Origin of the sequence: Pontibacter sp. FD36, from assembly GCF_015686655.1 — a bacterium.
Lineage (GTDB): Bacteria > Bacteroidota > Bacteroidia > Cytophagales > Hymenobacteraceae > Pontibacter.
In genome coordinates, this window is the sequence record NZ_JADPMP010000013.1 from 1 (window position 1) to 57,671 (window position 57,671).

Sequence of the window (57,671 nt, forward strand, 5' to 3'; positions counted from 1 at the left end):
CTTGATGAAAAAAGTAAGCAAAAAAATCAAGACGCTCCAAACTCGCTGAACGCTCAAACAGTGGAGCGCCGAAAAACGCACATGGCACTGCTGCTTGTTTCATAGCTTCCGTGCGAGTTAGTTTTGCTATACCTGCCAATGGTTAGCTACTGGCACTAAAACGTTCACAATTGACAAATGGCAACGGCAAAGGATCCCCTCTGGGGTAGGGCCGTTTCATTCTGCTTTTTTGTCATCCCGTAGGGGTCTTGGTGAAGAGGGACCCGCCAGTAGCAGCGGCTTATCACCCATACGACCGAGTTTCTTAACAGAATGACAGTGATCTTGGAGCAAGTTTTTGTAGAATAAAACGACTCTACTTCTAAGGGGCAGGGAGATGACAATCTTTACTTATTGTGCTCAGGAGTCAGTGGCCCCCTTTACAGAGAGTGGCAGGGGTGATTGGGTCCGGTAGATCTAGCAGAAACTACATTACTTATACCTGTGAAAAGGCAGTAGCAGATATTCCCCTCGGAGGCAAGGGCCTTCAACAGAAAGGGACAAGAGTCTGATTAATTTAGTGACCCCCGAAAGTTAGGTCCTGTGATGCTATACCTGAAAAGTGGATTAAACGATTACTAGCACCAACTCCTCTCCTACAACACCCGCATCTCAATGCGGCGGTTTTGGCTGCGGTTTTCGTCTGAGGTGTTGGGCTTGACTGGTTTGCTCTCGCCGTGACCTACGGAGGTGATGCGGTCTTTCGGTACTTTGTTGCTGCGCAGGTAGTCAGCCACAGAACGGGCACGACGCTCAGACAGAACTTTATTGTCAGCATCTGAGCCAATGTCGTCGGTATGGCCCGAGATCTCAATTCGAACGGAAGGGTTTTGCTGCATGAAGGTGATCAGCTTATCCAGCTCGGTCTTCGATTTGCGTTCCAACTTGTATTGCCCCGTATCAAAAAACAGGTTATTTAGCACAATCGCTGCTCCGGACTTGATCGGCTTCAGGTATACGTCAAGTGCCACCGGGCTCAGTGCTTTTTCAGAGGTATAGTCAAAACTCAGGCTGTTCATCAGGAAGCCGGGAGCTGAAACGTAAAGGCCATACTGCCCTCCTTCCGAAAGCACGATCGTATAATCACCCGATACCTTATCGGAGTTAACCTGTTGTACCAGCGAGTCGGCACTCACATCATAAAGCTGTACCACGGCAGCAATCGGCTTTTTGGTATCGGCATGGAAAACACGGCCTTGCGCATAGGTGCTATTCACTTTGCTGCGCCAGTTCTCTGGCACGTCCAGCTCGTAAAGTTGTATAGTAGCAGCACCGGCCTCTGTCATCTCCTGGCGGGAGTAATAGCCTTTCTTATTATCGGCGGTGATGAAGAGCGAACCTTCGTCAGCGTGCGTGTTCAGGGGATACCCCATGTTTTCGGGTTCACTCCACTTGCTCCTGTTGTCCTGCGTCGTCATAAACACGTCGAGACCGCCCATGCCCAGGTGTCCGTCGCTCACAAAGTAGAGTGTGCTCCCACTCACGTGTATGAATGGTGCCATGTCACGACCTCTTGAGTTCACAGGCTCACCCATGTTTTCAGGTTTCTGCCACGAGCCATCCTCGTTCAGACGTGTTACCCAAATATCTTCTTTGCCAATGCCGCCTGGACGTGTAGAGGTAAAGTATAGGGTACGTCCGTCGGCTGACAGGCTAGGTTGGGAATCCCATGCTTTGGAATTCACCACTGACCCCATGTTTTTGGGTTTGCTCCACTCATCCCCGCTTCTGAAAGAGATGTACAGATCACAATCGCCTTGGCTGTCGGAACGGTTGCAGGAGGTAAACACAAGCGTTTTGCCGTCACCGGAAATGGTCGCTGCTCCTTCGTTTGCAGTGGTATTGATGGCAGGAGAAATAGAGCTGGGTGGGCTCCACTTCTTGTCGCGGTACTGGCTCACAAATATGTTTTCGTCCTGGTCAGGGCGATGGCCTAGTCGTGCCGTAAAAATCAGGTGACGCTGGTCAGCGGTGGTGGAGGGAAAATACTGCAGCTCGAAGCGATTGACATCTTCAGGTAGCCTGACCGGGTTAAAGCTGACTGGCTTCTTCATGGCCTCCGCAGCAAAGTCAGCGGACTGGATCTGCTGACGGGCAAAGTCGGCCATACGTCCATTACGCGGCTTACCACGCAGGAAAAGCTCGAAATATTTGCGGGCGTTTTCGTAGTCACCCCGTTCGAAGTAGAGGTCAGCCAGGTCAAAGTAACTGTTCATCAACCCGGCGTTAAATGGCTTGAGCGCCAGGCCCTTCTGCAGGTTTTCGAAAACCTCTGGCTTATTGCCCATGGCCCGGTGCAGATGCGCAATTTTCAGGTAAGCATCTGCGTATTTTGGGTCACGCTCTATGGCCTCGTCGAGGTAGGAAAGCGCCTTGTTAAAATCACGTGCCTGTGCGGCTTCTTCTGCTTTGTAGTAAAGAGTTACTGCTTTCCTGGAATTGGAGGCCGGTCTGCCCTGTGCCAGACAGGAGGTCGCTATACTAATTGTAATCAGAGTCAGAAGAAGCAGCGGCTTAAGCATAGCTTTTTACGGAATATCCATGTACTTGTGTGTCTGCAAAGACACACGCCATTGGGGGTTGTTTTTAACGTATTCGACAATAAGTGGCATCAATTGCCCGGCTTTGCTCCACTCTGGCTGCAGGTATAACTTACAGTCAGCTCCTACCCTTGCCGCGTGCTCTTCGGCCCATGCAAAATCCGATTTGTTAAATATAATGACTTTTAGCTCATCTGCAAAAGGATATACAGAAGCATCAGGCGCCTTGAACTTCTTAGGAGACAAACACACCCAGTCCCAGTAACCGCTCAAAGGATAAGCCCCGGAGGTTTCGATCATAGTGCGTATACCTGCTTCCTGCAATCCGGCTGTTAGCGGGTTGAGGTTATAAAGCAGCGGTTCGCCGCCTGTTACTACGACGGTTTTACCCGGAAAGGTTTTAGCGGTCGTCACAATTTCCCCTACAGGAGTGAGTGGATGTTGTTCGGCGTCCCAGCTCTCTTTTACATCGCACCAGTGACAGCCCACATCACAGCCACCAAGCCTGATAAAGTAAGCTGCCGTGCCGGTGTTGCCACCTTCGCCCTGTATCGTATAAAATGCCTCCATCAGCGGAAGTTCACTGCCGTCTTTGGGCACTGAATGAATGGAGGCGGTTTTGTATGCTTTTGTCGTTTCCAAATCTGTATTCCAATGGCTATACCTGAAATATCAGGTACAAGCCTTCATTAAATAATGGTGCGGCTTTACCTGTGATAATTATAAGCCCGCACCGAACTTGCAAAGTTAGTCAAAAAAGCAACAAGGTAGAGCGCAACTTATGTTCCGTTATACCTGAGCAGATTATAAGTTCGGGTAATCAAATGATTTCAGGTATGCGTACTGGCCCGAGACAGTCCGAATCGTGCACAACGGTAATCCTGTCAGGATCTTTATATTGAACCCCTTCCCCAAGGATTTTCAGGATTAGCAATGTCGGAGGAAAACGTGCAGACCTCACAGTGTCTTTCAGACCTGTGAGTGTCTCGTGAACTACGAAGCATCATAAGTTACCATTGTTGTTAGATGTTATCCAGCACAAAAATTAGCGCTAGTACGATAAATTTAGAATTCGCAGGTATAGGTATAGCAAGGCAGCTGGCACAGACACTCACAGGTCTGAAAGACACTGTGAGGTCTTCGAAGGAACTCATTTAAAAAAAAAGCCCCTTCCTGTATTCAGGAAGGGGCCTTGGAAAATTTAGGGAGTGCAATAAGACTTAGGCGTATACCTCTTTTCTTGCAGCTCTCAAAGTATTTTTCAGCAACATGGCGATGGTCAGCGGCCCTACACCACCTGGCACGGGTGTGATATAGCTACACTTAGGAGCCACATTATCGAAATCAACATCTCCACGCAGCCTGTAGCCTGATTTACGGGAAGTGTCGGGTACGCGGGTAGTGCCCACGTCGATCACCACAGCACCTTCTTTCACCATGTCGGCGGTTACCAGACCTGGCAGCCCCACAGCCGCGATGATGATATCCGCCTGGCGGGTATAGTAAGGCAGGTCAACTGTGTTGCGGTGGCAAAGTGTTACGGTAGCGTTGCCCGGGTAAGCGGCTTTGGCCATCAGGATGCTCATAGGCGAACCTACAATGTTGCTGCGGCCAATCACCACACAGTGCTTTCCGTTCGTTTCGATGCCGTAGCGTTCGATGAGTTGCAGAATGCCGTAAGGAGTGGCTGGCAGGAAAGACGTCAGGCCAGCAACCATACGGCCTACGTTAGCCGGATGGAAACCATCCACATCTTTCTTAGGATCAACCGCCTCCAGCACTTTTTGCGTGTTAATATGCTTGGGTAGTGGCAGCTGTACAATAAAACCGTCCACTTCCTCGCTCTCGTTCAGCTCCTGTATCTTGTTGAGCAATTCTTCTTCGGTCACATCATCTTCGTAACGCACCAGCGTAGAACCAAAACCTACTTTTTCGCAGGCCAGCACTTTGTTGTTCACATACGTGACAGAGCCGCCGTCATTGCCTACCAGTATCGCCGCCAGATGCGGCACCTTGCCTCCATTGGCTTTAATTTCGGCAACTTCAGCTGCAATTTCTTGCTGAATGGCTTCGGATGTTTTTTTACCGTCGAGCAGAATCATGTTTTTAATTAAAAGTTATGAGTTAAGAGTTCTGTGTTGATGTATAGGGCCAGGGGCTTTGACACGAAGCCCTCGCCAGGCAACTATAAGCGACAAGCCCCGACGCGCAGGGGCACGTCGGGGCTTGGTATTGTTAGTCGAGTTTAAGCACGGCTAAGAAGGCTTCTTGCGGGATTTCCACGTTACCTACCTGGCGCATGCGTTTCTTACCTTTCTTCTGTTTCTCGAGGAGCTTGCGCTTACGCGAAATGTCACCGCCGTAGCACTTGGCCAGTACGTTCTTGCGCAGGGCCTTCACGGTTTCACGGGCGATGATTTTCTGCCCGATTGCCGCCTGAATGGCGATCTCGAACATCTGACGTGGCAGCAGCTCACGGAGCTTCTCGCAGAGGCGCTTGCCCCAGTCGTAGGCTTTCTCGCGGTGAACGATGGCTGACAAGGCATCCACAGGTTCACCATTTAGCATTACGTCCAGCTTCACCATATTCGACTGACGGAAACCAATCAGTTCGTAGTCCAACGAGGCGTAACCACGGGAAATAGTCTTAAGCTTATCAAAAAAGTCGAATACAATCTCTGCCAGCGGCATTTCAAAGGAAAGCTCTACCCGGTCACTGGTGAGGTAAGTCTGGTTCTTCAGGATACCGCGCTTCTCCATACACAGCGTGATGATGGGCCCCACGTACTCTGCCTTAGAGATAATCTGCGCCTTGATAAAAGGCTCCTCAATGTGGTCGATGTAGTTCGGTTCTGGCATCTCAGAAGGTGCACTTACTTTAAGCAGCTCACCTTTGGTAGTATGCACATGAAACTGTACCGACGGCACCGTGGTAATCACGGTCATGTCGAACTCTCGCTCCAGACGCTCCTGCACGATTTCCATGTGCAGCATACCGAGGAAGCCGCAACGGAAACCGAATCCAAGAGCCGCTGATGTTTCCGGCTCCCAAACAAGCGAAGCATCATTCAACTGCAGCTTCTCCATGGAGGCACGCAATTCTTCATACTCGCTGGTTTCTACCGGGTAGATACCGGCAAATACCATGGGCTTCACGTCTTCGAAACCCTGTATACCTACAGCAGGACGATCCACGTGTGTGATTGTATCCCCTACCTTTACTTCTTTAGCGTTCTTTATACCTGATATCAGGTAGCCCACGTTACCGGCAGCCATTTCCTTGCGAGGCTCCTGGTTAAGTTTGAGCACGCCAATCTCATCCGCTTCGTAGGTCTTGCCGGTGTTAATGAACTTAACCTTCTCCCCTTTTTTCAAGGTACCGTTGTAGATACGGAAGTACACCTCGATACCTCTGTATGAGTTGAATACGGAGTCAAAGATCAAGGCCTGGAGCGGAGCGGCAGGGTCGCCCTTTGGTGCAGGAACCCGGTCACAGATAGCGTTCAGTATTTCTTCTATACCTATACCTGCTTTACCGGAGGCATGGATAATGTCTTCTCTGTCGCAGCCGATCAGATCGATGATCTGGTCACTCACCTCTTCTGGCATGGCGTGCGGCAGGTCAATCTTGTTCAGTACCGGGATGATTTCCAGGTCAGAACCGATGGCCAGGTAGAGGTTCGAAATAGTCTGGGCCTCTATACCTTGCGAAGAATCCACGATCAGCAGCGCACCCTCACAGGCAGCAATAGAACGGGACACTTCATAAGAGAAGTCGACGTGGCCTGGCGTATCGATCAGGTTCAACACGTAGTCCTCTCCTTTATAATGGTAATTCATCTGGATGGCGTGACTCTTAATAGTAATGCCGCGCTCACGCTCCAGATCCATGTTATCGAGCAGCTGGTTTTGCATTTCACGCTCTGCAACCGTAGAAGTAAATTCCAGCAGGCGGTCAGCCAGCGTGCTTTTACCGTGGTCGATGTGAGCGATGATGCAGAAATTGCGAATGTTCTTCATAAATAGTTCTTACGAAAAACAAAGTTAAGAAGAATGTAGGTTTGTTGCTGTATTCCGGCCTAAATCATTTTATGATTGGCCTCTTTGCCGTCCCCTCCTTATTATTCTGCCAACACACATGGAATTTAGCATATAAGTTTTATAACTTTAGAATCTTTTTGCAAACCGAAATCAGATACTGTATGCCAGAACAGACTTCCAGCGCCGATAAGATTGCCGCTATGGAGCGTGAGATTCAACTTCTGAAGGAGAAATGTGAGTTCCTGGAGAAGGTCATCCACGAAGTGCCTGCCAATATCTACATCTCCAACCTGGACCTGGGGGTAGTCTGGTGCAATCGCGCCAATGAGGAAAGCCTTGGCTATACCTTGGCTGAGATACTGGAAATGGGTGGCATGAAGTACATAGAGACCATTGTGCACCCGGACGACCAGCAAATCCCTGAAGACAGCATCACCCATTACCAGCAGTTCAACGGGGCTGAATTCGGAGGCTTGTTCCGGGCAAAACACAAAGAGGAAGACCAGTACAAATGGTTTGTAGGCTGGGCCAAGGCTTTCAGCAAAAACCAGCAGGGAGAGGTTAAGGAGGTGGTCTGTGTGGATGTAGACCTGAGCCCTGCCATGAATACGGAAGCTCAGTTGGTACAGGCACTCAAGGAGAAGCTGAAGCAAAAAAGGAGCCGGGTAGTGAGGAGTTTGCGAAAGCGCGAAATCGAGATTCTCGAACTGATCTGCAAGGGGTGCAGCACCAAGGAGATCGCCGAGCAACTATTTATCAGCCCGAACACCGTGAGTACCCACCGCAAGAGCATCCAAAAGAAACTCCGCACTACCAATGTGGCTGACCTGGTGTCGCTTGGAAAAGAGGCGGGACTAGGCTAAACTACAGCGTTTCCTCATACTTTCACGAGTCCTTTGCCTGCTAAACCCCTTCCCTAGAGGCTCGCATAATCGCCCGCTCTTGCCAGCGTATACCTGCTCCTTGGTATTTTCTTGCTTCTAAGGCTATCCATACCGTATATCCCAGTACGGCTTTGGCGATGGTTGCGCTGTTTCCTGGCTTTTCTGAATCAGGCCCTGCCTGTCAATCCTGCGTAAAAATGACTATATTCGCATCAAATTTGAAAAAAATCCTTGTTAGTAAATTATGCAACTTACTAAAGTAGAACCATATAAGCCGGTGAACCACATCCGGATCGTGACGGCTGCCTCCTTGTTTGACGGGCACGACGCTTCGATCAACATCATGCGCCGCATCATCCAGGCATCTGGCGCCGAGGTGATTCACCTGGGCCACAACCGCTCTGTACAGGAGATCGTGGATTGCGCGGTGCAGGAAGACGCACAAGCCATCGCCATCACCTCCTACCAGGGCGGTCACCTGGAGTATTTCAAATACATGTACGACCTGCTCAACGAGCGTGGCTGCGGCCATATCCGCATCTTCGGCGGTGGCGGCGGGGTGATCCTGCCGACTGAGATCGAGGAACTGCATGAATACGGCATTGCCCGCATCTACTCCCCGGACGACGGTCGCGCCATGGGGCTGCAGGGTATGATCAACGACATGCTGGAGAAGTGCGACTTCCCGACAGGCAAAGACCTGAACGGAGAAGCGAAGCACCTGCGTGACAAAGACCCGAAAGCCATCGCCCGGCTGATCTCGGCTGCTGAGAACTTCCCGGAGGAAGCCCGCAGCATTCTGAACGAAGTAAGAGAGCAGGCCAAAGAAGTGAAAACACCAGTGCTCGGTATAACCGGTACGGGTGGTGCCGGTAAATCATCATTGGTGGACGAACTGGTGCGCCGTTTCCTGCTCGACTTCCCGGAGAAGAAGATCGCTATTATTTCGGTGGACCCATCGAAGCGCAAGACCGGTGGTGCCCTGTTGGGCGACCGTATCCGTATGAACTCGATCTCGAACGAGCGGGTATACATGCGCTCCCTGGCCACACGCCAGAGCAACCTGGCCCTGAGCAAGTATGTGCAGGACGCGGTAGACATCGTGAAAGCGGCCGATTTTGACATGATCATCCTGGAGACATCTGGTATAGGCCAGTCTGACACGGAGATCATCGAGCACTCCGATATGAGCCTGTATGTGATGACGCCGGAGTACGGTGCCGCCACGCAGCTCGAGAAGATCGATATGCTTGACTTTGCCGACGTGATCGCCCTGAACAAATTTGACAAGCGCGGTGCCCTCGACGCCCTGCGTGACGTGAAGAAACAGTATAAGCGCAACCACCAGTTGTGGGACGTAAGCGACGACGAGATACCGGTGTTCGGCACCATCGCTTCGCAGTTCAACGACCCGGGCATGAACCAGCTCTACCGTGCCGTTATGGCCAAGCTGTCGGAGAAAACAGGCGTTGAGTTCGACTCCAACCTGCAGACTTCAAAGGAAATGTCGGAGAAGGTGTTCATCATCCCTCCTGCCCGCACCCGCTACCTTTCTGAGATCTCTGAGACCATCCGCAACTACGACAAGTGGACGAAGGATCAGGCCGAAGTAGCGCAGAAGCTTTACGGCATCAAGAAATCAATTGAGGCGGTGCAGGGGATTGAGGTGGAAGACAAGGACCGTCTGATCAAGCAGCTCGAGCAGGCTTATGCCGAAGTAGAGCTGAGCCTGGACGGACAGAACAAGAAGATACTTGAGAACTGGAAAGACAAGGTTCAAGCCTACAAGAACGAGTTCTATGTGTTCAAGGTGCGTGACAAAGAACTAAAGATCAAGACGCATACTGAATCGCTCTCGCACCTGCAAATACCAAAGGTTTCTACTCCGCGCTACGAGGCCTGGGGTGATTTGCTCAAGTGGAACCTGCAGGAGAACGTGCCGGGTGAGTTCCCTTATACAGCGGGTGTTTTCCCGTTCAAGCGCGAAGGCGAAGACCCAACCCGTATGTTTGCGGGCGAAGGCGGTCCGGAGCGTACCAACCGTCGCTTCCACTACGTGAGCCTGGGCATGCCAGCAAAGCGCCTCTCCACGGCTTTCGACTCGGTGACGCTTTACGGTGAAGACCCGGACTTCAGACCAGACATCTACGGCAAGATCGGTAACTCCGGCGTGAGCATCTGCTGCCTGGATGATGCCAAGAAACTGTACTCCGGCTTCAACCTGGCCGACCCGATGACCTCGGTTTCGATGACCATCAATGGTCCTGCTGCGATTCTGACTGGCTTCTTTATGAATGCCGCCATCGACCAGCAGTGTGAACTGTACATCAAAGAGAACGGTCTCGAAGAAGAAATCAACCAGAAGATCGACGCCATCTACAAAGAGAAAGGCACGGAGCGTCCACGTTATCAGGGCGAACTGCCAAAGGGCAACGACGGCCTTGGCCTGATGCTATTGGGCGTAACCGGTGACCAGGTGCTACCGGCTGAGGTATACGAGCCGATAAAGGCACGCACTTTGGCTTCTGTACGTGGCACCGTGCAGGCGGATATCCTGAAAGAAGACCAGGCGCAAAATACCTGTATCTTCTCCACGGAATTCTCACTGCGATTGATGGGTGACGTGCAGGCCTACTTCATCGACAAGAACGTACGCAACTTCTACTCGGTGTCTATCTCCGGCTATCACATCGCGGAGGCAGGTGCCAACCCGATTTCGCAGCTGGCCTTCACGTTGGCCAATGGCTTTACGTTTGTGGAATACTATGTGAGCCGCGGTATGGACATCAACAAGTTTGCGCCAAACCTGAGCTTCTTCTTCTCAAACGGTATCGATCCGGAATATGCGGTGATTGGTCGTGTGGCCCGAAGAATCTGGGCGAAGGCGATGAAGCACAAGTATAATGCTGATGCTCGTTCGCAGATGCTGAAGTACCACATCCAGACCTCTGGCCGTTCACTGCACGCGCAGGAGATCGACTTTAACGACATCCGCACCACGCTGCAGGCACTGTATGCAATTTACGACAACTGTAACTCACTGCACACGAACGCTTACGACGAGGCGATCACGACCCCAACAGAAGCATCTGTTCGTCGTGCCATGGCCATCCAGCTGATCATCAACCGTGAGCTGGGTCTGGCCAAGAACGAGAACCCGCTGCAGGGCTCGTTCATTATCGAAGAATTGACTGACCTGGTAGAAGAGGCTGTACTGGCCGAATTTGACCGCATCACGGAACGTGGCGGTGTATTGGGTGCCATGGAGACAATGTACCAGCGCGGTAAGATTCAGGAGGAAAGCCTGTACTACGAGACACTGAAGCACACCGGAGAGTACCCGATCATCGGCGTGAACACCTTCCTTTCTTCCACAGGTTCGCCAACGGTGCTGCCTACAGAAGTAATTCGCGCAACGGAAGACGAAAAGCAATACCAGATCTCGATGCTGCAAAGCTTGCACCAGCGCAATGCCGATAAGTCAGAAGAAATGCTGAAACGCATCCAGCAGGTGGCGATCAACAACGGGAACATCTTTGAGGAGATGATGGAGACCGTGAAGTACTGCTCACTGGGTCAGATTACCAACGCCCTGTTTGAGGTCGGCGGACAGTACCGCAGAAATATGTAAGTTTTGATAAAATATGCCGCAAGCAGGCGGCGTTATTAAAAGCAAAGGCCGGGCATTTGCCCGGCCTTCTTTTTTGTATCTGCTGGCAGTCAGCACCTTGACAACATATTGCAGCTTTGAGAGGTATAAAGCAACATAAATAAATCGCACCATGAAAACCAAAAATAAAAATAAAGACATTGAGGATTTCCCGTTCGTGCTGGTTGGCTCGGCACTCGTGTTCCTGGGCCTGGCAGCTTACGTATACTTGAGCACCAGGATCGAGGAAGAAGAGATCGACTTTGACCTTTGGGAAGAAAACATCAGCGATTATGCCTGATAGAGTACAGGTATGAGCACCTTTTTTAAGAAAGCAAAAAGCCAGTTCGCTATACCTTAGCAGGTTGCGAACTGGCTTTTTTTGACTTAATCTTATACCTAAAGCGAGAAGTTACCGGAAGCTTCCGGTTGAAACGTCACCTTTTCAATTTTATAGTTGATCGTGCCTGATGGAACAGGCCACTCTACCTCGTCTCCTTCTTTACAGCCAATAATGGCTGTACCTACCGGAGCGAGAATGGAAATTTTACGGGTGTTCACGTCGGCATCCTTCGGGTACACCAGCGTAATCTCCATTTCCTTGCCGCTCTTCAAGTCCTTTAATAAAACACTTGAATTCATCGTCACGACTTCTGCTGGAATCTCCTCCGAAGCAACCCGCCTGGCCCGCTTCAGTTCTTCACCAAGCTTAGCAATGTTTGGCTGCATGCCTGCACCCTGTCTTTGCTGCTGCACCAGATCAACCAGGCGCTTGTAATCCTGCTCGGTCAGATAGATTAAGTTATCCATATCAATTAAGTACGTAGTTTTTGCTGATAGAACTGGGGGAAGGCTTCTTCGGAAAATAAATGTCCTTGAAACTCTTCGTCTGCCCCTGCTCCACACGCCTGAATATTTTATCCGGCGTGATATCCTGCAGGGATGCAAAGCCGCAGGCCTCCATCACTTCGATGGTTGACTTGATGGTATTGCCATGGAAGTTGGCCACACGCACCCGCTTATCTGCTACGTCCAGCCCCTTGTACAGGTTCTTATCCTGTGTGGCTATACCTACCGGGCAGCGGCCGGAGTCACACTGTAAGGCCTGTATACAGCCCAGCGCGAACATCATACCCCTTGCACTGTAGCATATGTCAGCACCCAGCGAAATAGCCTTGATGATGTCCACCCCGGTGATGATCTTACCCGCCGCTATCAGTTTAATCTCGTCACGCAGCCCGTAGAGTTCCAGCATGTGCTGCACGTAGGCCAGGGCGTCGTAAAGCGGCATACCCAGGCTATCGGTAAACTCAAGTGGTGCGGCACCTGTACCGCCCTCAGCCCCGTCTATCGTGATGAAGTCCGGGTAGATGCGGTTGTGCTTCATTTCCTGGCAGAGGCGCTCAAACTCCTGCTTGTTACCAATGCACAGCTTGATACCGATCGGCTTGCCGTCTGAAAGCACGCGCAATTTGTCTATGTACAGCAGCATGGTAAACTGGTCATTGAAAGCTGAGTGTGCCGGAGGCGAAGCAACTGTGGTATAGGGCTCCACCTTGCGTATAGCTGCGATCTCCGGTGTATTCTTGGCAGCCGGCAGTATACCACCGTGCCCTGGCTTGGCTCCCTGTGACAACTTGATCTCCACCATCTTGATGTGCGGATGCGCTACCTGCTCTTTGAATAGCTTTTCAGAGAAGTTGCCGTCTTTGTCGCGGCAGCCAAAGTAGCCCGTACCGATCTGCCAGATCAGGTCGCCGCCACCTTCTAGGTGGAAAGGACTCACGCCCCCCTCACCGGTATTGTGCGCAAAGCCGCCCAGTTTGGCACCCGCACTCAGAGCAGTCACAGCTGTTTTACTCAGAGAGCCATAACTCATGGCTGAGATATTGTAAATGCTGGCGCTATAAGGCTGCTTACACCGGCTGCCTCCTACTGTCACGCGCAGGTCCTTGGCCTGTACGTGCACAGGGAACATGGTATGGGCAATCCACTCGAAGCCCGGCTCCTGGCTGTTGGCCTGCATACCGAACGGTACCGTCTCGCGCACGTTCTTCGCGCGCTGGTACACGATGGAGCGCTGGCGTCGGCTGAATGGCTTGCCATCCAGGTCGGACTCAAAGAAGTATTGACGTAGCTCCGGTCGGATGCTCTCGAAGAAATAGCGCAGATAGCCTACCAGCGGGTAGTTGCGCAGAATGGAGTGCCTGCCCTGCCGAACGTTGCGCAGGTATAGCAGGTGCAAGGGCACAATGACTAAGAGAAGCCACAGGTATGGCCGCTCAAAAATCGATAAAAACAGGGTAAACAGATAAGCTGCTATAAAGACGTATCCCAGGGATTGCCTCACACTGACCTTACTTGCCATGTCGTAAAATCTTAGAAAATGAATGAGTGAAAGAAAATTGCTTAACCAGAAATCTGTAATTGCCAGTTATGTTGCGGGGCGCCAGAGCGTAAGCTCCGGCTTACTTGTTAAAGGCCTTGGGAGAGGAAAAAAAGTTAAGGCAATAGCCATTCAGTTCATCACACATTACCACATGATGAGAAGCTGCTACCAGACCTGAACCAGGTATGGTAAGCCAGAAAGAAGGATATTTGCCGGTTGGCCTCATGTCTTTTCGGTTGACAGTGCAAAGTTAATTGAAAGAAAAGAAGAAAACCTAAAAATCATACGCTAATAAGTGGCAGGCTGTTTTTTTTAAGCGCCAATAAGAAGGGGTATATGCTTACTTCATGCTTTTGTACTAAAATACAGTGAATGAGGGTGAAAGATGCACAACCTAAATCACTATATAGCGTTAAAAAATTTAAGTTTAACTCTTCAGGCTATATATCATGATGCGCTTTACGACAATCTCCTCTCTCCTGCTCATCGGCACCACATTTGGCTACCTTATGAAAGGCTGGATGTCGCCCGGGCAATTCCAAATGGACCTTCACGAAGAAGACATTCACTTATATCTCTAAGCTTTCGACTGTTGTTTAGGTAATGAGAAAGCAGGCCTCACGCCTGCTTTCTCTCCTGAATGCATTCCTTTTAGGTTAATCCCCCCTTTAGCCGTACCTTTATCACCGAAAATCAATCCTATCATCTATACCTTTATACATGACACAAAAGGAAAAAATAAGCTACATCATCGGCCGCGACATGGCAGCCAACCTCAAAAAACAGGGTATCGAAATCGAAGCGGATGCTTTTGTAAAAGGCCTGAAAGAGGTGATCGCCGGTGAGCCTTCCTCTCTTTCCCAGCAGGATATCCAGATGGCCATGATGGCGCTACAGCAGGAGATGCAAGAAAAGCAAGGCGCTCAAGGCGGTGAAAACCAGAAAGCCGGTGAAGCTTTTTTAGCGGAAAATAAAAATAAGGAGGGTGTTAAAACACTGCCGAGCGGTCTGCAGTACCAGGTGCTTCAGGAAGGCACCGGCAAGTCACCGGCAGCCTCTGACAAAGTAACGACTCACTACCACGGCACTCTGATCGACGGTACGGTGTTCGACTCAAGCTACGAGCGCGGTCAGCCAGCCACGTTCCCTGTTAACGGTGTAATTGCCGGCTGGACAGAAGCCCTTCAGTTGATGAAGGAAGGTGCTAAATGGAGACTGTTCATTCCGTCCAACCTGGCTTATGGCTCACAGGGCGCCGGCGACGTGATCGGACCAAACACTACACTGATTTTTGATGTGGAGCTGATCTCAGTTCACTAATTTATACCAGCGTAATAAATAAAGAGGTCCGGCCAGGTGATAATCATACCAACCGGACCTCTTTTTATTCGGAGGTCGCTATACCTAGGCCATCTTCAGGTCAGTTTCGGCCATCTCGTGCAGCCAGCGGCGACTTTCTTCCTGGTACAGGAAATGGTGGATGATCATAAAGTTATCTCCATCCATCAGTTCATCCCCGTCTATTTCATTTACCAAACTATTGTAAGCGAACACGGGCATAACAACCGCTACAAAGACATTCTTATTTACAGCACGCAGCACTTCCGGGAATACATACTTGAACACCCACTGTTGGTCTTCTTTTTCAATGGCAAGTCTACTCTGCAGGTTCAGTATCCATTTCTGCGGCTTATACATGAACACCATGTCCATGATGTGTGCGTAGCCCTGTCGCAGTTCGTTGGAGCTAACCTCTCCGTCCCACTTAATATAAAGCGTTTCTTCCTCATGCACGTACTTCAGCCTCAACTGCTCCTGCAGGACACTGCGATGCTGATCCCTTACCGAAAAATGTCTGCCAAAAGCATGGGCACCCATCAAATTGTCTGTGTACATGGTACGTATCAGTTTATGCGGCTTATGGCCATCAGGTAGAAGATATTTAAACTAAACATAGTCAACTAAAGAAGAGCGACTTGGATTCTGTATAAACAAAGATGTAATATTTATATATTAATAACAAGAAATAGTTAAATATTTTATTGGTTTCATATAGTTAACAAACTTAACTGGCTTACTGACAAGTTTCTAAGCTGCTAAAAATTTTTTCTTTAACTTATGTCAGTTTCCGAAACAAAAGCCCTTAAGCAAACAATTTACCCCGGCAGACGTTCTAAACTCATTTAATGCATTCACCAAAAAAGATATACTCCTATGGCAAACACCCCAAATGAAGGCAAAAAATTTCTGGAAAGCGTGCACCAGTTTTTCGATCACGCTGCCAGTTATTCAAAGCTTGACCCTGGTATTCTGGCACAGATCAAGACCTGCAACAGTGTATATAAAGTGTCTTTTCCGGTTGAGATCGATGGCCGTGTAGAAGTGATCGAAGGCATCAGAGTGCAGCATAGCCACCACAAACTTCCGTCCAAAGGGGGTATCAGATTCAGCATGCAGGTAGATGAGGATGAGGTGAAGGCACTTGCAACGCTGATGACGTTTAAATGCGCGGTGGTAGATGTGCCTTTTGGGGGTGCCAAGGGTGGCGTAAAGATTAACCCACGCACCAGTTCTGTCAAAACACTCGAAAAAGTAACGCGCCGTTACGCAGCTGAACTTATCAAGAAAAACCTGATTGGGCCAGGTATGGACGTACCAGCTCCTGACTACGGCACAGGCAGCCGCGAAATGGCCTGGATTGCAGACACGTATCAGGCACTCAAGTATGGCGAAACTAATGCGCTGGGTTGTGTAACGGGTAAGCCTGTAGGCCAGGGCGGTATCCGGGGCCGTGCAGAAGCTACCGGTCTGGGGGTATTCTATGGCATACGCGAAGCTCTGAGTGACACGGAATACATGAAAAAGGCAGGTATAGAAGGCAATACCATGGAGGGCAAGCGTGTTATTGTGCAGGGTCTGGGCAATGTAGGCTACAATGCCGCTCACTTCTGTCAGCAGGACGGTGCCATCATCATAGGTATAGCAGAGCGCGAAGGCGGTATCTATAACTCCAATGGCATCGATGTGGCGGAGGCTTTCAAGCATCGCAGTGAAACAGGTTCTATCCTGGATTTCGGGCAGTGCAAGAACTTTGAAAACTCAGTGGAACTGCTGGAAGAAGAGTGTGACATTCTGATCCCGGCCGCTCTGGAAAACCAGATACATGCCGGCAACGCAGCCCGCATCAAAGCAAAAATAGTTGCGGAAGGTGCCAATGGTCCTGTCACCCGTGATGCTGAAAAGATTTTGCTCGAGAAAGGAATCATCATTATACCTGACCTCTACATAAATGCAGGCGGTGTGACCGTATCCTATTTCGAATGGCTAAAAAACCTGTCAAATGTACGTTTTGGACGTATGGGCAAGCGTGCCGAGGAAGCCAGCCATAGACGCCTCGTTAATGCGATTGAGAGCGCTTCCGGTAAAAGCTTGACCACCCATGAGCGTACTATGCTTATACAGGGTTCTGACGAGATCAGCCTGGTGCGCTCCGGTCTGGAGGACACCATGATCAACGCTTATCACGAGATCAGGGGCGTCATGAACAAAAAGGACATACATGATATGCGTGCAGCTGCTTTCCTGACTGCCATCGAAAAGATAGGGGTGAGTTATGAAGCGCTTGGCATTTTCCCTTGATGGGTAAGTGAACCAGCAGGAAGGGTCAGGATTTTGCTACCATGGCAAGGTCCTGACCTTTTTGCATGTACAGCAGCCAGTCCATTGCCTCAGCCTTGTCAGTGAAATAGTTGAAGTGAATAAAATCGTGCACCGGTAACAGCTGAGAGGCAATGTAGTTGTTGACAAGTGCCTTAAAGTGGCCTTCTGAAAAGATAACTGCCGCGTAAATATCCTCCCCGATAATATCCGATACCTGTGGGTAATACTCACGGCTCAGCCAGACCTCCTGCTCGGCATCAAAAGGCCCAATGCGTGACATGTCAGTACTGTAATAGCAGATCTTAGGGCTGGTTTTCACAAACTGCAGCACCTGCCAGTATAAGTTTCTGAACTGATCTGTATCTGGCTTCAATTTCCAGCTAATGGATAGCACACCTGCTTCCTTCAGATAGGTAACAAGAGCATAGGACGAATCACTGATGACCATATGGCAAACCGCTTGGTTTCTGGTGTTTATATTCGAAATATAGTATAAATTTTATTTTTGCGCAAATACTGGCTGGCAAAAGTTAAAAAACCAATCCAATTGAATACCAGACTTCTGAACAGAAAACAGTCCAATACTAGACACCTATTGTTTAAGATCAAATTATTGTAAACTTATCACAATTTTGGGGTACAAGCGATTAGATAAACTATATAAGCTTCCCCGTAAGCAAAGTAAAAGGCCGGCTCTTGATGAAAGAGCCGGCCTTTTACTTTATTTAAACGGTCGCTATTGCAGCTTCAGCCATTTCGTATAGATCTTCTGTTGCACTGCGGTTGGTTTTTCTACACGCTCAAAACGGTAGCGTACGCTCTTATCTGCCACAATCGGAATCTGCAACTCCAGCAGCTTACCGTCGCGCACAACGGTTACCGATACTTTGTCACCGATCGTGCGCCCGCTGATCAGGGGAGAAATGTCGCTTTCTACTCTGTAGCCGTCAATAGCGATGAGCTCGTCATTCACGTTCAGGCCTCCCTCCCAGGTGCTGCTGCCACGGGCTACAGTTTTTACGATGGTGCGTCCATTCTCCACTGCCGTGCCGGCTCCCCAGTTCAGGTTGAGCACGCCTTCGTTCTGGTTAACGAGCCGCAGCCCGGCGGCTTCGAAATAGCGGTTGTAGTCCGGCGTCTCTGTGCCGTGCACGTAGCTCTGGAAGAAATCGTCCAGCTTGCGACCGGCGAAACGCTCCAGCGCCTCCTTGAACTCCTGCTCTGTAAAGCCACGGTTCAGCTTCTTGTAGTAACGGTCATACATGTAGCGCATCACGTCATCCAGGCTTTTATCGCCTTTGGTGTTCTTCATGATCTCCATGTTCAGCAGGTGCCCGAGTACGCCGCCTTTGGTATAATAGGACACTTCGGCATTGTTTGTGTTCTCGTTGCGGCGATAGTACTTGATCCAGGCATCGAAGCTGGACTCAGCTACCGTCTGCACCTGGTTGCCTGGCGTGTTCTCCACTGAGTTGATACTGCCTGCCACTACATCCAGGTAGCGCTCTGTGCGCATCAGACCGGCTCGCTGGGTGATCAGGTCATCGTAATAGCTCGTGATCCCCTCCGACACCCACAGCAGTCGGGTATAGTTTTCCTTGTCATAATCAAAGGGACCAAGTGGGGCCGGACGCAGGCGCTTCACGTTCCAAAGGTGGAAGTACTCATGCGCTACCAGCGCCATAAAACCGGTATAGCCCTGCTCGGTGCCATAATTCCAGCGGCTTGTCTGCAAGGTGGTCGAGTTCAGGTGCTCCAGTCCGCCGCCGCCGCGGTGCAGGTTGTGCACAATGAAAACATAGCGGTCAACAGGCAGCTCGCCCATCAGACTGATGCATTCTTCCACTACCTTTTTCATGTCAGCCAACAGGCGCTCAGGCTGGTAGTTACCTTCCCCGTACATGGCTATTTCGTGGGGCACGCCACCTGCCTCGAATCGAAGCACTTCGTGGTTGCCGATCTCCAGCGGAGAGTCGGCCAGGATGTCGTAGTCAGGGAAGGTATAAGTAAAGTTGCCTGTGCTTTTGAGGCCGGTAGACACCGTCTTCCAGTCCTTGAAAGGCTGTATCACCAATGTGCCCTGCTGCTTCTGATAGCCCTCCGGATACATAAATATACTTGTACCGTTCACATAGCCATGCGAAGCGTCCAGGAAGCTGGTGCGCACGCTCATCTCGTAGGCGTATACCTTGTAGCGCACTCGCACGGCCTCAGCCTTGTTGCTATATACACGCCAGGTGTTCTTGTCCACCTTCTCGTGGCGCAGCGCTTTGCCTGATTTGTCAGTGGCATGAAAGCCTTCCACATTCTTCGCGAACTCGCGTACCAGGTATGAGCCGGGAGCCCATACGGGCATTTTATAGTCAATGTAGTTTTGCCGGGCACCGCTCAACTCCACTTCTACCTCAAAATAGTGGGTATGCGGCTCCGACATCGACAAGGTATAGCGCAGGTCAGCAGCCAATGTCGACAGGGTGGTTAGGAAAAAGAAACAGAAGGATAAGAAAAGGTAAAGAATAGGTTGTTTAGGATGAAACATGCGGAATAGATGGGTTGATGATTTAAAAGCTTTCCGGCATTTTACGATAAAAAGCCTGCTTTTCAAAATCCGCAAGGTTCAGGTATAGCGTAATCCTGGTGCTCATGCACACTCTGACTGGCGGTGATCCAGCCAGTTGATCGCATCCTGCATATCACAAAAGGTGTTTATGATGATAAAGGAATTATAGCTCTTCAGCCCCAGCAGGCCGGATTCTTTGATCATGTCATGGTAGCAATTTTCGTCCACTACCAGCGCTACATGATTCCCCGTGCCCAAGTGCATCATGATCTGGGGAAAAAGCTGCACCTGTAACCAGGTTTCCTCCTCCTCACTGAGCTTACCGATATTGCGCAGATCGAACAGCCACTGCTTCACATGATGCTTCATAGCAAAACGAAAGGCCTCCAGCAACCCTTCTCTGAACTCATCTGCCTGCATTGTCCGGTTGTACTGTACCATCAACCGATCTGCCACATAGTCTACTGCACAGGTGTCCGACTTAAACAATTCCATCCTATCAAGTTTTAAATCATCTGCAAAATCATAAATTTTATACTAAAATATAACACTATTATACCATATTAATTTCATTGTGCTGATAATTTATATGAACAGACATAATACTCTGACGAATGGCCCTGAAAAGCCTGTTAAAAATGTCGAGGGTAAGTTTTCCGGGTATAGCAAATCAGGGGTTTTCTGAATTCGCTGGCTGGTAGCAGACAGACTGGCACGATATTTCCATAGTTATTGTTACTAAACCTAAACCCTATCGCTATGAAAAAGATGATTGCCTTAATGCTTGCCCCTGTCGTACTGCTGTTGATATTGTTATCAGCGGGTACCGATCAGGCGGCTTCTCCTGCACAGGAAACGACTTCAGTGCGCTTTGCCAGCCTGAAAACAGATAAAACAGAACCTGCAGCTCAGCAAGCCAACTCGGAAAATCGGGATGCAATGGCTGAGTCCGATACGGATGACGCTGGCCTGAACTGGGTAGATGCCAGTGGCACAATTGTCACGGACTCCCTGATTGCTTATGCTCTGACTTTGATGGGAACGCCTTATGTGTACGGCGGTACAAGCAACAATGGCTTTGACTGCTCTGGTTTTACTTCGCATGTATACCAGGAATTCGGAGTGCCGGTGACACGCTCTTCTACTACACAGTCAGAGGATGGTATACCTGTAACGCGTGACGAGGCCCGCCCGGGTGATTTGGTAGTATTTACGGGTACAAACCCGCAGGTACGCGAACCTGGTCACGTTGGCATAGTAATTTCTGAGCCCGGCGATACAATCAGTTTTGTGCACTCTTCCTCTAATGGCGGCGTAAAGATCAGCCAGGTAGAAGGTACTGGTTATGACAGACGCTTTTTGGGTATCAGGCGTGTGCTATAAGGCATAGGTCAAACATAAATTACCTGTAATTACGTAAGATACACTATATAGCCCGACTGGCATTAGCCGGCCGGGCAAATTTCATCTAAAAGAAATGAATATGGTGCATCCCTACATAGCTAACTCCATCAACGCTACTATACTAATCCTGGCCGGACTAGCCGTTTACTTTCTATCTGCTTCACGGCCGATAGTGGCTCTCGCAGCTCCGATGTTTGGCATCCTGCTGCTGGCTACCACCTACCACCTGAAGCGCCACAACCGCTTTGTATTTCACACCGTTTCTGCCCTTACCTTGCTGGCAGGCTTTCTGCTCATTCTCCGCATCGACCCAGACAACTTCGTGTGGGACAGCAAGCACGTGCTGATCCTGCTAATGGGCATCAGCTGTTTTTTAGCGGTACTGTCTTATGTGGCTTCATTTTTAAGGGAACGTCGGCTGCGCGACAACACGATTTACAAGGACGATCTGTAGGGGAAGATAAGCTATAGGTTTTGGTTTCCTACTCACAGGCATACCTAGGTATAGAAAAAGAAAAAGCGCCTGGTGTAGCCCGTCAAGTTACACCAAGCGCTTTAAGAATCCTTCAAATCTTAACAAGCGGCGCCCTGTTTTGCAGCAGCACCATCACTCAAGACCAAAGGTAATATTTACTGCGCAAGCAGTAGATACTCACTGCTTACTAAGCCAGCTCACCGTTAAGGTGAACACTATTACCAAGGCTTACTAAGACGACTGATGGATTAGACATAGCACCTCCTTTCTCTTTAGTCCGACATAAACCATGCGCCGCTGCTCGTGGCAGTCATACGCAAGGCCGCAGCACTCGCCGCTTAACTGATAGTATAAAGTTAAAATAACGCTGATAAGTTCACAAGGTTCAGCACTTATTTTATCACATTTTCTTTCCGGCGCATACATACTGGCCTGTTAGTTGTATACTATATTTTTAAGTCGCTCAGAATGAACCCGGTGCAAATAAAGAACAGGCTGCGACCAGGTATAGGAATATTTAACACTTGCTATCACTTTACCTTCACATAAACGAAAGCTGCGCTGCCTTACGTAAAAAAATCGACCGGTATCGCCTTTTAGTTGAAAAATGAATTATTTTGTCTATATTTCGTTACTAATCTTATCAAACAAAACCCAAATCATGAAAAAACACCTGCTAACCCTTGTAGCCCTTATGCTCTTTTCCACTGTAGCGTGGGCACAGAAACTTTCTCCTGTTGGCATCTGGACCAATGAAGAAGGCAAAGCTCGCTTTGAGATTTACCAGTCAGGCGATAAACTGTATGGTAAGATCGTGCAACTGAAAGAGCCACTTAGAAATGGCAAGCCGAAACTGGACGATAACAATCCGGACAAAAAAATGCGCAACCGCCCACTGCAAGGCATGGTGTTCATGAAAGACTTCAAGTATGATGGCGATAACAAATGGGATGATGGTACGATCTATGACCCGGAGAGCGGCAAAACGTACTCTTGCTACATGAAGATGAAGGGCAAAGACAAAATGGAAGTAAAAGGCTATATCGGTATTTCACTCATTGGCAGGACACAAAACTGGACCCGTATAGAGTAATCGTTTAGTCAGATCATATAATGCAAAAAAGGTTGGCCCTAAAGCCAACCTTTTCTGTTTTCAACCCTTTACTGCTATATTAAACTATTTTTAGCGCAAAAGGTTTGCTATCATACCTAACAGGCTTAAAATACCTGCAATACTTTGTAGGTCTTGTCACGGAAAACAAACGTTTCACCGCTGGTTTTACCAGCCATCGCCTTATAAAGTGGTGACATACCTGAAATGGCGTAAAACGACTCTCCATCTATTTTCATCTCTCCCAGGCTTACGCCTATAAAGTAGTTCTGCAGTTCCGTCATCACTACCGCTCCAAATGATACTTCCTTATTCTCTTTCGTTGAATTCACCCGTTTAAGAACTCCCATGGTCGTAATCAGTTCGTCAAGTTGACGGGCATACATATCCCGCTGTATCTGACAGGCCTCCCTGAATGATTCAAATTTGTCCTCAATAGCGCCGTGGTGCTCGTTAGCACTTTCCTGTGCCTCGTCCATGGCCTCTTTCGCTGCCTGTATTTGCATGTTTAACAACCTGGTGGACTCCTGCAGCAGTTTTTTCTTCAGTTCAAGTTCTTGTGTTAGCGTCATCATGATATATACATTATCCGGTAAACGATCAGTTTTGGAGGGTGTCAAAATATCTGTGTCTGCTTATAACTCCGATTGACATGGATTGTTTTGAATACGTATAAACAGTAATATTCTGACTCGTAATTGCAATATTAAGCCGATTCCCAGAAGACCTATAACGCAAAAAGCATGTGAATGTTGGGTGCAGTTACTATAAAAATCTCAGCCCAGATAGGGAAGTTTCAGGATTTCATGTAACTTATACCGCACTACTGGTTCTGTGTTGCCGGAATTTACCAGGAATCCCAAAACGCCTCTATTCATGAAACACGCTTTACTTCTTTTGCTATGCCTCTTGATGGTAAGTCTACAGGCCGTTGCCACGCACATAGTAGGCGGCGAACTGGAAATAGAGCATCGTTCAGGCTATACCTACCGCATCACCATGAACCTCTACTTTGACGATGTGAACGGTACACAGGGCGCACGGGACGCATCAGCCAATATCCGGATTTTTGACAAGCTGAACAACCGCTTTATGATGGATGTGCAGCTGCCCCTGCGCAGCGACACCTATGTGAACTATACCGATATAGCCTGCACGATCGGAGAGCTGCGTACACGGCGCATTGTATATTCCCAGGATGTGGTCTTGTCTCCTAATATGTTTAACAGCCCGCAGGGCTACTATATGGCCTGGGAGCGTTGCTGCCGTAACCGCACGATCAATAACATTGTGATGCCGGATGCAGCCGGACAGGTGTTCTACATGGAGTTTCCGCCTGTTACGAGAAATGGCTCTCAGTTCGTCAACTCTTCTCCCCGCCTGTTTCCTCCGCTTAGCGACTATGCTTGCGCAAACGAGCTGTTCTACTACGACTTCAGCGGCACAGATGCTGACGGCGACTCGCTGGTGTATGACATGGTTACCCCACTTAATGGTTTCGCCACTGCAGACCCTACCAATGCAGCTCCTATCGCCAGGCCTGCTCCCTATCCGGAGGTCAAATGGCTGCCCGGTTATAACCGCGAAAACCAGATACAAGGCACCCCTCCTATTATCATTGAAAAGCAAACGGGTAGATTGACAGTACGCCCGGACCGTATTGGCCTCTTTGTATTCGCGGTGCGTGTGCAGGAGTATCGCAATGGCGTGAAGATAGGCGAAGTGCGACGCGACTTCCAGCTCCTCGTGAAAGATTGTCCCCGCAACGAGAGTCCTGCCGTGCAGGCCAGGGTGAACGGCCAAACTACCAATTACAAGCGAGGAGATGTGATCCGGATCAGCCCGGAAGATGCCCGCTGCCTTAACGTGGAATTTACCGATCCGGATCCTAATTCCAGAATTACACTTTACGCGCGTCCTGTGAACTTCAGCAGCGACCTATATACCTTCTCAGGTACTACCAGCGGTGTTGTGAACGGTCCGGGCGGGCAGGAGTCGCTCAATGCGACTGTTTGCTTTGATGAATGCTTTGACACGGAGGGACAGGTCTTTAAGCTCAACCTCATCGTGAAAGACAATGGCTGCAGTCTGCCAAGGCAGGATACATTGCAAGTGAGCTTTGTCATTGATCCTATACCTAATGAACCGCCTTCAATCCAGTTATCAAAACCTGATCGCTTATTCACTGTGATGGAAGGCGATGTGATTGACTTTAACGTGCTCGGATTCGATGCCGACAATGACGAGGTCACTATCTCAGCCAGGGGGCTGAACTTTAATATGAACTCACTGCCAATCAATTTCCAGGGCGGCAGCGGCATTGGGCAGGTGCAGTCGCCCTTCAGTTGGCAAATAGACTGCGAAACGCTCAGGCAGGACACTTATCAGATCGAATTTACGGCGACCTCCATGGTCTGCGGCGAGGAACTGACAAGAACTGAAATCATTGAAGTGCGAACGGACTACCCGAACCAGCCACCGGTACTGACGACTGACAAACAGGTATTGGTGTTTGAGGTAGACCTGAATGAGCCCTTCGAGGCTAATTTTGACGGTACTGACCTGGATGGGCACCTGCTCAGTATGCTGGCACGTGGGGAGAATTTTGACCTAGACAAGATGGGGATGACTTTTACGTCGACAGGCGGACCAGGCGCAGCTACGGGCAAGTTTAACTGGGTAGCGAATTGCGACGCTTTCCAGCAGGGCGTTCTGCGGGTTGATTTTATACTGCAGGAAGATGCCTGCGCACCGTCCCCGCTGCAGCTGATTACGATGGAGTTTAAGGTGAAAGTGCCCGATTACAGGGATTTCACACCGCCCAACATCTTCACGCCAAACGATGACGGCCTGAACGACTTCTTTGAGATACCCGGTATGCCAGCTGACGCTTGCACGAGCACATTTCAGCACATCCGCATCTACAACCGCTGGGGTAAGGAAGTTTTCGCCAGCACGGCGCATAACTTCAAATGGGACGGTAAGGACGTGAACGACGGGGTATATTACTATGTGATCGACTATGGTGCCGATAAATTCAGAGGCTCAGTGACGCTGGTGCGCTAGCCAAGCATGATAGGACAGGTATAGCTTTGCCTGCCGCATTCATTCACTATTTCTTAATTGTGAAACAATGAAGCGATGTTTTCTACTCACAAGCTGTTTGCTGCTGTTGAACGTTCGGGCAATGGCTTCACACATTGTTGGAGGTGAGTTAGAAATGCAACACCTGGAAGGCTATACCTACCGTATTTCTCTGATCCTGTATTTTGATGCCGTAAACGGGAATCCAGAGGCTCTGGACGCAAGTGTATCCGTTCGCATATTTGATAAGCGTCTCAATACTCCCATAAGTGACGTGATTTTGCCCTTGCGCGGTGGAACACCCGTCAACTACACTGATGTTTCCTGTGCCATTGGCGAGCTCCGAACCAGACGCCTGGTTTATTACCAGGACTTGGTATTTTCTCCCAGCACTTTCAATAGTCCGGATGGCTATTACATGACCTGGGAGCGCTGCTGCCGCAACAACATCATCACAAATATTATTAACCCCGAAGGATCAGGGCAAGCATTTTACTTAGAGTTCCCGGCTGTTTCTCTCAACAACACAGCGTTTGTAAACTCGTCGCCCCGGCTATTTCCTCCCTTAAGCGACTATGCCTGCGCAAACGAATTATTCTACTATGATTTTGGGGGCATTGATGATGACGGTGATTCACTGGTCTATGAATTGGTAACGCCCTTGAATGGTTTCACCGGTGGGGGAAGTATCTCCAAACCCATTCCGAGTCCTGCGCCATATCCCGAAGTAATGTGGCGACCCGGATATGACAGCGCCAACCAGATACTTGGTTCACCCCCTTTAAGAATTGATGCACAGACCGGTCGCCTCACTGTTCGTCCGCGTAACGTAGGTTTGTTCGTCTTTAGTGTTCGCATACAGGAGTACCGCAACGGCGTGAAGATAGGTGAAGTACGACGTGACTTTCAACTGCTCGTTAAGGACTGCCCCCGCAATGAATCACCTGTTGTGCTAGCCAAAGCGAAAGCGCAAAAAAGCTATTACAGGCAGGGCGAAATCTTGCGCATCAGGCCCGGCGAGGCCCGCTGTCTCGATGTGGTCTTTACAGATCCTGACCCTAATTCTACACTCACCCTTTTTGCCCAGGCTGTCAATTTCAGTAATAGCATTTATTCATTTTCCGGCACCACTTCTGGCGTTGTTAATAGTACCGTTGCTTCCGATTCGCTACGGGCAACGCTCTGTTTTACTGAGTGTTTTGACACCGCTGGAGAAGTATACAAACTCAACCTGATTGTAAAAGACAATGCCTGCAGTCTGCCGCGACTGGACACCCTGGAGGTCAGTTTCATCATTGATCCTATACCCAACGAGCCTCCCAGCATCGATCTTTCCAGGCCAGACAGGGTTATCGAGGTAATGGAGGGAGATCTGATCGATTTTAATGTACTGGGCTTTGACCCTGACAACGACGAGGTCAGCATCGCAGCTATAGGCAAAAACTTTGATTTGCGGTCTGTGCCCATTGCTTTTGAAAATCGCTCAGGTATAGGGCAGGTATCATCGCCATTCTCCTGGCAAATAGACTGTGCTGCACTCGCTATACCTTCTTACCTGGTAGAGTTCACGGCTACCTCCCTGATCTGTGGTGAGCCTGTCTCCCGCACCGAATTGGTTGAAATCCGAACCGTATACCCCAACCAGGCACCAGTATTCACAACAAATAAAGAGGTGTTGGTATTCGAAGTCGATCTGAATGAGCAATTCGAGGCCTCCTTCCAGGGAGTAGACCTGGACCTGCACCAATTGAGCATGACAGCCTCAGTGGAGGGCTTTCGACTGGAAGACATGGGCATGACTTTTACGTCGACAAGCGGGGCTGGAACGTCAGAAGGTCTCTTTACCTGGCAGGCAAACTGTAGCGTATTTGAGCAGGGCGTTGTGCGCGTTAACTTCCAACTCAAAGAAGATGCCTGTGCACCTTCCCCTGATCAGACCATCACAATGGAATTTAGAGTGCGCGCCTCGGATTATAAGAACTTTTCACCACCCAATATTTTCACACCAAATGGCGATGGTCTGAACGACTTTTTTGAAATACCAGGTATGCCTGCAGACGTGTGCACCAGCACATTTCAGCACATCCGCATCTACAACCGTTGGGGTAAGGAGGTTTTCGCCAGCACGGCGCATAACTTTAAATGGGACGGTAAGAACGTAAACGACGGGGTATATTACTATGTGATCGACTATGGGGTGGATAAATTCAGAGGCTCAGTGACGCTGGTGCGCTAGTGCAATCAGGTCATAAAGAGAATAACCAGGTATAGCGTGAGCCAGAGCGCGCCCAGGAAGTGCCAGTAGGTGTTGAGCATCGAGAGCTGTAGTCGGCGGTATGGGTCGCGGATGAAGATCAGGCTGCGTACGCCATCGCTCGCCATATGGGCAGTCTTGATGAGCAGAAAAGCCAGGAAGATCATACCGCCCAACAGGTGCAGCAGGTGCAGTGCTGTGATCAGGTATAAGTAACTGCCCGAAGCTTTGCCGGTAAAGTAGGCACCGGAGACGGTCAGCTCCCGCCAGCCCAGTATCTGGGCTCCGATGAAGGCCACTCCAAGCAAAAAGGTAATGGCCAGGTAACGCGTCATTTTCCGGAGTTTGTCCTTCTTGTAAATGCGGGGAACTTTGCTGATGGTATAACTGCTGAAAAGCAAAAGCAGCGTGCTGACACTGAAAAACTTAGGAAGAGAGAATTGTTCACTGCCGAAACCACCCGTCCGGACGAAAGCAACAACCAGTACAAAGAACAGCACGCCAATACCAACCATACTCAGGTATAGCAACATCCGTATCGGGTGCAGATGCTCTATTTTGCCAAATGCTGAGCCCTGGCGTGCGTCTACCTTATTCTTTCTATCCTGGTTCATGTCGAGTCATATCCCCCGAGCATTCCCGTCTTATGGCTGCGGGCCTCCTCTTTTCAATTTGGATGAAGGGTAATTTGTCTATTTCTATATACCATCTAGAGGAGTTTATAGTTTTGAAAATGCTTCACAAAAAATAAGATTTCACGGTGTTATTCGCGATCTAAAGTAAGATTGACCAGTGCAAGAAAATATTTAGCCTGTTTTCTTGAAAAAATACCTACACTAAACCTTAACTACCGCTTTACCTTTCTCGGCTGTTTTGCGTTAGCAGGAGTACATGCTACATCAAGCTCCTTTATGACCAAATTTTTACTGACTGTACTTTGCATTTTATCTATTACCGCATCTGCGTGGGCGCAGCAGCACCGTATACCTTATACGGCCAATAACAGCATGCAAGTGAGTCTGGAAGGAGAGCAGAACACCTACGATTATCAGTCCAATAAAATGCTGGTGCGCTACGATCAGAATACCCGTAAACTCGAGTGCCTCTTGCCTATCGAGAACCTGCTTCCGGCTAATGATTCCAGCCCGGTAGCCATGGTGCAGGACATCTTTTTTGCATCCCGCTATCCGGATCTGTACATCGAAATAGAAGCACCGATCGAGCAGATCAATGCCGGCAACCGTAACCGACAGACACTGAACAGTAGAGTCTTTATCAACATACAAGGTATCATCAAAGAGATAGTCATCCCGGTCACCTTTACACCCGATCGTAACATGATCACCTTCAGTACCAGTTTTGAGCTGATGCTGCAGGACCTGCGCCTGCGGGTGCCTGCACGCTATACCTCCAGGCTGACGGGCCGCATGCTGTTCACGATACACAGTGCACGCTGGGCCGACATCAGGAACCGCTAAAAACACATTGCTATGCGCCTATTGCAGGCTGCCCGCCAATTTACGCTGTTGCAGGTACTCCGAAACACCCTCCCTTACCTGCTGATTTTGGCCCTGCTGACTAGCAGGTCCACAACTGGCTATGCCCAAAAAGTAGCACTTGTGCTGAGCGGTGGGGGTGCCAAAGGTATAGCTCATGTGGGAGTACTGAAAGCGCTGGAGGAGAACAACATCCCGATCGACTACATCGTGGGCACTTCCATGGGCGGTATTGTGGGTGCCCTTTATGCGGCAGGCTACTCCCCCGCTGAGATCGAGTACCTGATCCACACTGAGGCTTTTCAGGCCTGGGCTACCGGCAAGCCGGAGCAGAACTATACCTACAACTTTGCCTCCCCGGACCCAAACCCCTCCCTGCTCAAACTGCACGTAGCACTCGACTCGGCTTTCCAGGCCAAGCTGACTTCCAATCTGGTAAATGATGCTTCGCTTAATTTTGCCCTGGCCCAGCTTCTCTCACAGCCTGCTGCCCGTGCCGGCTACGACTTTGACAAACTCATGGTGCCCTACCGCTGCGTAGCCGCAGATATCTTCACCCAGCAACAGGTGATCCTGCGCAAGGGTCAGCTCGCCGATGCGGTGCGGGCCACGCTTACGGTGCCCTTGTTCTACAAGCCCATCCGGATAGAAAAGCGCCTGCTCTTTGACGGCGGATTGTACAACAACTTTCCCGTAGACGTAGCCCGAAATGACTTCAATCCGGATATCATCATTGGGGTGAACGTATCGTCCAAAACCTACAGCGAGTATCCCTACGACAAAGACGACTTTGACCTAGCCTATACCCTGCTCTACGCTATGATGTCGAACTCCGACTCTACGGCGCTGCATGAAAAGGACATCTACCTGCAACCTGAGCTGGGCAACCTGACTTCACTTGATTTCAAAAATGTAGAGGACTTTTTCGCAGCGGGTTACAAGGAGGCGAACACGAACATGGAGCAGATCCTGAAGAAAATAAAACGTAGGGTAGGTCCTGAGGAGCTCAGTGCAAAGCGGGAAAAATTCAGAAGCGGGTTTCAGCCACACGCCTTCCGCAACGTCGAGATACAGGGTCTGAAAAGAAACCAGCAGGGTTTCGTGGAGCGCTTTTTCAGAAGCTCCCAGGGGGACGGCTATACCATGCAGGAAGTGAAAACGGGCTATTTCCGTCTGGCTGCCATTGATAACTTCCGCAACCTTTACCCGACCATGCGCTATGACAACAAGGCCAAAACCTACGACCTGCTCCTCAATGTGAAAAAGGAGGATGGTTTGAAGATCGCCCTGGGAGGCGTGCTGGCTTCCCGCCCGATCGACAATATATATGCCGGTCTGGAGTACAGTGTGCTCGGTCGGCAGCTCTATACCTTTGCCGGAAGTTTTCAGACTGGCAGGTTCTACCAGGGAGCCCAATTGCGGACGCGCATTGACGTGCCTGCCAGCTTGCCTTATTATGTGGAGCCCGCCTTTACTTACAACCACTGGAATTTTCTGTCAACCACGGGTCTGCTGCTAGAGCGCAACAACCTGCCACTGCTGGAACAAACCGATCGCAACTTTGCTGTTAATCTGGGTTTTACCAATACCTACAAAGGCAAGCTGGTGCTGAGCGCAGCCTATGCGCAGCATATAGACAGGTATAGCAACCGCCTTGAGATTCAGCGATCCGACACCCTCGATCGCACGGCTACCAGCGGCATGACGGCAAGCGCCACTTTCAGGCGTGGCGGGCTCAACCGCAAGCAGTACCCCTCGGGCGGGCGCATGTTCACGGCCACGGGCCGACTGGTCAGCGCTACCGAAAAGTATAGCCCCGGCTCTACTGCCAATGCCTCACAGGAGCTTTCAGCAGATCATAGCTGGTTCTATGGACGTTTGCTTTTTGAGGACTTTGCAGGCAATGGCAGTCATCGTATCGGATACAGACTGGAGGGCGTCATCTCGACCCAGCCTTTCTTCAGCAACTACCGCTCTACCCTGACCATAGCACCGGCCTTCCATCCTTTGGCTGACAGCCGCACGCTTTTTCTGGATCGGTTCAGGGCACATGAATTTGTGGCGGGTGGTCTGCAGTATGTATACCTGATCACACCAAGGCTGGAGGCCCGCACCGAGGGTTATGTGTTTCAGCCCTACCGGCCTATTCTTCAGGACAGTGACCAACAGGCATACTATGGAAAGAAACTCACAGGTACGGGTGTGGCCGCCACGGCAGCTGTCGTTTACCATGGCATACTGGGCCCTGCTGCCCTGAGTCTGAATTACTACAACGACCAGACCAAAGAATGGGGCGTGCTGTTTCACCTTGGCTTTCTGCTGTTTCAAAACAAAGCATTAGAGTAAACTGGGTGATGAGTCTGACCGTTCGGGCAGGTTAATCTGCTTTTTGGGAGGAATGGTCTTCAACTATTTCCCACTTTCCCAATAATCTCTATATTTGGCAATTACAACCAACCCATACCTGTATGAAAAAACTATTTGCTCTTCTACTTGCAGCTGCCGCACTGCAGTCCTGCTCACAGACCAACACAACCAACGAAGGTCAGGAAATCACCACAGCTGCTACCGAAACAGAGACAAACACCTACGGCGCATCCTTTACGGAAGACAACGTACTCTCTGCGGGTCAACTGCAGCAGGCTGTCGGCGGGAACGACTCCATACAGGCTACCGTTGCCGCTGAAATTGTGCAGAGCTGCCAGTCAAAAGGATGCTGGATGGATGTGAAGCTGGAGGATGGCAGCACGATGAAAGTAACTTTCCGCGACTACGGTTTTTTCCTGCCGGTGGAGGACCTCTCAGGCAAAACGGCTGTATTTACAGGTATGGCCAAGCATGAAGTGATTTCCGTGGAGGACCAGCGCCACTTTGCTGAGGATGCCGGTAAGTCTGCCGAGGAGATTGCCGCCATTACCCAACCAAGAGAAGAGCTGCGTTTTGTAGCCGACGGCGTGAAACTGAAGTAGGCGATTGCGCTATACCTATACCTGAGCGGCTGTTCTTTCGGAGCAGCCGTTTTTTTTATACCTGTGCTGTATACTTTATACCAAGGTTTGGCAGTGCCGCTAAGCGTTTGCTTAGGCCCTCCGCATCTGTGAGGTATGCAGCTGCGTCCCGCCAATATGCCGTGAGGCACAGATAGAAGCGGCCAGAGTCCGCCTGATAGCTCACACTCGCGGGACGCGGCCGAGGGCGTTATCAGATAACTTAACGCCTCCAATACCTGGGATAGGGACATTTTCGGGTGAGCGATTTTAAAGCCGGCGGTACTTGGCAGCCTGCGTCTGGTTCTCTATTTTTACAGACCAAACAGAAATACCCTATGGCTTTAGCAAACGATCCGGCTACTGAGATTCAGGAGCTCACCCAACGCATAAACTACCTCAATTACCAATACTACCAGAACAGTATTTCGGAAGTCTCTGACTATGAATTTGACATGATGCTCGAGCGGCTGCAACAACTGGAGCAGCAGCACCCGGAACTGCGCCAGCCCAACTCCCCTACTCAGCGGGTGGGCGGCACGATCACTAAGAGCTTCAAAACAGTGCACCACAAGTACCCGATGCTCTCACTAAGTAACACTTACTCCGAGGAAGACCTGCGGGAGTTCGACAAGCGGGTGCGGAAGATCGTAGGTGACGAAGTGGAATATGTGTGTGAGCAGAAGTTCGATGGCGTGGCCATCAGCCTCACCTACGAGAACGGCGAGTTTGTGCAGGGCGCCACCCGCGGCGACGGTACCCGGGGTGACGATATTACGGCCAATGTGCGCACGATACGTGACATTCCGCTGCAGGTACACGGCAAGGATTACCCGGAAAGCTTTGAAGTGCGTGGCGAGGTTTTTCTGCCGCTGCAGGTATTTGAGCAGCTGAATGCCGAACGCGAAGAAGCCGGTGAGCAACTTTTGGCTAACCCCCGTAACGCCGCCTCCGGTACGCTCAAGCAGCAGGACTCAACGATCGTAGCCAGCCGTAAATTGGGATGTTTTTCTTATGGCTTCATGAGTTCGCCCAGTCCGTTTGACACACACTCGGAGAGTCTGCAGGCCATCCAGAAATGGGGTTTCAAAGTATCCGATACCTGGCGCAAGTGCAGTTCCATTGATACCGTGCTGGACTACATCAACGAGTGGGAACAGAAACGCCATGAACTGCCGATCGCTACAGATGGCGTGGTGGTGAAAGTGAACAGCTATGCTCTGCAGGAAGAACTGGGCTATACCGCCAAAAGCCCGCGCTGGGCGATCGCCTACAAGTACCCGGCCATGAGTGCCGTCAGCCGTCTGCTTGACATACAGTACCAGATCGGGCGTACCGGCGCCGTGACCCCTGTAGCCATCATGGAGCCCGTGCTATTGGCCGGAACTGTTGTAAAAAGAGCCTCTGTGCACAATGCCAACGAAATACAGCGTCTTGACCTGCGCCTGGGAGATATTGTGCACGTAGAAAAAGGCGGGGAAATCATACCCAAGATCACTGGTGTGGACTTCAGCAAGCGCCCTGCCGACTCACAGCCGATCATCTACCCGACCCACTGCCCGGCCTGCGGTACCGAACTGGTGCGCGCCGAAGGCGAAGCGAACTTCTACTGCCCGAACGAAGAAGGCTGTGCACCGCAAATCATGTCCAAGCTGGAGCATTTTATCTCCCGCAAAGCCATGAACATCGACGAGCTCGGCCCAAAAACCATCGAGCAGCTTTACAATGCCGGCTTTGTGCACAATGTGGCTGACCTGTATGACATTACCTTTGAGCAGCTGGTAAACCTGGAGCGCATGGGCGAGAAATCGGCCAACAACATTCTCAACAGTGTGGAAAAGTCGAAGCAGACGCCTTACGACCGTGTGTTGTTTGCTTTGGGTATACGCTACGTGGGCAGCACCGTAGCCAAGAAACTGGCTGAGCAGTTCCCGGACATTGAAGCGCTGCGGGGTGCGATGTACGAAGAGCTGATCGCTGTGAACGAGATCGGTGATCGCATTGCGCAGTCGCTGTTGCAGTACTTTGGCAGACCAGAGCACCAGGAGTTGATCGAGCGTCTGAAGGCAGCTGGTCTGCAGTTCAAGTCCGAGAACACAGCGCCTGAGATGGAAAGTGATAAGCTGGAGGGCAAGACCTTTGTCATATCGGGTGTGTTCGAGAGCGTGAGTCGGGACGAGCTGCAGCGCATCATTGTCAGCCATGGCGGCAAGGTGGTCAGCTCCATCTCAGCGAAACTCTCCTACCTCGTGGCCGGCGACAAAATGGGCCCTTCCAAACTCGAGAAAGCGAACAAGCTCGGCATAACCATCCTCTCTGAAGACGAGTTTTTAGGAATGGTCAGCCACTAACCTGATAAGCTTTACAAAAAATAAGCGCCGGTCTGAAAAAGACCGGCGCTTATTAATTACAAACAAACAATAAAAACAATTAAACTTTAGTACAGGCCGCTAAGCCCGTCTCCCCAGCACAGCATGTTAGCCGAGGTGATGCTACAAATGGAGGCATTTAATCGGACAAATAAAAATGAAATAGACGAACAGCTGAAAAGGATATACAAACAACCATTTCTCGCCTTTTCTGATTTGATCTTTTAAATTGAAGCTTTGATAGGGCTCCTTTGCCCTTCTGTATAGTATAGGCTCGTAGTTATATGGAAGCAGCGTAATATTGCTTAACTTCAGCATCAGACTTACGTTTAGATTCGCTTTCATCACCCATTAGCATTACAGCCTTGAACTTAATAGCCCTACCACCATTTACCATGAAAAAGCGGTACAAATTAACCATACATGTGGCAGCCTGGGCGTTTTTTGGAGCTTGGATCTTCTACATTCAGTTTCAGCGCGGCCTCACTTTCAACAAGGCCGTTGACTCACTGGTAGGCTTGAGCTTTGCCATGATGATTTTCTACCTCAACTGGTATGTGCTGATCCCCCGCTTTCTGGCGCGAAACCAGATCTTCGGATACCTGGGAGTTGTCCTGCTTACGCTGACTGCCGTCGCGCTGGTACGCTCGCCTCTCGATTTCTACGTGTTCCGGGAGTTTAACCCTGGTATGACAATGCTCTACTCTTCGGATCGCATTCTCAACTATGTGCTGGCAGGCCTGATCGTGGTGTTCATCAGTTCGGCCCTGAAGGTAACCGGCAACTATATTCGTAATGAGCGGCGCAACAAAGAGCTTGAAAACCAGAAACTGGCCGCCGAGCTGAACTTCCTGAAGTCGCAGGTGAACCCGCACTTTCTTTTTAACACGCTCAACAACATTTACTCGCTGGCCTACAAGCAGTCACCCGAAACACCGGATGCCATCATGAAGCTCTCGCTCCTGATGCGCTACATGCTCTATGAAAGCAACGACACGCTGGTGAGTCTGGAGAAGGAAGTAGAACACATTCAGAATTTTATAGACCTGCAGAAGCTGCGCTTGCGCGAACAGACCAGCATCCGCCTGAACGTGGAAGGTGACACATCCGGCAAACAGATTGCCCCCATGCTGCTGATGACACTAGTGGAGAATGCTTTCAAGCATGGACTCGTGAGCCGCAACGAGGTGGGTATCACGCTCAACCTGGTGGTGACGGATGGCTGGCTCCAGTTCTCTACCGTGAACAATAGCAGTACTCACAAAAAGAAGGACTTTGGCGGCATTGGTTTGCAAAATCTAAAGCAACGCCTTAACTTGCTCTACCCTCATCGACACGAGCTGTATTTAGAAGAAAAAGACGATACATTTTTTGCTTCGCTGAAACTGTACTTCCAACCAAAAAAATAAACCTATGACCATCCGCTGCCTTGCCGTTGACGACGAGCCACTTGCCCTCGATATCATTGAGAGCTATGTGAGCAAACTGCCTTTCCTCAAACTCGTGAAAACGTGCTCCAGCGCCACGGAGGCCATGCAGGTACTGCAGGAAGAGCAGATCGACCTGATGTTTTTGGACATCGAGATGCCCGAACTCACAGGTATACAGTTTCTGAACATTCTCAAGAACCAGCCGCTGATCATTTTCACAACGGCTTATCCTAACTATGCGCTTGAGGGCTTCAACCACGATGCCGTGGACTACCTCCTCAAGCCGATCCCCTACGACCGCTTTCTGAAGGCTGTGACCAAAGCACAGGAACGCCTGCAGCGCAGCCATAAGTCACCAGAGGCCCCGGCAGCCGCCCCTGCCCCACATGCACCCGAGCAGGATTTCATGTTCGTGAAAGCCGACTACAAAACCGTGCGTGTGGACTTTGCCGACATCCTCTGGATCGAGGGCCTGAAGGACTACATCATCATCCAAACCAAAGACCAGAAGATTATCACACTGCTGAGCATGAACAAGGCTATGGAAAAGCTGCCTGAGTCAAAGTTCATGCGCGTGCACCGCTCCTTTATCGTGGCCCTTCATAAGATCGACAGCATTGAGAAAAGCCGCATCCGCATCGGGAATAAGGAAATCCCGATTGGAGAGGTATACAAAGACCATTTTCTGCATTGGGTGGAGGAGAATAATATACAGTAGGGAGCCCTTGATCAGTTAAATGTAGCTGGTATCATCATACGCAAAGGCAAGCACTTGCAGAATCCGCTGGATAGTTCGAACTTCGTGCTTTAGAAAAACAGCGCATGATACAAGATAAATTAAAAGGAACGGGTGTTGCTCTTGTAACCCCTTTTGCCAGCAACATGGCCGTAGACTTCGACGGCCTACGCCAGTTGATTGATTTTACCATTGACGGTGGAGTGGAGTACCTCGTAGTAAACGGAACTACAGGTGAATCGGTAACCACCACAACTGAGGAGAAAGCTGAGATTCTGGCTTTCGTGAAGAAGCATGTGAACGGTCGTGTACCGCTGGTATACGGTCTGGGCGGCAACAACACACAGCACGTACTCGACACAATTCAGAAAACAGATCTGGAAGGTATAGCCGCCGTGCTTTCGGTGAGTCCTTACTACAACAAGCCATCGCAGCAAGGCATCATCCAGCACTATACACAGATCGCCGATGCCTGCCCGGTGCCGGTTATCCTGTACAACGTACCGGGTCGCACGGGCAGCAACATTGCCCCTGACACGACCGTACGTCTGGCAACTCACCAAAACATCATTGGTATCAAAGAAGCATCCGGCAACCTGGAACAGTGCATGCACATTGCCAAGCACAAGCCAGAAGATTTCCTGTTGATCAGCGGCGATGACATGCTGACCCTACCGATGATCGCCTTCGGTGCCTTGGGTGTAATCTCCGTGCTGGCCAATGCCTTCCCTGAGAAGTTCAGCAACATGATCCGCCTGGGCTTGTCAAATAAATTCAAAGAGGCGTCTGACCTGCTATTCGACTTCGTGGACATCAATCCAATGATGTATGAAGAAGGTAACCCGGTGGGCGTGAAAGCCCTGCTGGAGCGCTTTGGCGTATGCGGCGGAGCCGTGCGTTTGCCACTGGTGGAGGCTTCTGCTGGTCTGAAAGACAGACTCTACAAGAACCTTTAGGCGCAGGATTAAGGTATAGCATACAGAACGGGAAGGTTGGCAGCAGTCAGCCTTCCTGTTTTTTGTTTGCCCGAAAGATATTTTCGCTATATTCGTTTTCTTCCATTCTAATTCCTTACCACAATGCGTATACCTGCGATCCTGTTTTTAGCACTGAGCATGGTGGCCTGCAACAATTCCCCGGACCAGTCGCAGGCCAACCGGACGGATCATACGCACCTCCTCGAAACGGATACCAGTCTGGTACAGGCACCTGACTCAGCCAAACTGCCCGCCGATGACGAATTGCAGCACTATACCCCTGACACAACCGATCTGAGTCCCGAGCCCAAAACCGCTGCTAAGATCATGATCGAAGGGCGCTTCCATAAGCACGAGGTATGGCAGGGCGCGGAGCAGAAACCCTGGATGGCCTTGGTGCAGGATGACAGCGTTTTCAGGCTGCAGCCCAGCGGTATGCAGGTCACTACTTTTTTTGATCCGGTCTACGACAAGGGCCGGCAGGTACGCTCAGGGCGTGAAGTGCGGGGCGAGCACCCGAACACACTCCTTTTCGTAACAGGTATAGCCAAACTACAGGCCAGTGAAGTGGACACAGTAGGCTACCCGGATCAAGTGATTCTGCCGAATACTGCCATCGACCTCGGGTACAAAGGCAAGACCTATACCTTGGCAGCCAGCGGTGACAGCATCCAGCAGGAAGGCTCAGAGTCTTACTCGGTCCGGAACTACAGGTGGACAGTGACGGGTACTAAAAGCGGACGTAAGATCACGCAGGAGTTGGCCTCTGACGAGAATTTCGAGAGTGCCATTTACGTCCTCCTCTGGGTAGGCGACTTAGACCGCGATGGCATACCGGATTTACTGGCCGATCTATCCAACCATTTCAACACCTCCAAGGTCACCCTCTTCCTGTCTTCGCTCGCCGAAAAAGGGAAACTTTATAAGAAAGTAGCTGACTTCAAAACAGAAGCTTACCCCGAGATTGCACCTCCTGACAGTGTAGCAAAACCATAAATCTGCCTAAGCGTTATATACCTGCGAAAGCAAACGCAAGGTATAGCCGTGAGAAAACATAGAGGCGAACTCGACATTGACGAGGATATTCAACTGGAAAGCACCAACTGGAAAGTTCAGCGGGTAGCATGGGTTGTGATGGCCATTTTTGTACTGGCTGCCTTGCTCGGTTTTACCGGCGATGGTGGCATCGGCAATCTACAAAGCTTAAAGGCTGGCGACAGTGCTGAAGGACTCGAAGTAGAATATGAACGCTTTATCAGACGCAGTGCCCCTGCCGAAATAAAAGTGAAGCTGCATGCTTCTACCAGTGACTCTCTCACAGACTTACACCTCAGCAAAGACTTTTACGAGCACCTCAAAATAGACAAGGTGGTGCCTGAACCCGCCGAAGTCTATACCACCGAGCAGGGCATTACCTACCGCTTTGCTACGGCCAGGCAACCATTTTCTGTTACCTTCTACCTGACACCCAAAGGAATGGGCTCGCTGCCTCTGCACTTCTCCACAGCCGAAAAACAGGTAGCTATCACACAGTTCATTCACCCCTAATCCGACCCTATGGAAACCGTTATCAGAGGATTGATCCTGTATGTTTTCCTGATGCTCATTTTCAGGATAAGCGGTAAAAGAACCTTGTACGAAGCCACTGTCTTTGATTTTGTGCTCCTCCTGATCATAGCCGAAACTGCGGAGCAGGCGCTCGTTGGCGAAGACCACTCCTTGATGAACAGCTTCGTGTTGATTATCACGCTCCTGCTCACCGACATCAGCCTTTCGCTTCTGAAACAGAAATATAAGGGGTTCGGAAATGTACTGGATGGGGTGCCGGTGATCCTCCTCGATGACGGCAAACTGCTGCACGAACGGCTGAAAAAAGTGCGGGTGGACGAGGCTGACATCATGGAGTCGGCACGAGCGCTGCGGGGACTGGAGCGGCTCGACCAGATCAAGTATGCTATCCTGGAAAAGGACGGTAAGATCACCATCATTCCTAAAGAACAGGAACAGAAGGAAATAGAAAAGGTATAGCATTTTCAGGCTATACCTTGGGCTTATGGTCTTACAGCAATGCTTGCATTATTTATCGCTCAGCACATACCTGGCTTCCACTTCTTTCTTGATGTTTTCGAGTCCGTCTTCAAACTCCTCTCCCACTGTGCTGTCGATCAGCAGACCTGAGAACTTACGAACAGGGTTGTCACCCATGTATTTATCAAAGTGCCAGGTGAGTTTTGTGCCTTCCTCTGTCTCCTCTAGTACAAAAGTGCTATGCGCTCTATCATCTTCTTCAAATTCGAGGTTGGTAACCAGTCGGCTGGGCGGTTCCGCCGCTACGATTGTCACAATGCCCTGTCCAATACCCCGTCGCTGGCTAGTCCAATTGTAGCGTGCCCCTATTGGTGGGCCGGCGTAGCTAAGCGACTTACCGGTGTCAATATGATGTCCAGGAAGCCAGTTAGGCCAATTCCGTAAGTCACTGAGCTGCTCATAAGCCACATCGGCAGGCGCATTGATGATGATGTCACGCTGCAAATGGATCTGGCGAGGCAGACTGATGGAGATCACGCCTAGTATGGCGATTAAAGTAACGGCTCCTAGCAGGAAAGACTTTAACACATGCATATAAGTGAGTGGTAAACGTAAAATTTTATCAATCCAAAGAAATTAAATACAATTTCAAAAATATCATAGAAAATGAAAAAAACCACAGCTGTTACGCTGTGGCCTTTCTCAGATGGAAATTCAATACTAATGTATAGTCACTTATACGCAATGGTGAAAAAAAGTATACAATATAGTATGGGCATTTTTAAAACCTCTGTACGCTAGTATCTTCCACTCCTGTCAGGGGAGCCATAGTGGTCATCGCCGAAGTCCCTGAACTCGTCTGCGTTTCCATAAGAGGCATCGTGACGGAAGCCATGGTTGCCGCGGCTGTCGAAGTCACGGTACAGGTCGCCTTCCTCCGGATTGTCGTAGTTCGGGTTGTAGCCTGAGTTGTAACGGTAGCGGGTCCGCTCAAATCGATCCGGGTCAGCAAACCTCGGGTTGCCCCTGCTGATGCGGTCCAGGTCGTTCTCTGAACCATACGGAAGTCCATACTCATCATGCCGTGGCACACCGGTATAGTTGCTGGTATCATACATGGTGTTGTAGTAGTCCGCCATGTTGCCACGGTAGTTGCCTTCAAACCTGTCTCGCTCTTCGTGCCGTGCACGATACTGACGCCCAGATCCTTCGTCTTCCGGTCTTTGGTCCCAGTCGCGTTGCTCCCTACGGTACTGCTGTTGGCGCGGATGTTCCTCCTGGTATTGGCGGCTGAAGTCGCCATAATTCTGATCTCTATAGTCTCTCATGTTTTTACTTTTTTAAAATGACAGCCGCAGGGGAGAATGTCCCCTGCGGCTGTTTGATTTTACATATTAATGACGATTGTGCCGGTCTTCGGAGCGGCGCTGGCGGTCGTTCTGTCCCCAGCGGTCCATGTTGCTGTAATAGCTATCTTCGCCAAAGTGATCGCGGCCCTCCGTATGGTTGCGGCCTGCAAAGCCTCCGCTGTAGTCGTTGTCGTAGGCCGGGTTGTTCATCTCGTAACGGCGGTATGACTCGTAGTCACCCATAGAGGAGTGTCCTTGGAAGCCCTGATCGCCGCGTCTTCTCTGACGGCTTATATCATGCCCGAAGGACTCATCATATCGGCCGGAACGTGTCCACGAGTTGCCCTGCCGGCGCATGTCATCATAGTCGCGGTCGCTGTAGTCGGCCTGCGGGTCATAGTGTCGGCCTGAGTTATAGTCGTCGTTGGGTACATAGCTCATGCCGTAGGGGTTATCCTGCCCTCTGCGGTTGCGTGAGGTAAAATCCTCTCCGCTGTACTGTGCACCGCCCGGCTGAAATCGACCCTGACGCGAACCGTACTCATGATCTATGTTGGTGTTGAAAGTTCTTGTATCATAGTAATCGTCTTCTTGCTCACCATACCCGCTGTTAAAGTGCGAGTCCACGGTGTAATTGCCGCGGTCTGAGTTCTCGCCGTGGTGATGGCCGTGCGCCCAGCGTGGCTCCATGTTACGATTGTCGCGGTTTTCTTCTCTGTTGTTTCTCATAGCATTGTGGTTTTAATACATACATTATTGCTACTGTTTACGGGCACGCCCCTGCTTTGGGTTAAGGACGCTGCGTAAACTCCCAACCCAAATGTGCGTTTATAGAGGGTGTACCAATCAAGATAAAAAATGGACAGATATAATAACTGGCAGGACCGCCGGGATAAAAACAGACGCGACAATAACCGAAACGACGAATCGCAGTACAGAGGCGCTTACCGCCTGGATGAAGACAGTCACTACAGCACCTACAACCGCTCTGGTCAGGGCGGCAGAGACCGCGATCGTTACAGCGAAGACCAGGGGGGCGACTACATATACCGTCGCAGCCGCAACCTACAGGACAACGACGACTATACCCAGCGCCAGTACCAGCAGAGCTACCGCGGCGGCGGCTCCCGCCAGGGATCGTACAGCGACTTTGGTGGCCGCTATGGAGGCAGCGCAGGTATGCGCGACAACCGCTCAGGTTACAACGACCCCAGGAGCAGCGAGCGCAGCGGCCGACAGCAATACGGGGACCATTACGTCAACCGTACTTCCGGCAATTTCGACGGCGATTACCGTCCTGACAATTACCCGCATCGCCGCGACGAGAACTACGGGAACATGGCCGGCTCGCTGAGCTTTGGCTATGACGGCGACCGCAACTCCGACCCGGACTACAACCGCCGCTATAACCCCATGACCGGCGAAATGCGCGAACGTCAGCGTGACTACGAACAACGACAGCCACGCCGCTATGGCCCGCCTGACCGCACCGGCTCTAACCCCGATTATGACCGCTACTAAGGTATAGGCATAACCTTGGGACCAATTCAGAGTAAAACTTAATATAACTAAAACAGATTGAAGATGAACGCAGATAAGAATAAAGACCGGAACAGAGACCAAAATATAAGCAAAATAAATGAGGGCAACAAAGTGCCTAATATTCACCCAACAGCCAAGAAGGATCCGTCAGAGCAGATTCCACGCTCAGAGGAGAGCGATCAGGCAGGTCGCGCCATGGGCAATGAGCCACGCAGCGGCGGCCGTCAGGGTGGCAAAAGCGTAGAAGACGGCGGTCAGGATGTCGGCAGTAGCGCCGGAAGCCGCTAATTCGAGGTAATTTCATAGAAGGAAGGCCGGGAATGTCCCGGCCTTCCTTTTTTTTATGCCTGTCCTAATTTCGTATCTTTGGCTATACCTGCCCTGCCGCAGTAATGTATCACAGGTATAGCCAGTCATTTCAGGTATACCAGGTATAGCCGCCAGAGAGGTCCAGAATTTTTACATGAACCAGATCAAAGCACAGGAACACTTAGTTATCATCGGTAACGGCATTGCAGGCGTCACCCTGGCGCAGCGTGTGCGGCAGCGGAGCGACTGCCGCATTACCATTGTGTCGGCGGAGTCGCAGCTACACTTTTCGCGCACTGCGCTGATGTACGTGTACATGGGCCACATGCGCTTCCAGGATATTGTGCCTTACGCTGACTGGTACTGGCAGGAGCAGAAAATAGAGCTGGTGCACGACTATGTGGAGCGGGTAGAAACAAGTGACAAAAAGCTCGTGCTACGCGAAGGCCCTCCCCTGCACTACGACAAACTGGTACTGGCCACGGGCTCCAGCGCCGCTTATTACGATTGGCCCGGCCAAACCCTGAAAGGCGTACAAGGCCTCGTGTCGCTACAGGACCTGGAACTGATGGAAGCGAACACGGCAGGTATACAGCAGGCTGTGATCATAGGCGGAGGATTGATTGGGGTGGAGATGGCCGAGATGCTTCGTAGCCGGGGTATAGCCGTCACCATGCTAATACGGGATAAACTGTATTGGCACAATGTGCTGCCCGAAGAAGAGGCCCGGCTTGTGACCGACCACATCCGGCAGCACGGCATTGAGCTGTTGCTGCAGGAAGAACTGCAGGAAATCCTGGCTGATGACGCTGGCCGGGTACGCGCTATACACACGCGCAGCGGCAAAGAGCTGCCCTGCCAGTTTGTAGGCATCACCACAGGAGTGAAACCGAATGTCGAATTCCTTAAAGGCGCAGGTATAGAGATAGAAAAGGGTATACTGGTGAACGAGTTTTTTGAAACGAGCCAACCCGATGTATACGCTCTCAGCGACTGCGCTCAGTTCCGCAATCCCGCTCCGGGCCAGCCGATGATGGAGCAGCTCTGGTACACGGCCCGCCTGCATGCCGAGGCGCTGGCCTCCACCCTGCTCGGCGACCGAAAGCCTTACCAGCGCGGACCGTGGTTCAACTCCGCCAAGTTTTTTGATATTGAATACCAGACCTACGGCTTTGTGCCTGCACGTTTTACAGAGCAGCAGGAGTCGCTGTACTGGCAGAACGAGGAGGCAACCAAGGCCATCCGACTACTCTACGACAAGAAGACTGCCAAGCTCCTGGGTATAAACCTGCTTGGCGTCCGCTATCGCCATGACCTCTGCCACCACTGGCTGCAGCAGGGCTATACCTTGCACGATGTGATGCAGGAACTGCCTGCGGTGAACTTCGATCCTGAGTTTTTCCAACGTTACGAAGAGGAGCTCTTAAGCCAGTACTATACCCGTTTCCCAGACCGTCAGCCACCGGTCAAACACAGCAACTGGTGGGAACTGCGAAAGCGCTTCGGGCTGTTTTCTGACTCTACTTCCTGTTAATTACTGATACTACAGATGCCTACTGCCGTCATTTCCCCTACTGCCACTACCCCTCCCACCACCTCACAGAATGTGGTGAAAATGGTGGGGCTCGTACTCATCAGCATCGGTCTGCTGGGTATACTGGTAGCTGCTGTGGGAGCTGATTACCTCTCTCCTGTTTTTACCGGATTGGGAGGCACAGCAGTCTTCACTGTGGGCGCTCTACTTTACATCTGGCAAAGCCGACGACGCAAGTCACCTGCCGAGCAAAACCACGGACTCTGGCAACAGGAGGCCACATCACGTGGGGCTTCGGCCTGGGTCATCGGCTTTGTGCTTACTGGTTTTTATGTGCTGCTCTACTGGTTCCCGGACACCCTGCAAGGCCTTATTCAAGCAATGGAGCCCCTAAGCCAGTGGCTGCGCAACCGTCCCAGCGACCAGTGGTTTCTGTACGGCACTTTTTATACCCTGGCCGTGCTGATCATGGGGGTATACGCCCTGCTCAAGTACCGCAACAGCCGCTACCACATCATCCGGACTATTTCGGTGATGTTCTTTCAGCTGGGTTTTGCATTTCTGCTGCCGGGCCTGCTCCTGATGCTCAACCAGCCGGAGTACTACTTCAGCTATTTCTGGCCGCTCAAGTATGACTACCTCTTCCCGAGCACCATCGAATACCTGGTGCGGGACGGTGCCGCTTTGGGCGTGTTTATGATTTTCTGGGGAGCGGTGTTTTCCTTTCTGGCCACACCCGTGCTCACCTACTTCTATGGCAAGCGCTGGTACTGCTCCTGGGTGTGCGGCTGCGGCGGACTGGCCGAAACCGCTGGCGACCCTTACCGACATCTCTCCGACAAAAGCCGCAAGGCCTGGCGCTGGGAAGTAGCCATCATCTACCCGATTCTGGGCTTTGTCATTCTCACCACGCTTTTCCTTTGGGTCAACTCCTGGAGCGAGGGTCGGTTGCTCGGTGACCTTTCCGGCGGCTTTGCCCAGACATACGGGTTCTTTATCGGGGCTATGTTTTCGGGCGTGATCGGTGTGGGCTTTTATCCGCTGATGGGCAACCGGGTGTGGTGCCGCTTCGGATGTCCGATGGCCGCTTACCTGGGGCTGCTCCAAAAGTACTTCTCCCGCTTCCGCATCACCACCAATGGCGGACAGTGCATCTCATGCGGCAACTGCTCCACTTATTGCGAAATGGGTATTGATGTGCGCTGGTATGCGCAGCAGGGCGAGCCGATCATCCGGGCGGCTTGTGTGGGCTGTGGCATCTGCGCGCATGTTTGTCCGCGGGGTGTGCTAAAACTTGAGAATGGCCCGCGGGAAGGACGCTATGCCGGTACTCCACTGATCAGCCGCGACGAGCTGCGGATTCTGGATTAGAGCTGTGCGGCAAATACAGTATCTTATTCTGATGAAGGTTATGCTAAAAAAATCCTGAACCTCTGCTTGCTTCAACTGGCAGTAAGTCGCGCAACAACCTCAATATTTATCAGAATGAAACGACGTTTCCCTTCATGGGAAAATGCCTGTACAGCCAGGGGCAAAGCATTAGCTATACTCACCATTAGCCATAAACGCATCGCGGGCACCTGCTTTTGACAAGTGCCCGCGATGCGTTTAAGAAAACAGGTTAGCCGAGGCTATACCTGTGGATACTACTGCAATTCTTCCTGCTCCATATACTCCCACATGGCATCTTCACTGGCTCCGATCTTAGCAGCGTAAAGCAGCATTGTGGTATACACGGCGATCAACAGAAAACTGAGGGGAATGGAAAATACAAAAGATACAACAAGCGTCTTCACCGGATCAGGCTTTGTTTTCATTTTGGTAGATGCATACCAAAAAAAACAGATGTTGAAGATGCCGGCGAGCGCAATAAAATTGATGATATCTAACATTGGCTAAAAGTTAAACGTTTTTGCTGATTCTTCCCAAGAAGCATGCCATTCGGATTATAAATCCCAAAAGCATACACTTTAGTTCAAATCAATGCTTGTGTATTTTGTATAGTAAAGAATTACGTATGCGTTTTCTACTTAAACTGCATAGTGCAATTTATGCGACATTATTATAAATCACAATATAACATTACAAAAATTTTAACAATAATTTAATAATGCCCAAAAACAGGCCTTCTGAGGCCTAAACGCACCCCTACGCAAGTCTAAACACCTAACAGACAGGTTTATAAATTCATACCTACTTAATATCCCTGCGAGTGCATCCTAGAAAAAATCAACGGCATGCAGCGTATCTGTCTGGGGCTACTCAATGATGACACCTTTTATCCCCGTGCGGCCATAAAACACAGGAAAGTACATCAACTCTGCCTTTGCCGGATTGACGGTAAAGGTGCCGTTGTAGCGCGGCAGTAGTTGGATAGTATAGGTATGCTTTCCTTTGGGCAAACGGTCAGCAAAGATGGCGACTTTGTTCCGGAAGTATTCGCGGTGCACTTCGTAGGAACCTCTGCCTTTTTTCCCGTCGTAAGAGCAGCCAGCAGGAATAGGCACTTCGATCAGCACGTAGTCGGCATCGGCTTTGGCCTCCACCTCCACCACCAGCTCGACAGGTTTACCCGCCTTCAGGGTGGCCTGGCTGGCTATACCTTTAAAAGAAGTCGACACAACAAAGTCTTTCTGCACTGGCTCCGGGCTGGCGTTCCAGTGGGTTTGGTAAGCAGTCAGGTATAGTGGGAGCTTACCGGTTTTACTGATAACCAAAGGCTGTCCCGGCAGGAAGGTGGTATCCAGCGGAAAATCGGTTGCTTCCAGACGCAAGGGCCCCGTGAGCTGCAGGCTATTCTGCAGCTGTGGCTGACTTCCTTCTTCCTTACTCAACAGGTCAGGCAGCAGTGTCTCCAGGATGTGGGCCGACTCGTAGGTGTTGCGCCAGCGGCCGTTACGGCGTTCGCTCAGCAGGAAGGCGCGTATGCTGGCCAGGTCCTGCTCGTGCCCACCGGCCGCTTTCAGGATGTCGTAGGCCAGCAGGGTGTTGGAAATGTGGTTGTTGAAGAGGCTATACCTGTTCTCACCCCAGTGCAGACCGCCGAGCGTGGTCACTTGCTTATACTTCTGAAGCGTGTCGAGCGGGGCTTCTAGCTTGAGCAACTGGCGCATGCGGGTAAGGCGCAGCTGTTCTTCCAGCGATAGTCTGTCACGCTTAGAAAGCTCCACCACGTAACGGTTATAGTCGACCTTGGCCTGCAGCTTGTGCAGCGTTTCGAGCATCATCAGTTTGTCAATGAAGCGGGCCTGCTCCAGCCGGTAGACCATAAAGTCCAGTAGCTTCTGCTCGTCATACTTCGGAGCGTAGCCTTCCGCTTTGGCCAGCGACAGGGCCTCTACCACGTGGCTCGTAATCCAGGTATAGGCCGGACCGGACTGCCACCAGGTCCAGGCACCTTCCGGCAGTTGCGTCTTTTCGAGGTGGCGCACCAGGCGGCGGACCATGCGCTCGTGCGTGAACTTCTCCCCCAGCTGTTCCCGAATGCGCTTTTCCAGCAGCAGTCCTTTTAGTTTGGAGGCTGCCTGCTCGCTGCACCAGTATTCATATTTGTGCAGGTAGTCGATCTCTTCCAACATCACCTCCAGCAGATTGCCCTTCGCATGCAGTTTCACGGGACCTTTAACCGGATCGAAATTCAGGGTTACCGTCGTGTCAGTGTGCAAAGCCAGGAAATGTCCAATGGTTTCTTCGGTGCCTTTAGGGTATACCCGGATGTGTCGTCGTTCGCCATCAGCCATTCCTTCAGCTGACCGCAGGGCAAAGAGCACCTCCACGGAGTCAGATGCGACAGACGGGGCCGTGAGGGTAAGCGTGTCGGTGTGTGCCCGCTTGAGCAGAATCTGGCTTTCGCGCATCGGCTTTCCTGCCACCTCAAAGCGGGTACTGATACTGGACGAGTCCGGCAGGTAGTTGAGCGCCTTGCCGATGACCTGCGTTTTGTCCCCTTCCACCAAAAAGCGCGGCATCGCCAGCGTGGCCATCATGGCTTTAAAGGATTTGATGCTGGTGCTGTAGATGCCCGTGCGCTTTTTGCCGTCCATGCCCAATACATAGGTGTTCCAGCTGGTAATGTCGCCCGGGAAGGTAACCGGGAAACTCGCCTGCCCCTTGCGGTCGGTTAGCAGGCGCGGCTGCCAGAAAGCAAAGTCGGAGAAGTTTTCACGGATAGCACCGGCCTCATCCACCGGCAACTCTGCGGTCAGGTTGGCAGGACCGCCTTTGCCGCCGATGATGATCACACCCCCCGCCGCTACGGAACCATAGAGTGCCATGCCAGCCTCAGCGCTCAGCTTGGTCATGGAAGCGATCAAAGCCGGATCCAGGTCAGATAGTTCGCCGCTGTAGGGTACTCCGTTCACTATAATAAGTGGCGAACTGGCGCTTTGGATAGTGGCGTTGCCTCGGATGCGTATACCCTGTGCACGCCCTTCTACTACTGTTGCAGTAGCAGCTGCGTATGTCATTTCACGCTTCTGCTGTACGCCATAACCAACAACGACCACTTCCGAAAGCTGCTGCATATCAGCGCTAAGAGAAGCGTCTACAATCCTCCTGCCCTCGGTGGCTACTTCTGATGTTACATAACCTATAAAGCGAAACACCAGCACAGCATTGGAAGGCACACCAAGTTGGTAATACCCGTTTGCATCGGTAGCCGTACCGATGCGCGTGCCTTTCACCAGCACGGCCACACCCGGCAGCGGCGTGCCTGATCCCGCATCGACAACTATACCTGAAACGGTGGTGCTGTACTCATGCAGGCCGGAGGTGTAACTGTCGTTGCGCATCTGCCGGATCACTTGCTGCTGCACCTCTATACTCACTCCTCTCTGGGCTTCTCGGATCCTTCTTTTGATCAACTGCTGCAGCATTTGGCTATACCTGTCTGCCTGCTGTTGCGCATTGGGTTTCAGGTATAGCTGCACCTGTCCGTTTGCCTGCACCTGCAGGTCGGTGGCCACATAGCTACTATCCGGAAACAGGAGTGCCAGCCGGTACTTGCCAATCGGTATACCTGTCATCAGGATATTACTGCCGCTGTAGAGTCGGGCAGAATCGGGCTGGCCGGCCTTGTGCAGGACGGCTACGGCAGGCATTTGTGTGAAGGCGCTGTCGAGTCGCCAGCCTACACGGCCTTTGGGCAGGTAGTCATCGTAAAGCGGATTGTTGCCGAAGGCTTTCTGCAGCCAGAACTGATGCTGTAGTTCCTCCCACTCCTGTTGCAGTTGCTGCTCAGTTGAGGCTTTGTCGTATAACGGCACCGGATTTCGCTCCTTCTTATTCCAGTTGCCAAGGTGAACATGATCCGGCAGGAGCTTGCGCTCGCGCATTTTGAGCAATTCCCGCTCGAAGGTATAGGTATAGCCGGCCTCCAGTTCAAACGAGGTGTTGAAGCGGTTATACCTGGTGAACTGCAGATAGCCCGGCGAGAAAGGCCCCGCCAGCACGGACTTCGTTGCCGAGTAATAATGGTTGTTACGGGCAGGGTTATCCTCAATGCGCAGCACCCGACGGCCCTGCTTCAGATAAGCCAGATCGCTGCCGAAATTATGCTCCACCTGCATCAGGTAGCCGTGCAGATTGTTGCGCTCCCGGGTCGAGAGGTAGTCTTTCCTTTCAGCTTCTTTCGCATAAGGCACAGTACCTGGCGTGAGGTCAGCACTCAGTACCAGTTTGTGGTAAGGCCGCAGGTATACGCTGTCGAGTGTAACCAGCTTGTCTGCCGTGCGCATCACAATGGTGTGGTAGCCGCTGTCGGCCGCAAAGGAATAGGCCGGCACCACATCCGTCCCTGAAAAATACACCGGCACCCGGTCAAGGTATACCACATGCACCGGCACCACCCGGCCAGAGTCTACCACAAAGGGCGAGAATTGCGTCAGGCTGTCGCGGGAAAGGCTGTACTCGGTGAAAATGCCCTGCTTCGGGTAGAGGAAGTTGTAATAGGCGATGCTGTCGAGCCCCATGCGGCGACTCCATGCGTTCCAGTCCATGAGCTGCGTGGCGGCTTTGGCCTCGTTGTTCAGCCGCAGCTTCTGGTAGGATTTGCGGCCTTTATACCTGTCCCAGGAAGGCAGGCTGGGCACACCCTGTGCCGTGAACTTTGATGTGATGGCATAGGCGGTAAGATCGGTATTGGGCACTGGTTTTCCTTTGGCGTCACGCACGGTCACAGTCAGATCGCTCTGCTGCCCCGGGTATACCACCTGCGGTGCCTCTACCTCTACATTCAAGGTATACTTGCGATGCGGGGCCACTTTTTCATCCGACCGGATCTCGCCGCCCCACATGTAGCGCAGTGTCACAAAATAAGGATCGTCTCCACGCAGCGCACGGGTATAGCTGAAGTCACGCTCCTGGCCTTTGCCCTGGTATACCAATTTATCGCCCCGGTACACAAAGTACCAGTAAGGCAGCTTCCGCGGATTGTCCAGCACGAAATAGAGCGAATCGTTACTACGATCGGTATAAGCCTGCACTAGCGCATTCTCTGGGTTCAAGGCAAGCGTTTCCTCCTGTTCCGGAGTCTGCAGTATGTAGCGTCGCACATAGGGGTTCACTGGCAAACGGTAAGGCAACTGCACCTGCTGCTCCAGTACTTTGTTGCCTTTTGCGTCAACGGCAATCAGCTTTGCCTGGTGCGGCATGGGCTTGCCGCCTTCCAGGTATTGGGCCAGCAAACTATCCTGCGAGAGCGAAAGTTTCAACTGTCCCGGCAAATAGGTATAGCTAGCTTCGGCCGACTGAAAGCTGCGCTCATTGCTGCTGTTCAGAAAGTCAGCTCTGACCTGGTAACGCAGGGAAGCTTTCGGGAAAGCCGTAGCAGGTATGGAGATGCTCGTTTCGCCGGCAGCCTCCAGCGCCTGGCTGTGCTTCCAGAGCGTGTCCGGTACAAACACCTGCTGCTCCCGCGACCCGAAAACCTGCCGGGTAAGTACCACCACCTCTACCCGGGCGTCGAGCAGGTTGAGACCGTTGGCATCCGTGCCGCGCACATGCACTTGGTTCTCCACACCCGCCTGGTGCTCTTCATGCGCCAGGCGCAGGGTATACTTGTTTTCCTTCAGTTCATAGTCTTCATAAGTGAAAGAGTGCCGCACCAGTTCATCCCCCCGCTTATTGGTCCTTTCCAGCGTTAAGGTATAGCTGGCATCCAGACGCAGGTTCAGGCTGTCGTGCAGCACAAACCAACCTTCGTATGCTCCCTTGCGGTAAGGTGCGAGCTCCCCCATCTTCTTGCGCCTGATATTATAGCCATTTAGCATCAGCTGCGCCTTGTATTGCACTGGTCTGCCGTTTTGGTTCACCACATAGGCTTTATACCTCACCGTGTCGCCAGGCTGGTATAGCGGTTTGTTCGTAACGAGGTAGCCTTTATACTTTTCAGGTTTGTCAAGACGGTACTCTTCGTCAAAAATTGAAGCTATCCTGCGGATCCACCCTTGCGGCTCCCCCCACCTAATGGTTCTGTACACATCCCGAAACGGGCGCCATGTGTAGTAAATGGGCCACGTGTTGATCAGCCGCTGCCACCACTTTGGTTTGTAATGGTACTGATGCTGCGGTGTGAGTTCCTCATAAAAGGTTAGGCCCGAGTGGCTCACGCTGAGGATTCCTTTTTTAGGTCCCTTCTTCAGGCGGTAGGTATTGGTTTTGCTGTCGAATGGCACACGCTGCTTGCCAGCCATCACCTCTGCATCGGTCACCAGTTGTCCCATACTGTCATGCACCAGCAGCGCGAGCTCCGGCTGCAGGTGCAGCAGCTTCGCCTGCAGCTTGCTCTTCGTCTCCAGCCAGTATACCAGGTCAGGGCCCTGGGCGTGCATGTACAGGTAGTGGCCTTGCGGCAGCGGCTTTGTGTAAGTCTTGTTGATGGCAAAGGAATCGACTACCGTGTGAAAAAAGCTGCTCTTTACCACATCCGGCCCCTTCTCATAGATTTTCAGGGCTTGCTCGTCAGTGATGCGGTAGATGTAGGTATAGGGACTGCGGAGTTGGGATTTAGCCAAGCGTCCTTGCGCGAAGGCCTGTATCGAGAGCAGCAAAAAAAGCAGTAGCAGTGGTAGTTGTCTTAGCATAGCGGCGGCATCAATTCCTTATCAATATACTAAAAATAATATATTGATTCCCCTGCTTGTCAGGCCCGCCTTAGAGGTGGCACAAGCAGGCTGCCTGCCATTTCATAATCACCCTAAACAATCCACCTGAGCCCATATTACATTTTAACAACAATAACTTATTTAAACCTTATATTGATTTTATACAATAAATAAACAATCAAATTATCAGTAGTTATTTAGGTTTTCAGTAATAAAAATCACCATTTTAAATCATTGACTAAATTTATTACAAAGTAAATAACTATATACTAATTACCCCGTACTTTAAAAATACAATACTCACCCAACAATATGTTTTTAATTTTATAGTATTAAATAAAGGACTCCCGCTGCTAAAGCACCTCCTTTGTATGTTAAATTTTTTTCAGGAACGTCGACATGGAAATAACCAACCACACCTCGCACCAGAATCGCCATATCTCTTTTGTAAAAGGCCTTGTGAAAGAACAAGCGCTTGATAAAGTTCACCAGGCAATCGCTAAAGCACCGACGGACAGCACAAAAGAACTTTGGATCGACTGTTCGCACGTTGACCGCCTGCACCTGACCAACAGCAGCATCTGTTCTTTTGTGAGCGAACTGCTCAAGATCCGGAAACAGAATGTAAAAGTCGTGCTCTATGACATGAACGCCACCACTGAGCGCCTGTTCCGATTGCTCCGCCTCGACTCACTGTTTGACAAGGCCAGTTCAGAAGACAGGGCAGCGCTACAAGGCAGTTCACAGTCAATCGCCGCCTAAAACATTACTTACAGCAACAGAAAAGCCCCGGAGAAATCCGGGGCTTTTCTGTTGCCACTAGTGTCCCGCCAATTGCTTTGAACATGTGTTGCTCAATGGGCGTTAAAATCAGCTACTTTCACAAGTAGCTTGCCTGTGTTCTCCCCCCTGAACAAGCCGAAGAAGGCCTGTGGCAATTGATCAAACCCTTCTAAAATATGCTCTTCGTACTGTAACTTACCGGCTTTAAGCCAACCCACCATTTCTGTGGCCGCTTCCGGAAAGCGTGCGGCGTAGTCACCCACAATAAAGCCTTTCATGAGAGCGCTCTTCTTCAACAGGATTGGTTCCACCCGCGGACCTGTCGGAACTGAGGTGGCATTGTACAGCGCGATCTGTCCGCAAACAGCAATGCGTGCAAATTTATTTAGCAGACCATACACGGCATCCGATATCTCTCCTCCCACATTGTCGAAGTAAACATCCACGCCATCGGGGCAGGCGGCTGCCAAAGCTTGCTGCATATTGTCTGTAGTTTTGTAATTGATGGCCTCGTCAAAACCAAGGTCGTTTTTGAGGTATGCTGTTTTGTCGTCGGAGCCAGCTATACCAACCACGCGGCAACCTTTGAGCCTGGCAATCTGCCCGACCACAGTGCCAACTGCTCCCGCCGCACCCGACACGACCACCGTCTCCCCCTCTTTCGGTTCCCCGATGTAGAGCAAACCGCAATAGGCTGTCAGGCCGGGCATACCCAGTATACCTAAGTGATAACTCAGCGGCGCCAGATCCGGGTCCAGTTGGTTAAGACCTTTGCCGTTGGAGATGCTATAGGTTTGCCAGGGCAGGTTACCCAACACTATTGCCCCTGCTTTATACCTGTCGTTCCGGCTTTCAACGACTTCTGCCACCACACCTCCGGTAATGGGCTCGTTCAGGTTATAGGGAGCTACATAGGATTTGGCGTCGCTCATGCGACCGCGCATGTAGGGGTCCACCGATGCGTACAGCGTCTTGAGCAAAAGCTGCCCTTCCTGCAGTTCTGGTAGCGCTTCCTCCTTAAACTCAAAGTTCTCCTCCGTCGGCATACCCTTCGGACGACTTTTCAATAGAATGCTCTTTGTTTTCATACCTTACAGTTTGTTATACCTGTGTTGTAAGTAAAACACATGGCAGAGGTTATGTTTAGCTGTAAACTACCACCTATAAAACAAAAAGGATGACACCGGCACCAGGGCCAGTGTCATCCTTTTCAAGGATCGTAAATAGTTCGTTATCGCTCGAGGGTTTTGAACACCATGTGCGTCAGAAAATCCTCCAGCTCAGTGCCACCGTCTTCTTGTATGTTCGTGAGCGAAGGCAGGTGCAGCGCAAAGAACTTCTGGTAATGCGCACTCTCCGCTATCGTAGAGACCAAAGAGGCCGGATGCTTGTACTCCGGGTTGATCTCGCGCACAATGTCAGCTATACGCTTACACAGGCGCTTGTAGCTCAAAAAGAAGCCTTCCTTATTGTTGGCATCCACCTCCTTGGTGAGGTAGGCTTTGGCTGACTCGGCTACCACTATGCGCTGCAGGGTTACTTCATCGATGTGCTCAAATTCCATGTCGTTTTCGATGCGTCCCGACAAAATGCTGATCGCAATGCGCAGGCGGTCTTCAGGTGAATTGATGTTGTTAATAGCAAACACCAACCTGTATTCCAGCCAGTTCCAGTACCACGAGATCAGGTATGAGAGCAGCATGTGCTTGCTCTCAAAGTACCTGTAGATCGTCGCCTCTGTGCTGCCGATGCGTTCAGCCAACTTCTTAAAGGTGAAGGCCTCCAAGCCCAGCTCATCGATCAGAAAGATACCGTGTTTGATAATATCACGACCTTTCTCTGATGCTTCGGGGTCTTTGAGGTATACCTTCTCCTCTACTTTGATCTTAATATTTGCCAGCAAGTTCCTCATGCAGGGTTTCAGTCATATTTTCTACATCGTCATAGAAGGTCACTACGCCGGTCTCTACGTCGTACATGCCACCTACGATGCCAATCTCGCCTTTTTCTATCATTTCACGAAGGATTGGGCTGTTTTTCTTGATTTCGCCCACCGTCCACACAACGTTGGTTTCAGCTACTTTTTCTACAAAATCCGAATTTTTGGAATTTCTTTCGCCATCATACTCCACGGCATTCACAGCAGGCTCTATCTTGTGCAGCAGTGTGCTCAGGTTGCCCATCTCTACGTGGTCGCAAGCACCCTTGATAGCGCCGCACTTGCTGTGGCCCAGCACCACTACCAACTTAGAGCCAGCCACTTTGCAGGCAAACTCCATACTACCCAGAATGTCCTCGTTCACGATGTTACCGGCGATGCGGGCACTGAATATGTCGCCAAGGCCCTGGTCAAAAATCAACTCAGCTGAAGTGCGGGAGTCGATGCAGCTCAGGATAATAGCAAATGGATATTGCCCCTCTGACGTTTCGTTCACCTGCTGCAGCAGGTTACGGTTCGCTTTCAGGTTGTTTACGAAGCGCTTGTTGCCTTCAACCAATATCTCTTTTGCGTGCTGTGGTGTCAGTTCTGCCTGTGTCTCTCTGTTTTGGGTTCTCATTGGTGTAGTCTTTTATAGTAGTTTAGTAAAATGATGACTCGTTAAAACTTCATACCCTCGTACTCCAGCTTTTCATCTTCAGCCGTCTGTTTTATGGTAAGTTTAATGTTATTGCTACGGGCGGTCTCTTTGTAGTTCTCGATCAGTTCGATCACATCCGGGTCTACCACGGCCGAGCGGGACATGTCTATTTCCAGTTCAGCGCCTTCCGGCACTCTGCGAAGTTCCTCCAGGATATTGCCCTTGTTCAGGAAAGTCACTTCCTCTGCCAGCACAATGCGGTACTTCTCTCTGCCTGCCTGTGATTTCTCCTTCACTACGGTGTGTGACACGTGGTAGCTGTTTTTGAGGATAAAGAAGATACCCACTACCATACCAATGCCTATACCTGTGAGCAGGTCAGTGAACACGATGGCCAGCACGGTTACTACAAATGGCAGAAACTGGCTCAGGCCACCACGGTACATGGCTTTGAACAGGGCCGGCTTGGCCAGCTTATACCCCACCACAAACAGAATAGCGGCCAGTGAGGCAAGCGGTATCAGGTTGAGCAGACCAGGTATAGCAATTACGCTGGCCAGGATCAGCACACCGTGAATAAGGGCCGAAAGCTTGGTACGGCCACCTGACTGAATGTTGGCTGAGCTGCGCACGATCACCTGCGTAACAGGCAGACCACCGATCAGCCCCGATACGATGTTACCGACGCCCTGCGCCTTCAACTCGCGGTTAGCCGGGCTGATACGCTTCTGTGGGTCCAGTTTATCGGTCGCCTCCAGGCAAAGCAGGGTTTCAAGGCTGGCTACGACTGCAAGTGTGCCCGCCAACATTAACACCTCGTAAGTGAGGATACGGCTGAAGTCAGGCGCGGTAAACTGCTGAAAGAAGCCGCCCACACTCGTTGCCACCGGTAGTTCTACCAGGTGGTTAGCGCGCAAGGCCATCTCCGGGAAGGCGTTCAGGAACACCAGGTTCAGCACAATACCCAACACCACCACCACGAGCGGACCCTGTATGATCTGGAAAATTTTGCCTTTCTTAGACAATACCATATCCCAGAAAATCAGGATAGCCAGGGAAAGCGCACTGATGATAACCGCTGCGGGTGATATATAACGTAAAGAGTTAAAGATTAATGAAAAAGTGGTTTCGCCAGATGGCTCCAGGAAGTGCAGACTACCCTCGTAGCTTTCATCATACCCAAAGGCATGCGGAATCTGCTTGAGGATAATGATCACACCGATACCCGAAAGCATCCCCTTAATAACCGAGGAAGGGAAATAATACCCAATGCTCCCCGCTTTCAGGAATCCGAGTACCAGCTGTATGACACCAGCCAGCACTACGGCAGACAGAAACACTTCAAAACTGCCCAGACCCT

The 57,671-nt window shown here is 50.8% G+C and carries 47 protein-coding genes (1 of these 47 running past the window's edge); 26 read left to right on the plus strand and 21 right to left on the minus strand.

Annotated elements, in window-relative coordinates; genetic code table 11:
- Positions 1 to 635: 635 nt before the first annotated feature.
- From I0P70_RS17765 to lepA, 4 genes are all read right to left on the minus strand, one after another.
- The gene (locus I0P70_RS17765) at positions 636 to 2,561 is read right to left on the minus strand and encodes an OmpA family protein (protein ID WP_196120509.1); all 1,926 of its coding nucleotides are present in this window, start codon (positions 2,559 to 2,561) and stop codon (positions 636 to 638) included.
- Between the two features lie 6 nt (positions 2,562 to 2,567).
- A complete protein-coding gene (locus tag I0P70_RS17770) occupies positions 2,568 to 3,221 on the minus strand; it encodes a 7-carboxy-7-deazaguanine synthase QueE (protein ID WP_196120510.1) in 654 nt (217 codons plus the stop codon).
- 578 nt (positions 3,222 to 3,799) lie between these two features.
- Positions 3,800 to 4,681, minus strand: a complete 882-nt coding sequence (locus I0P70_RS17775; protein ID WP_196120511.1) for a bifunctional 5,10-methylenetetrahydrofolate dehydrogenase/5,10-methenyltetrahydrofolate cyclohydrolase — start codon at positions 4,679 to 4,681, stop codon at positions 3,800 to 3,802.
- Between the two features lie 133 nt (positions 4,682 to 4,814).
- The gene (gene lepA / locus I0P70_RS17780) at positions 4,815 to 6,599 is read right to left on the minus strand and encodes a translation elongation factor 4 (protein WP_196120512.1); all 1,785 of its coding nucleotides are present in this window, start codon (positions 6,597 to 6,599) and stop codon (positions 4,815 to 4,817) included.
- A gap of 182 nt (positions 6,600 to 6,781) precedes the next feature.
- On the opposite strand from lepA, the gene I0P70_RS17785 reads away from it, so the two are divergent.
- From I0P70_RS17785 to I0P70_RS17795, 3 genes are all read left to right on the plus strand, one after another.
- Positions 6,782 to 7,483, plus strand: a complete 702-nt coding sequence (locus I0P70_RS17785) for a LuxR C-terminal-related transcriptional regulator (protein ID WP_196120513.1) — start codon at positions 6,782 to 6,784, stop codon at positions 7,481 to 7,483.
- Positions 7,484 to 7,748: 265 nt separating this feature from the next.
- The gene (locus I0P70_RS17790; RefSeq protein ID WP_196120514.1) at positions 7,749 to 11,135 is read left to right on the plus strand and encodes a methylmalonyl-CoA mutase family protein; all 3,387 of its coding nucleotides are present in this window, start codon (positions 7,749 to 7,751) and stop codon (positions 11,133 to 11,135) included.
- Between the two features lie 151 nt (positions 11,136 to 11,286).
- Positions 11,287 to 11,454: a hypothetical protein gene (locus I0P70_RS17795; protein WP_196120515.1), complete on the plus strand. Its 168-nt coding sequence runs from the start codon at positions 11,287 to 11,289 to the stop codon at positions 11,452 to 11,454.
- Between the two features lie 98 nt (positions 11,455 to 11,552).
- Here the strand turns inward: I0P70_RS17795 and rnk are convergent, their stop codons facing one another.
- Complete coding sequence (gene rnk, locus I0P70_RS17800) at positions 11,553 to 11,963, minus strand: nucleoside diphosphate kinase regulator (protein ID WP_007660557.1); 411 nt, start codon at positions 11,961 to 11,963, stop codon at positions 11,553 to 11,555.
- A 1-nt stretch (position 11,964) separates the two neighbouring features.
- Positions 11,965 to 13,521, minus strand: coding sequence for an FMN-binding glutamate synthase family protein (locus I0P70_RS17805; protein WP_196120516.1), 1,557 nt, complete (start codon positions 13,519 to 13,521; stop codon positions 11,965 to 11,967).
- A gap of 470 nt (positions 13,522 to 13,991) precedes the next feature.
- Between I0P70_RS17805 and I0P70_RS21495 the strand changes: the two genes are divergently transcribed.
- Together I0P70_RS21495 and I0P70_RS17810 are read left to right on the plus strand one after the other, a co-directional pair.
- On the plus strand, positions 13,992 to 14,123 hold the full coding sequence (locus tag I0P70_RS21495) for a hypothetical protein (protein WP_255531081.1): 132 nt from the start codon (positions 13,992 to 13,994) through the stop codon (positions 14,121 to 14,123).
- A gap of 139 nt (positions 14,124 to 14,262) precedes the next feature.
- The gene (locus I0P70_RS17810) at positions 14,263 to 14,862 is read left to right on the plus strand and encodes an FKBP-type peptidyl-prolyl cis-trans isomerase (protein ID WP_196120517.1); all 600 of its coding nucleotides are present in this window, start codon (positions 14,263 to 14,265) and stop codon (positions 14,860 to 14,862) included.
- Positions 14,863 to 14,946: 84 nt separating this feature from the next.
- On the opposite strand, the gene I0P70_RS17815 is transcribed toward I0P70_RS17810, so the two are convergent.
- Positions 14,947 to 15,438: a hypothetical protein gene (locus I0P70_RS17815; protein ID WP_196120518.1), complete on the minus strand. Its 492-nt coding sequence runs from the start codon at positions 15,436 to 15,438 to the stop codon at positions 14,947 to 14,949.
- A gap of 318 nt (positions 15,439 to 15,756) precedes the next feature.
- Here I0P70_RS17815 and I0P70_RS17820 point away from each other — a divergent pair, with 318 nt between their 5' ends.
- On the plus strand, positions 15,757 to 17,181 hold the full coding sequence (locus I0P70_RS17820) for a Glu/Leu/Phe/Val dehydrogenase (protein ID WP_196120519.1): 1,425 nt from the start codon (positions 15,757 to 15,759) through the stop codon (positions 17,179 to 17,181).
- Positions 17,182 to 17,206: 25 nt separating this feature from the next.
- Here the strand turns inward: I0P70_RS17820 and I0P70_RS17825 are convergent, their stop codons facing one another.
- The 3 genes from I0P70_RS17825 to I0P70_RS17835 all read right to left on the minus strand — a co-directional run bounded on the left by I0P70_RS17825 (position 17,207) and on the right by I0P70_RS17835 (position 20,257).
- The gene (locus I0P70_RS17825) at positions 17,207 to 17,650 is read right to left on the minus strand and encodes a hypothetical protein (protein ID WP_196120520.1); all 444 of its coding nucleotides are present in this window, start codon (positions 17,648 to 17,650) and stop codon (positions 17,207 to 17,209) included.
- Positions 17,651 to 17,938: 288 nt separating this feature from the next.
- Positions 17,939 to 19,741, minus strand: coding sequence for a M61 family metallopeptidase (locus I0P70_RS17830; protein WP_196120521.1), 1,803 nt, complete (start codon positions 19,739 to 19,741; stop codon positions 17,939 to 17,941).
- Between the two features lie 102 nt (positions 19,742 to 19,843).
- Positions 19,844 to 20,257, minus strand: coding sequence for a hypothetical protein (locus I0P70_RS17835; protein WP_196120522.1), 414 nt, complete (start codon positions 20,255 to 20,257; stop codon positions 19,844 to 19,846).
- 264 nt (positions 20,258 to 20,521) lie between these two features.
- Between I0P70_RS17835 and I0P70_RS17840 the strand changes: the two genes are divergently transcribed.
- From I0P70_RS17840 to I0P70_RS17850, 3 genes are all read left to right on the plus strand, one after another.
- Positions 20,522 to 21,145: a C40 family peptidase gene (locus tag I0P70_RS17840; RefSeq protein ID WP_196120523.1), complete on the plus strand. Its 624-nt coding sequence runs from the start codon at positions 20,522 to 20,524 to the stop codon at positions 21,143 to 21,145.
- Positions 21,146 to 21,245: 100 nt separating this feature from the next.
- Positions 21,246 to 21,620, plus strand: a complete 375-nt coding sequence (locus I0P70_RS17845; RefSeq protein WP_230392279.1) for a hypothetical protein — start codon at positions 21,246 to 21,248, stop codon at positions 21,618 to 21,620.
- Between the two features lie 682 nt (positions 21,621 to 22,302).
- Positions 22,303 to 22,734, plus strand: coding sequence for a DUF2147 domain-containing protein (locus I0P70_RS17850; protein WP_230392280.1), 432 nt, complete (start codon positions 22,303 to 22,305; stop codon positions 22,732 to 22,734).
- Positions 22,735 to 22,859: 125 nt separating this feature from the next.
- Here I0P70_RS17850 and I0P70_RS17855 read toward each other — a convergent pair whose 3' ends face one another.
- The gene (locus I0P70_RS17855) at positions 22,860 to 23,327 is read right to left on the minus strand and encodes a hypothetical protein (RefSeq protein ID WP_007652687.1); all 468 of its coding nucleotides are present in this window, start codon (positions 23,325 to 23,327) and stop codon (positions 22,860 to 22,862) included.
- Between the two features lie 301 nt (positions 23,328 to 23,628).
- Here I0P70_RS17855 and I0P70_RS17860 point away from each other — a divergent pair, with 301 nt between their 5' ends.
- Positions 23,629 to 25,818 (plus strand): gliding motility-associated C-terminal domain-containing protein, encoded by a 2,190-nt coding sequence (locus tag I0P70_RS17860; protein WP_196120525.1) that lies wholly within the window; start codon positions 23,629 to 23,631, stop codon positions 25,816 to 25,818.
- A gap of 121 nt (positions 25,819 to 25,939) precedes the next feature.
- Positions 25,940 to 28,072, plus strand: coding sequence for a gliding motility-associated C-terminal domain-containing protein (locus I0P70_RS17865; RefSeq protein WP_196120526.1), 2,133 nt, complete (start codon positions 25,940 to 25,942; stop codon positions 28,070 to 28,072).
- Between the two features lie 5 nt (positions 28,073 to 28,077).
- Here I0P70_RS17865 and I0P70_RS17870 read toward each other — a convergent pair whose 3' ends face one another.
- Positions 28,078 to 28,704 (minus strand): cytochrome c oxidase subunit 3, encoded by a 627-nt coding sequence (locus tag I0P70_RS17870; RefSeq protein WP_196120527.1) that lies wholly within the window; start codon positions 28,702 to 28,704, stop codon positions 28,078 to 28,080.
- Positions 28,705 to 29,001: 297 nt separating this feature from the next.
- On the opposite strand from I0P70_RS17870, the gene I0P70_RS17875 reads away from it, so the two are divergent.
- From I0P70_RS17875 to I0P70_RS17920, 10 genes are all read left to right on the plus strand, one after another.
- Entirely contained in the window at positions 29,002 to 29,568 is a 567-nt protein-coding gene (locus tag I0P70_RS17875; RefSeq protein ID WP_196120528.1) for a hypothetical protein, read from the plus strand.
- Between the two features lie 12 nt (positions 29,569 to 29,580).
- Complete coding sequence (locus I0P70_RS17880; protein WP_196120529.1) at positions 29,581 to 31,932, plus strand: patatin-like phospholipase family protein; 2,352 nt, start codon at positions 29,581 to 29,583, stop codon at positions 31,930 to 31,932.
- A 122-nt stretch (positions 31,933 to 32,054) separates the two neighbouring features.
- The gene (locus I0P70_RS17885) at positions 32,055 to 32,555 is read left to right on the plus strand and encodes a DUF4920 domain-containing protein (RefSeq protein ID WP_196120530.1); all 501 of its coding nucleotides are present in this window, start codon (positions 32,055 to 32,057) and stop codon (positions 32,553 to 32,555) included.
- Positions 32,556 to 32,911: 356 nt separating this feature from the next.
- On the plus strand, positions 32,912 to 34,924 hold the full coding sequence (gene ligA, locus I0P70_RS17890; RefSeq protein WP_196120531.1) for an NAD-dependent DNA ligase LigA: 2,013 nt from the start codon (positions 32,912 to 32,914) through the stop codon (positions 34,922 to 34,924).
- Positions 34,925 to 35,337: 413 nt separating this feature from the next.
- Positions 35,338 to 36,351 carry a sensor histidine kinase gene (locus I0P70_RS17895; protein ID WP_230392281.1) on the plus strand — a complete coding sequence of 338 codons (1,014 nt, stop codon included), beginning with the start codon at positions 35,338 to 35,340 and terminating at the stop codon, positions 36,349 to 36,351.
- Between the two features lie 4 nt (positions 36,352 to 36,355).
- The gene (locus I0P70_RS17900) at positions 36,356 to 37,090 is read left to right on the plus strand and encodes a LytTR family DNA-binding domain-containing protein (RefSeq protein ID WP_196120532.1); all 735 of its coding nucleotides are present in this window, start codon (positions 36,356 to 36,358) and stop codon (positions 37,088 to 37,090) included.
- A gap of 104 nt (positions 37,091 to 37,194) precedes the next feature.
- Positions 37,195 to 38,064 (plus strand): 4-hydroxy-tetrahydrodipicolinate synthase, encoded by an 870-nt coding sequence (gene dapA / locus I0P70_RS17905; RefSeq protein ID WP_196120533.1) that lies wholly within the window; start codon positions 37,195 to 37,197, stop codon positions 38,062 to 38,064.
- Positions 38,065 to 38,187: 123 nt separating this feature from the next.
- Positions 38,188 to 39,081: a hypothetical protein gene (locus I0P70_RS17910; RefSeq protein WP_196120534.1), complete on the plus strand. Its 894-nt coding sequence runs from the start codon at positions 38,188 to 38,190 to the stop codon at positions 39,079 to 39,081.
- A 48-nt stretch (positions 39,082 to 39,129) separates the two neighbouring features.
- The gene (locus I0P70_RS17915; protein ID WP_196120535.1) at positions 39,130 to 39,633 is read left to right on the plus strand and encodes a hypothetical protein; all 504 of its coding nucleotides are present in this window, start codon (positions 39,130 to 39,132) and stop codon (positions 39,631 to 39,633) included.
- Positions 39,634 to 39,642: 9 nt separating this feature from the next.
- Positions 39,643 to 40,113 carry a DUF421 domain-containing protein gene (locus I0P70_RS17920; RefSeq protein ID WP_196120536.1) on the plus strand — a complete coding sequence of 157 codons (471 nt, stop codon included), beginning with the start codon at positions 39,643 to 39,645 and terminating at the stop codon, positions 40,111 to 40,113.
- Positions 40,114 to 40,161: 48 nt separating this feature from the next.
- Here the strand turns inward: I0P70_RS17920 and I0P70_RS17925 are convergent, their stop codons facing one another.
- The 3 genes from I0P70_RS17925 to I0P70_RS17935 all read right to left on the minus strand — a co-directional run bounded on the left by I0P70_RS17925 (position 40,162) and on the right by I0P70_RS17935 (position 42,191).
- Positions 40,162 to 40,707, minus strand: a complete 546-nt coding sequence (locus tag I0P70_RS17925) for an SRPBCC family protein (protein ID WP_196120537.1) — start codon at positions 40,705 to 40,707, stop codon at positions 40,162 to 40,164.
- 203 nt (positions 40,708 to 40,910) lie between these two features.
- Positions 40,911 to 41,441, minus strand: coding sequence for a hypothetical protein (locus I0P70_RS17930; protein ID WP_196120538.1), 531 nt, complete (start codon positions 41,439 to 41,441; stop codon positions 40,911 to 40,913).
- 66 nt (positions 41,442 to 41,507) lie between these two features.
- Positions 41,508 to 42,191 carry a hypothetical protein gene (locus I0P70_RS17935; protein WP_196120539.1) on the minus strand — a complete coding sequence of 228 codons (684 nt, stop codon included), beginning with the start codon at positions 42,189 to 42,191 and terminating at the stop codon, positions 41,508 to 41,510.
- A gap of 129 nt (positions 42,192 to 42,320) precedes the next feature.
- Between I0P70_RS17935 and I0P70_RS17940 the strand changes: the two genes are divergently transcribed.
- From I0P70_RS17940 to I0P70_RS17955, 4 genes are all read left to right on the plus strand, one after another.
- Positions 42,321 to 42,983, plus strand: coding sequence for a hypothetical protein (locus tag I0P70_RS17940; RefSeq protein ID WP_196120540.1), 663 nt, complete (start codon positions 42,321 to 42,323; stop codon positions 42,981 to 42,983).
- Positions 42,984 to 43,046: 63 nt separating this feature from the next.
- Positions 43,047 to 43,292: a hypothetical protein gene (locus I0P70_RS17945; protein WP_196120541.1), complete on the plus strand. Its 246-nt coding sequence runs from the start codon at positions 43,047 to 43,049 to the stop codon at positions 43,290 to 43,292.
- 175 nt (positions 43,293 to 43,467) lie between these two features.
- Complete coding sequence (locus I0P70_RS17950) at positions 43,468 to 44,847, plus strand: NAD(P)/FAD-dependent oxidoreductase (protein ID WP_196120542.1); 1,380 nt, start codon at positions 43,468 to 43,470, stop codon at positions 44,845 to 44,847.
- Between the two features lie 15 nt (positions 44,848 to 44,862).
- The gene (locus I0P70_RS17955; RefSeq protein WP_230392282.1) at positions 44,863 to 46,218 is read left to right on the plus strand and encodes a 4Fe-4S binding protein; all 1,356 of its coding nucleotides are present in this window, start codon (positions 44,863 to 44,865) and stop codon (positions 46,216 to 46,218) included.
- A 275-nt stretch (positions 46,219 to 46,493) separates the two neighbouring features.
- On the opposite strand, the gene I0P70_RS17960 is transcribed toward I0P70_RS17955, so the two are convergent.
- Complete coding sequence (locus tag I0P70_RS17960) at positions 46,494 to 46,664, minus strand: hypothetical protein (RefSeq protein ID WP_230392283.1); 171 nt, start codon at positions 46,662 to 46,664, stop codon at positions 46,494 to 46,496.
- Positions 46,665 to 47,105: 441 nt separating this feature from the next.
- Positions 47,106 to 52,928, minus strand: a complete 5,823-nt coding sequence (locus I0P70_RS17965; protein WP_196120543.1) for a carboxypeptidase-like regulatory domain-containing protein — start codon at positions 52,926 to 52,928, stop codon at positions 47,106 to 47,108.
- Positions 52,929 to 53,348: 420 nt separating this feature from the next.
- On the opposite strand from I0P70_RS17965, the gene I0P70_RS17970 reads away from it, so the two are divergent.
- The gene (locus tag I0P70_RS17970) at positions 53,349 to 53,711 is read left to right on the plus strand and encodes an anti-sigma factor antagonist (RefSeq protein WP_196120544.1); all 363 of its coding nucleotides are present in this window, start codon (positions 53,349 to 53,351) and stop codon (positions 53,709 to 53,711) included.
- Positions 53,712 to 53,803: 92 nt separating this feature from the next.
- Here the strand turns inward: I0P70_RS17970 and I0P70_RS17975 are convergent, their stop codons facing one another.
- The 4 genes from I0P70_RS17975 to I0P70_RS17990 all read right to left on the minus strand — a co-directional run.
- Entirely contained in the window at positions 53,804 to 54,820 is a 1,017-nt protein-coding gene (locus tag I0P70_RS17975; RefSeq protein ID WP_196120545.1) for an NADP-dependent oxidoreductase, read from the minus strand.
- Positions 54,821 to 54,963: 143 nt separating this feature from the next.
- Positions 54,964 to 55,644 carry a TetR/AcrR family transcriptional regulator gene (locus I0P70_RS17980; RefSeq protein WP_196120546.1) on the minus strand — a complete coding sequence of 227 codons (681 nt, stop codon included), beginning with the start codon at positions 55,642 to 55,644 and terminating at the stop codon, positions 54,964 to 54,966.
- Positions 55,619 to 56,290 carry a carbonic anhydrase family protein gene (locus tag I0P70_RS17985; protein WP_196120547.1) on the minus strand — a complete coding sequence of 224 codons (672 nt, stop codon included), beginning with the start codon at positions 56,288 to 56,290 and terminating at the stop codon, positions 55,619 to 55,621. Before I0P70_RS17985 ends, I0P70_RS17980 begins: the two co-directional genes overlap by 26 nt.
- Positions 56,291 to 56,331: 41 nt before the next feature.
- Positions 56,332 to 57,671: the 3' portion of a SulP family inorganic anion transporter gene (locus I0P70_RS17990; protein WP_196120548.1), read on the minus strand. 226 nt of this gene lie beyond the right edge of the window; only the last 1,340 of its 1,566 coding nucleotides appear in the window; its start codon lies beyond the right edge, outside the window; it ends in the stop codon at positions 56,332 to 56,334.

Bases quoted from the DNA above. Each gene is read 5' to 3' on its own strand.
- I0P70_RS17765 (WP_196120509.1), bottom strand. From the start codon at position 2,561: ATGCTTAAGCCGCTGCTTCTTCTGACTCTGATTACAATTAGTATAGCG.
- I0P70_RS17775 (WP_196120511.1), bottom strand. From the start codon at position 4,681: ATGATTCTGCTCGACGGTAAAAAAACATCCGAAGCCATTCAGCAAGAA.
- lepA (WP_196120512.1), bottom strand. From the start codon at position 6,599: ATGAAGAACATTCGCAATTTCTGCATCATCGCTCACATCGACCACGGT.
- I0P70_RS17785 (WP_196120513.1), top strand. From the start codon at position 6,782: ATGCCAGAACAGACTTCCAGCGCCGATAAGATTGCCGCTATGGAGCGT.
- I0P70_RS17790 (WP_196120514.1), top strand. From the start codon at position 7,749: ATGCAACTTACTAAAGTAGAACCATATAAGCCGGTGAACCACATCCGG.
- I0P70_RS17795 (WP_196120515.1), top strand. From the start codon at position 11,287: ATGAAAACCAAAAATAAAAATAAAGACATTGAGGATTTCCCGTTCGTG.
- rnk (WP_007660557.1), bottom strand. From the start codon at position 11,963: ATGGATAACTTAATCTATCTGACCGAGCAGGATTACAAGCGCCTGGTT.
- I0P70_RS17805 (WP_196120516.1), bottom strand. From the start codon at position 13,521: ATGGCAAGTAAGGTCAGTGTGAGGCAATCCCTGGGATACGTCTTTATA.
- I0P70_RS21495 (WP_255531081.1), top strand. From the start codon at position 13,992: ATGATGCGCTTTACGACAATCTCCTCTCTCCTGCTCATCGGCACCACA.
- I0P70_RS17810 (WP_196120517.1), top strand. From the start codon at position 14,263: ATGACACAAAAGGAAAAAATAAGCTACATCATCGGCCGCGACATGGCA.
- I0P70_RS17815 (WP_196120518.1), bottom strand. From the start codon at position 15,438: ATGTACACAGACAATTTGATGGGTGCCCATGCTTTTGGCAGACATTTT.
- I0P70_RS17820 (WP_196120519.1), top strand. From the start codon at position 15,757: ATGGCAAACACCCCAAATGAAGGCAAAAAATTTCTGGAAAGCGTGCAC.
- I0P70_RS17825 (WP_196120520.1), bottom strand. From the start codon at position 17,650: ATGGTCATCAGTGATTCGTCCTATGCTCTTGTTACCTATCTGAAGGAA.
- I0P70_RS17830 (WP_196120521.1), bottom strand. From the start codon at position 19,741: ATGTTTCATCCTAAACAACCTATTCTTTACCTTTTCTTATCCTTCTGT.
- I0P70_RS17835 (WP_196120522.1), bottom strand. From the start codon at position 20,257: ATGGAATTGTTTAAGTCGGACACCTGTGCAGTAGACTATGTGGCAGAT.
- I0P70_RS17840 (WP_196120523.1), top strand. From the start codon at position 20,522: ATGAAAAAGATGATTGCCTTAATGCTTGCCCCTGTCGTACTGCTGTTG.
- I0P70_RS17845 (WP_230392279.1), top strand. From the start codon at position 21,246: ATGGTGCATCCCTACATAGCTAACTCCATCAACGCTACTATACTAATC.
- I0P70_RS17850 (WP_230392280.1), top strand. From the start codon at position 22,303: ATGAAAAAACACCTGCTAACCCTTGTAGCCCTTATGCTCTTTTCCACT.
- I0P70_RS17855 (WP_007652687.1), bottom strand. From the start codon at position 23,327: ATGATGACGCTAACACAAGAACTTGAACTGAAGAAAAAACTGCTGCAG.
- I0P70_RS17860 (WP_196120525.1), top strand. From the start codon at position 23,629: ATGAAACACGCTTTACTTCTTTTGCTATGCCTCTTGATGGTAAGTCTA.
- I0P70_RS17865 (WP_196120526.1), top strand. From the start codon at position 25,940: ATGGCTTCACACATTGTTGGAGGTGAGTTAGAAATGCAACACCTGGAA.
- I0P70_RS17870 (WP_196120527.1), bottom strand. From the start codon at position 28,704: ATGAACCAGGATAGAAAGAATAAGGTAGACGCACGCCAGGGCTCAGCA.
- I0P70_RS17875 (WP_196120528.1), top strand. From the start codon at position 29,002: ATGACCAAATTTTTACTGACTGTACTTTGCATTTTATCTATTACCGCA.
- I0P70_RS17880 (WP_196120529.1), top strand. From the start codon at position 29,581: ATGCGCCTATTGCAGGCTGCCCGCCAATTTACGCTGTTGCAGGTACTC.
- I0P70_RS17885 (WP_196120530.1), top strand. From the start codon at position 32,055: ATGAAAAAACTATTTGCTCTTCTACTTGCAGCTGCCGCACTGCAGTCC.
- ligA (WP_196120531.1), top strand. From the start codon at position 32,912: ATGGCTTTAGCAAACGATCCGGCTACTGAGATTCAGGAGCTCACCCAA.
- I0P70_RS17895 (WP_230392281.1), top strand. From the start codon at position 35,338: ATGAAAAAGCGGTACAAATTAACCATACATGTGGCAGCCTGGGCGTTT.
- I0P70_RS17900 (WP_196120532.1), top strand. From the start codon at position 36,356: ATGACCATCCGCTGCCTTGCCGTTGACGACGAGCCACTTGCCCTCGAT.
- dapA (WP_196120533.1), top strand. From the start codon at position 37,195: ATGATACAAGATAAATTAAAAGGAACGGGTGTTGCTCTTGTAACCCCT.
- I0P70_RS17910 (WP_196120534.1), top strand. From the start codon at position 38,188: ATGCGTATACCTGCGATCCTGTTTTTAGCACTGAGCATGGTGGCCTGC.
- I0P70_RS17920 (WP_196120536.1), top strand. From the start codon at position 39,643: ATGGAAACCGTTATCAGAGGATTGATCCTGTATGTTTTCCTGATGCTC.
- I0P70_RS17925 (WP_196120537.1), bottom strand. From the start codon at position 40,707: ATGCATGTGTTAAAGTCTTTCCTGCTAGGAGCCGTTACTTTAATCGCC.
- I0P70_RS17930 (WP_196120538.1), bottom strand. From the start codon at position 41,441: ATGAGAGACTATAGAGATCAGAATTATGGCGACTTCAGCCGCCAATAC.
- I0P70_RS17935 (WP_196120539.1), bottom strand. From the start codon at position 42,191: ATGAGAAACAACAGAGAAGAAAACCGCGACAATCGTAACATGGAGCCA.
- I0P70_RS17940 (WP_196120540.1), top strand. From the start codon at position 42,321: ATGGACAGATATAATAACTGGCAGGACCGCCGGGATAAAAACAGACGC.
- I0P70_RS17945 (WP_196120541.1), top strand. From the start codon at position 43,047: ATGAACGCAGATAAGAATAAAGACCGGAACAGAGACCAAAATATAAGC.
- I0P70_RS17950 (WP_196120542.1), top strand. From the start codon at position 43,468: ATGAACCAGATCAAAGCACAGGAACACTTAGTTATCATCGGTAACGGC.
- I0P70_RS17955 (WP_230392282.1), top strand. From the start codon at position 44,863: ATGCCTACTGCCGTCATTTCCCCTACTGCCACTACCCCTCCCACCACC.
- I0P70_RS17960 (WP_230392283.1), bottom strand. From the start codon at position 46,664: ATGAAAACAAAGCCTGATCCGGTGAAGACGCTTGTTGTATCTTTTGTA.
- I0P70_RS17965 (WP_196120543.1), bottom strand. From the start codon at position 52,928: ATGCTAAGACAACTACCACTGCTACTGCTTTTTTTGCTGCTCTCGATA.
- I0P70_RS17970 (WP_196120544.1), top strand. From the start codon at position 53,349: ATGGAAATAACCAACCACACCTCGCACCAGAATCGCCATATCTCTTTT.
- I0P70_RS17975 (WP_196120545.1), bottom strand. From the start codon at position 54,820: ATGAAAACAAAGAGCATTCTATTGAAAAGTCGTCCGAAGGGTATGCCG.
- I0P70_RS17980 (WP_196120546.1), bottom strand. From the start codon at position 55,644: ATGAGGAACTTGCTGGCAAATATTAAGATCAAAGTAGAGGAGAAGGTA.
- I0P70_RS17985 (WP_196120547.1), bottom strand. From the start codon at position 56,290: ATGAGAACCCAAAACAGAGAGACACAGGCAGAACTGACACCACAGCAC.